Raw genomic sequence first — 55,718 nt, forward strand, 5'->3', positions numbered from 1 at the left:
TCTCGCTGGTGATGAAGCAGCAGATCATCGACCTGACCCTGGAGCTGCCGCGCGACCAGCGGCTGACCGCCGAGCAGATCGCCGGCGGCATCACCACCGTGCTGTGGACCTTCCTGGTCGGCGCTGTGGTGTTCGCCGCGTTGTTCCTGCTGTTCGCCTGGAAGGCCAAGGACGGCACGCGCTCGGCGCGCACCGTGCTGACCGTGCTCGCCGCGGTGACGGTGGTCTTCCAGGTGCTGTTCTTCGCCAACGAGGCCAAGCTGCTGGCCTGCGCGCTGATCGTCGCCGCCACCGTCTGCCTCTACCTGCCCAGCGTGCAGTCCTACTTCCCGAAGCTGCCGAAGCGGTGACCGAACCCCGGGTGCTGCTCGACGAGCCGGGCGCCGGGGGCGCGCCGCTGCTGTGGGGCCCCGGCTTCGCGCTGGCCGGCTTCGGCCTCGAACTGCTCGCGGGCGGCCCGGTGCACGGGATCGAGTGGGTGCTGGTCGGCCTGGCGCTGCTCGGCGTGACCATGCTCTGGGTGTACGCCCGGCGCCGGTTCCTCAGCGTCAAGGTGACCACCGAGGCGCTGTGGCAGGGCCGGGAAAGCCTGCCGGTCGGGCGGATCTCCGAACTCGACGACGTCGGCACGCCGGTGGGTGCGAAGGTGCTCGGCGGCGGCCCGGCGGTGCCCCGGAAGTTCGAGGACGTGCCGCTCCGGCTCGACGACGGCAGCGTGGTGCTGGCCTGGGCGCGTGACGCCGAAAAGTTGCGCGCCGCGTTGCGCCGGGTGACCGGCATCGTGAGAGAGTCTGACGGTGAGTGATATCGAGCCGGACTGGCCGCCGGAGCCCCCGAGCACGCCCCATCGCCTGCACCGCCCGTCGCGCGCGATCGTGGCCGTGGTCGAGCTGGTGCTCGCCGGGGTGGCGGTCTGGCTGGCGACGCTGGCCTGGTCGGCGTCGATCAGCACGGTGCGCGTCCGGGCGTCGGACGGGGCCGAGCTGACCTCCTTCCACTACGCGGGGAACTGGGTGCTCGCGGCGATCGTGCTCGGCTTGGCAGCCACCCTGCTGGTGGTGGACGCGGTGCGCCAGTTCGTGCTCGGGGCACGGGCCCGCCCGCGCAAGCCGCGCAAGGATCCACAGCCCGCGCACAGCTGACTCCCAGCCCGCCAACAACTTCGGCGACGACCGTCGCCGCATGACCAAACGCCGTACCTGGCTGATCAACGGGGTACTCGTCCTGGCGCTCGGTGGCGCCGCGTTCGGGGCGTACCAGGCGTTCGCGCCCGCCGAGGGCGGCGCGCAGGCGCAGTCCAGGACCACCCCGGTGACCAGGGCGGACGTCACCGAGTCGGTGTCCGCGGCGGGCACCGTGGCCAGCGTGTACACGGCGAACGCCGATTTCGGCACCGCGGGTGCGGTGGCCACCATCGAGGTCGCGGTCGGCGACACCGTCACCGCCGGGCAGCGACTGGCCACTTTGGACAGTGCGCAGGCGGACCGCAAGCTGGACCTGGCCCAGAGCGAACTGGCCGCCGCCGAGGAGGAACTGGCGAACGCGCCGGAGACCAGCGCGGCTCTGCAAGCGAAGGTGGACCAGGCCGAGATCGATGTGGCCGACGCCAAGACCGCCGTCGCGAACACCGTGCTGAAGGCGCCGGGCGCCGGCACGGTCACCACCATCAACGGTTACGTCGGGCAGCAGGTCGGCAACGGCTCGGCCGGTTTCGTGGTGCTCACCGATCTCCAGAACTACGTGGTCGACTCGTCGATCGCCGAGGTCGACACGGCCAAGGTGAAAACCGGCCAGCAGGCCACCATCACGGTCAACGCGTTGTCCGGCAAGGAGATCACCGCGACCGTCGAGTCGATCGCGCTCACCCCCGCGGAGAGCGGCGACACGGTGACCTACCCGGCGAAGCTGAAGTTGGCCGAACCGCCGGAGGGCCTGCGGCCGGGCCAGTCGGCGAGCGTGTCGATCACCGTGGCCGAGGCCGAGAACGCGCTCGCGGTGCCCGCCGCCGCGGTCAAGGGCGGCGGCACGGTGCTGGTGCGGCGTGACGGCCAGGACGTGCCGGTGCGGGTGGAACTCGGGGTGCGCGGCCAGGCGCTGGTCGAGGTGAAGTCCGGGCTGGCCGAGGGCGACCAGGTGGTGCTGGAAGCGGCGGAGGCGCGGCGGTGAGCCCGGTCATCGAGGTCACCGGGCTGCGCAAGACCTACGGCGACGGGGAAACCGCCGTGCACGCGTTGCGCGGGGTGGATCTGGTGGTGCCGCGCGGCGAGTACGTGGCGATCATGGGCGCGTCCGGTTCGGGCAAGTCGACGCTGCTGAACGTGCTCGGCTGCCTGGACGTGCCGACCGGTGGTGAGTACGTGCTCGACTCGGTGCCGGTGAGCGCGTTGCGCGAGAGCCAGCTTTCCTTGCTGCGCAACCGGAAGATCGGCTTCGTGTTCCAGTCCTTCAACCTGGTTCCCCGGGTCAGTGCACTGTCCAATGTGGAACTTCCGTTGGTGTACGCCGGGCTGCGCCGGGCGCGGCGGCGGGATCGGGCGATGGCCGCGCTGGAACTGGTCGGCCTCACCGATCGCGCGAAGCACGTGCCCAGCGAACTGTCCGGCGGGCAGCAGCAACGGGTCGCGCTGGCCAGGGCGCTGGTCACCGCGCCGGCGCTGCTGCTGGCCGACGAGCCGACCGGCAACCTCGACCGGGCCAGCACCGCCGAGGTGCTCGCCGTGTTCGACCGGCTGCACGCGCTCGGCCGGACGATCGTGGTGATCACGCACGAGGACGAGGTCGCCGCGCACGCCCACCGGGTGGTCCGGGTCAGCGACGGGCGGATCGTGGCCGACGAGGCGGGGTGGTGAGGTGGAGGTCCTCCGGTTCGCCGCGCGCGGGCTGACCACGAACAAGCTGCGCTCGGCGCTGACCACGCTCGGCATCACCATCGGCGTGGCGGCGGTGATCGTGCTGGTGGCGGTCGGCAACGGCGCGTCGGCCAAGGTCGCGGCGAGCATCGAAGGGCTGGGCACCAACGTGCTGACGGTGACGCCGGCGCGCGGCCCCGACGCCCGTCAACTGTCCACACAGGACGCCAAGGCGCTGGTGGATCCGCTGGGCGCGCCCGACGTCCAGGCGGCCTCGCCGGTGGTGTCCGCCTCGGCCACCGCCGTCGCCGGGCAGACCAGCTACGACCTGCCCGCGGTGACCGGCACCGATCTCGAGTACTTCACCACCACGAACCGCGTGGCCGCGCGGGGCGCGTTGTTCACCGCCGAGGACGTGACGGCCGCGCGCAAGGTGGTGGTGCTCGGCCCGGCCGTCGCCGAGGAGTTGTTCGGCCGGGCCGATCCGGTGGGGCAGAAGGTGTTGCTCGACGGCATCGAGTTCACCGTGGTCGGCGTGCTCGCGGAGAAGGGCAGCACCGGCGAGCGCAACGCCGACGAGGTGGCCATCGCACCGCTGACCGCCGTGCAGGATTCGCTGACCGGGTACGGCGGACTGGACCAGATCGTCGTGCGGGCCGCCGCCCCGGACGCGGTTTCGCTGGCGCAGGCCGAGATCACCGCGATCCTCACCGCGCGGCTGTCCGACGCGGAGGCGTTCTCCGTGCAGAACTCGGCGGAACTGCTCGAAGCGAGCCAGTCGACCACCGAGACCTTCACCGTGCTGCTGACCGCGGTCGCGGCGATCTCGCTGCTGGTCGGCGGGCTCGGCGTGACCAACATCATGCTGGTCACGGTCACCGAGCGGATCCGCGAGATCGGCATCCGCAAGGCAATCGGCGCGCCGCGGGCGGCCATCCTCGGGCAGTTCCTCGCCGAGGCGACCCTGCTCAGCCTCTTCGGTGGCCTGCTGGGTGTGCTGCTCGGGGTGCTGGGCAGCCGGTTCGACGTCGCCGGGATCACGCCGGTGCTGGTGCCGTCGTCGATCGTGCTGGCCTTCGCGGTCTCGGCGCTGATCGGCCTGTTCTTCGGCAGCTACCCGGCCGCGCGGGCGGCCGCCCTGCGCCCGATCGACGCCCTTCGACACGAGTAGGAACGCTGGTGACACAACAACTTTCCGCCGCCGAAGTGGTGAACGAGCCGATCGGGGACCTCACCGCGGACCTGGCGCGGGCGGCCCGTCCGACCAGCCGCACCACGCTCGTGCTGGCCGCGCTGGTGGCGTTCGTGGTGGTCTTCGGCGCGGGCGCGTGGACGCACGCGCTCCTTTCCGGACCGTCCTCGCCGGAGAGCACGTCGGCGGTGCCCGGCGGCGGCAACCGCGGGCCGCAGCCGGGGCAGGGCGGGGTGATCATGCGACCGGAGGGCGGCCAGGGCGGTCAGCGCCCGCCCGGCCGCGGGTGAGCCGCCGGTCGGTCTGCTCTGTCAGACTGGCGACCGTGACAGTCGAACAGTCCAAGGAATGGTTCGCGCGCGCGTCGGCCGCCACCCCCGGTGGGGTCAACTCGCCGGTGCGCGCGTTCAGCGCGGTCGGCGGAACGCCGAGGTTCATGGTTCGCGGCGAGGGCGCGTACCTCTGGGACGCCGACGGCACCAGATACGTCGACCTGGTCTCCTCGTGGGGCCCGATGATCCTCGGGCACGCGCATCCCGCGGTGGTCGAGGCCGCCCGCGAAGCCGCGACCGCCGGGCTGTCCTTCGGCACGCCGACCACCGGTGAGGTCGAGCTGGCCGAGGAGATCATCGGCCGGGTGGAGCCGGTGCAGCAGGTGCGCCTGGTCAACTCGGGCACCGAGGCGACGATGAGCGCGATCCGGCTGGCCCGCGGTTTCACCGAGCGCAGCAAGATCATCAAGTTCGCCGGTTGTTACCACGGCCACGTCGACGCGCTGCTCGCCCAGGCGGGCTCCGGCGTGGCCACGCTCGGGCTGCCGACCTCGCCCGGCGTCACCGGTGCGCAGGCCGCGGACACGATCGTCCTGCCCTACAACGACATCGAGGCCGTGCGCGGCGCGTTCGCCGACAACCCCGGGGAAATCGCCGCGATCATCACCGAGGCCGCCGCGGGCAACATGGGCGCGGTCGCCCCGGACCAGGGCTTCAACGCCGCGCTGCGCGACCTCGCGCACGAGCACGGCGCGCTGCTGATCATGGACGAGGTGATGACCGGGTTCCGGGTCAACGCGGCCGGCTGGTTCGGCATCGAGGGCGTGGCGGGCGACCTCTACACCTTCGGCAAGGTCATGTCCGGCGGGCTGCCCGCGGCGGCCTTCGGCGGTCGCGCCGACGTGATGGCCCGCCTCGCCCCGACGGGCCCGGTCTACCAGGCGGGCACGCTGTCCGGGAACCCGGTCGCGGTGGCGTCGGGCCTGGCCACGCTGCGCCACGCCGACGAGTCGGTCTACCGCGCGCTCGACGCGAACTCCCAGCGCCTCGGCGCGCTCTTCGGCCGCGCGCTGTCGGCCGCCGGGGTGGCGCACCACGTGGCGTATGCGGGCAACCTGGTCAGCGTGTTCTTCACCGAGGAGCCGGTGCGGAACTACCACGACGCGACCACCGCGCAGACCTGGCGCTTCCCGCCGTTCTTCCACGCGCTGCTCGACCGCGGTGTGTACGCGCCGCCGAGCGCGTTCGAGGCGTGGTTCGTCAACGCCGCCATGGACGACGCGGTGTTCGAGCAGATCGAAGCCGCGCTGACCCCGGCGGCCGAGGCCGCCGCGGCCGCGAAGCAGGCGTCATGACCACGATCGTCCACGTGCTCCGCCACGGCGAGGTGCACAACCCCGAGGGCATTCTCTACGGCCGCCTGCCCGGGTTCCGGTTGTCCGGACGCGGGCAGCGGCAGGCGCTCACCGTGGCCGAGGCGCTGGCGGGCCACCAGATCGTGCACGTGGTGGCGTCGCCGCTGCAGCGCGCGCAGGAGACGGCCACGCCGATCGCCGACGCGCACCGGCTCGACGTGGCCACCGACGAGCGGCTGATCGAGGCGGGCAACCAGTTCGAGGGCAAGCGGGTCGCCGTCGGCGACGGCGCGCTGCGGCAGCCGCGGCACTGGCCGAAGCTGGTCAACCCGTTCAAGCCGTCCTGGGGCGAGCCGTACGTGGAGATCGCGCACCGCATGCTCGGCGCGATCCACCGCGCGCGCGTCGAGGCCGAGGGCTTCGAGGCGTTGTGCGTGTCACACCAGCTGCCGATCTGGACGCTGCGGCGGTTCCTGGAGCGGCGCGTGCTCTGGCACGACCCCCGGCAGCGGCAGTGCTCGCTGGCCTCGCTGACCAGCCTGGTCTTCGAAGGCGACCGGCTCGACCGGATCGTCTACAGCGAACCGGCCGGGTACACCGACCCGAAGGTGACCGGGGCATGAGGAAGCTCACCGCCTCGCTCGCCGCGGTGGTCCTGCTGGTCGCGGGCTGCACCAGCGGTTCCGACGCGGTCACCCGCGGGACCAACTTCGAGTTCGTCTCGCCGGGTGGCCAGGTCGACATCACCTACGAGGGCGCCCAGCGCCAGCCGCTGCCGCCGCTGTCCGGTGAGGACCTGATGACCGAGGGCAAGCAGCTCGCCGTCGCGGACTTCCCCGGCAAGGTGGTGGTGATCAACCTGTGGGGTTCGTGGTGCCCGCCGTGCCGCACCGAGGCGCCGGAGCTGGAGCGGGTCCAGCGCGAGGTGCCCGGCGTGCAGGTGCTCGGCATCGACGTCCGCGAGGACAACCGCAACGCCCCGCAGGACTTCGTCCGCAACCACAACCTCACCTACCCGTCCATCTACGATCCGCCCGGCCGGTCGCTGCTGATGCTCAAGGGCTATCCGCGCAACGCCGTGCCGTCCACGATCGTGCTGGACAAGCAGCACCGGGTGGCCATGGTCTTCCTGCGCGGCCTGCTCGCCAGCGACCTGATCCCGGTGGTGCAACGCCTCACCGCCGAGTAACGCCGTACCGGTCGGGTTCACGGGTTTTTCATTCCTTACCCTGATCGGGTGGACCCAGTGACCGAGCTAGCGACCTCCGGTCCGCTGCTGCTCGCCGCCGGGGTGGCCCTGCTGGCCGGGGCGGTCTCGTTCGCCTCGCCGTGCGTGGTCCCCCTGGTACCCGGCTATCTCGCCTACCTGTCCGCGCTGGTCGGTGCCGACGCCCCCGCGGTCAGCGCGGACGAAGCCCCGAAGAAGGGCCGCTTCGCCGTGGTCGGCGCGGCCGGGTTGTTCATCCTCGGCTTCACCGTGGTGTTCACCCTCGGCCTGGGCAGCCTGGTCTGGATCTCCGACGCGCTGCTGGTCAACCAGGACCTGCTGCAGCGCATCGGCGGGGTGGTCACCATCGCCATGGGCCTGGTGTTCCTCGGCCTGATCCCCGCGCTGCAGAAGGACATCCGCTCCCACCGCGTACCGCGCGGCGGGCTGTGGGGCGCGCCGCTGCTCGGCGCGGTCTTCGGCCTCGGCTGGACCCCGTGCATCGGCCCGACCCTGACCGGGGTGCTGGTGCTGGCCAGCTCCACCGGCGACACCGCGGCCCGCGGTTTCCTGCTGATCCTGCTCTACTGCCTCGGCCTCGGCGTGCCGTTCCTGCTGATCGCGCTGGGCGCGCGGTGGGCCGTGCGCGTCACCGGCTGGTTGCGCCGCAACGGCCGCCGCGTGCAGGTCTTCGGCGGCGCGCTGCTGGTGGTGGTCGGCCTGCTGCTGGTCACCGGGCTGTGGGGCGAGCTGGTCGGCTGGCTGCGGGTGGCGTTCATCAGCGAAGTGGAGCTACCACTGTGACGGTCACCTCGGACGCGCCCCCGAAGCGCCCGTACCGCGAAACCCCGCTCCGGCGCGCACTGGGCTTCGTCCGCAACACCTGGCGCGGGCTGACCTCCATGCGCACCGCGCTGATCCTGCTCTTCCTGCTGGCGCTCGCCGCGCTGCCCGGCGCCCTGCTGCCGCAGCGCGCGCTGAACGCGCCGAAGACCGACGAGTACATCACCAACCACGGCTGGTGGGGTGAGCTGCTCGACCGGCTGCAGTTCTTCGAGGTCTACTCCAGCGTCTGGTTCTCGGCGATCTACCTGCTGCTGATGGTGTCGCTGGTCGGTTGCCTCGCGCCGCGCAGTGTCGACTACGTGCGCGCGATGCGGGCGAAGCCGGTGCTCACCCCGCGCCGCCTCTCGCGCATGCCGCACCACCACCACTTCGAGACCGCCGCGACCGCCGACGAGGTGGCCGCGACCGTCCGAACGCGACTGCGCGGCTGGCGCCAGGTCGAGCGCGAGGAGGAGGGCGGCGTCCGCACGATCAGCGCGGAACGCGGTTACCTGCGCGAGACCGGCAACCTGCTGTTCCACTTCGCCATGCTCGGCCTGATCGTGTTCTTCGCCATCGGCAAGATGTTCGGCTACGAGGGCCAGGTCACCGTGCTGGCCAACGGTTCGCAGTTCTGCAACGCCGGCATCTACGCCTACGACGCCTTCGAGCCCGGGCTCCAGGTGGACGGCACCGAGCTGACCCCGTTCTGCGTGAAGGTGAACAAGTTCACCGCGGAGTACACCGAGCAGCTGCAGCCGATCCACTACCAGGCCGACATCGAGTACCAGACCGCCGCGGACCTGGAGACCGGCGCCTGGCACCCGTTCCAGGTCAAGATGAACGAGCCGCTGCGCATGGGCGAGGACCGCGTCTACGTGCTCGGGTACGGCTACGCGCCGAAGTTCACCGTCACCTACCCCGACGGCACCACCCGCACGCAGGCCATCCAGTGGCGCCTGGTCGACCCGAGCACGATGCTCTCCGAGGGCGCGACCAAGTTCGACCCGCCGGGCATCACCGACACCGAGGAGCGCCGGAAGAAGCAGCTGGCCATCACCGGCCTGTTCGCGCCGACCGCCTTCGTGCACGGCAACGTGCTCAGCTCGTCGAGCCCGGTGCTCACCGAGCCCGGGGTCGCGGTGGACGTGCTGCGCGGCGACCTCGGCATCGACTCCGGCCGCGGCCAGTCCATCTTCGAGGTCAACCAGTCCATGGTGGACAGCGGGCGGCTGGTCAAGGTGGCGCGGGAGAACCTGATGCTGGGCCAGGAGCTGACGCTGGACGACGGCACCAGGATCCGGTTCGACGGGGTGGAGAACTACGCCTCGCTCCAGGTGTCCTACGACCCGACGCAGTTCTGGGTGCTGATCTGCGCCATCGCCATGCTGCTCGGGCTGGTCGGCTCGCTGCTGGTCAAGCGGCGGCGGTTCTGGGTCCGCATCACCCCGCCCGCCGAGGGCGCCGAGCTACGACGTACTGTAGTAGAAGTGGGCGGGCTGGCCAGGACGGACCAGGCCGGCTACGGCGAGGAGTTCAACCGGATCGCGGTCTCGCTCCACGAGAAGAAGGACGACTAGCGCATGGTCAACGAGACGTTGTCGCAGTACAGCGACCTGTCCTACACCACTTCCGTCGCCGTGTACGTGCTGGCGATGATGTTCTTCCTGGTCGAGCAGTCCTTCGGGCGCAAGGGCAGGCAGGCCGCCCAGCGCACGAAGGAGAAGGCCGCGGCACTGGTCGGCGGCGGCACCGCCGTGCTGGCCACCACCGTGCCCCCGGTGGACGAGGCACCGGCCCGGCGCGAGCGGGCCGAGCGCATCGGCCGCATGGGCGTCGCGCTGACCGTGCTCGGGGTGCTGCTGCACCTGGCCGCGCTGGTGCTGCGCGGGGTCGCCACGCACCGCGTGCCCTGGGGCAACATGTACGAATACATCATGGCGGTCTGCCTGATCGCCGTGGCCACCTGGCTGGTGGTGCTGCGCAAGTCGGACATCCGGCACCTGTCGGCGTTCGTGCTGCTGCCGGTGGTCATCCTGATGTTCATCGGCGGCACCATGCTCTACGCGGTGGCCGCGCCGGTGCAGCCCGCGCTCCAGTCGTACTGGCTGGTCATCCACGTCTCGGCGGCCATCCTGAGCTCCGGCGTGTTCCTCGTGCCCGGCGTGGCCAGCGTGTTCTACCTGATCCGGAGCAGGCACGAGAAGAACCCGGAGAAGTTCGCGCGCTTCGGGCCCAAGCTGCCCTCGCTGGACGTGCTGGACCGCGTCGCCTACCGGACCACGGTGTTCGCCTTCCCGGTGTTCACCTTCGGCGTGCTGTGCGGCGCGGTGTGGGCCGAGGCCGCGTGGGGCCGGTTCTGGGGCTGGGACCCGAAGGAGACGGTCGCCTTCATCGCCTGGGTGATCTACGCCGCCTACCTGCACTCGCGCGCCACCGCGGGCTGGCGGGGCAACCGCGCGGCCTGGATCAACGTGCTGGGCTTCGCCGCCACCGTGTTCAACCTGTTCTTCGTGAACCTCGTCACCACCGGACTGCACTCCTACGCCGGGGTCGGCTGACATCCGCCGCGGATCCCGGCTACCGTCGTGCCAGTGCGACGTGAGGGAGTTGGAGGATCGCGAAGGTGACCGGATCTGACGAAACGCCCGGTCAGCAGCCGGAACCGGGGGACGAGCCGACCCAGTGGCAGCCCGCGCCCCCGCCGCCGGACCAGGCGCACTTCTCCGAGGAACGCACCGACTCGGCCCCGCACCCGGCGGCGGGCTCCACGTCGGGGCCGTACGACGTCCCGCAGGTGCCGCCCTACCAGCGGCCCTACGCCGACCCGTACGACCAGCAGCTGCCGCCGCTGCACCCGCAGCAGCAGCCGTACGCGCAGCCGGGGTACGACCAGCAGCAGCCGTTGCCGCCGCTGCCCCAGCCGCAGACCCCGCAGGGCCCGCCGGCGCCCCAGCTGCCGCCGAACCTGCTGCCCCAGCCGCAGCACGGCAGGCAGCCGCTGCCCGGTGACGACCTGACCACGGCGCACCTGGTCAAGCCGACCAGGCGGCGGCCGCAGTCCGGCTGGCGCAAGGCGCTGTACGTGGGGTCCGGCAAGCTGATCAACCCCGGTGAGAGCCCGGCCGACCGGCGGCGCCGGGAGCTGATCGCGCAGGTCAACCAGCCGCTGCGGGGTTGCTACAAGATCGCCATGCTGAGCCTGAAGGGCGGCGTCGGCAAAACCACGACCACCACCACGCTCGGCGCCACCTTCGCCTCGCTGCGCGGGGACCGGGTGGTCGCGGTCGACGCCAACCCGGACCGCGGCACGCTCTCGCAGAAGATCCCGATCGAGACCACCGCCACCGTGCGCCACCTGCTGCGGGACGCGGACAAGATCACGCGCTACAGCGACGTCCGGTCGTACACCTCGCAGGGGTCGAGCCGGCTGGAGATCCTCGCCAGCGAGCAGGACCCGGCGGTGTCGGAGGCCTTCTCCGAGGACGACTACCGGCGCACGGTCAACCTACTGGAGCACTTCTACAACATCGTGCTCACCGACTGCGGGACCGGCCTGATGCACTCGGCGATGAAGGGCGTGCTCGACGTCGCCGACGCGCTGGTGGTGGTCTCGTCCGGTTCGGTGGACGGCGCCCGCAGCGCTTCGGCCACTTTGGACTGGCTCGACGCGCACGGGTACGGCGACCTGGTCAAGCGCTCGGTCGCGGTGATCAACTCGGTGCGGCCGAAGGGCGGCTCGGTCGACCTGGACAAGCTCGCCGCGCACTTCGCCGCGCGCGTGCGCGGGGTCTGCCGCATCCCGTTCGACCCGCACCTGGAAGAAGGCGCCGAGATCGAGCTGGACCGCCTGCAGGCCGAAACCCGGCTGGCCCTGCTGGAACTGGCGGCCACCGTGGCGGACGGGTTCGCCGTCGAACGGTAAAGCCCGGTTTTACTTCTGCTCGTCCTCGTCGCGGCCCTTCTGCCGCTGCTGCTCGGCTAGACCGCGGAGGAAGTCCGGGTCGTCATCGGGGGCGACGCGGGGCTGTGACGACGGGACTCCGGGGCGGGGGGCGCCGAACGTTCGCCACAGGACAACGGCGACCGTCAGTGCTCCGATCGCCGCGAGCAGGTAGAGCATGCTCGATCCCTTCTGGCTGTGGTGCGCGGATGTGCTTCCCCCGAGGTTAACCCTTTTGCCGGGTTTGCGGGTGCGACGGGGTGGGCCGCACCCCCGGGTCGTGACATGCGAACGGGGATGTCGTGAGACATCCCCGTTGGTTCGCAAGCCTGGTGAACGCGACTCAGCCGCGGCGCGCGGGCTCGCTGGCGTCGGTGGTCAGCTCGGCGAGCAGCTCGTTGACTTCGGCTTCCCGGAAGCGGCGGTGCCCGCCCGGGGTGCGGATGGAACCGATCCGCCCGGCGGTGGCCCAGCGGGTCACGGTCTTGGGATCGACTCGGAACAATGTGGCGACCTCACCCGGGGTGAGCAGTCGTCCTCCGACGGTCGCGGTCACTTTCCGCCTCCTTCACGACCTCGCGGCTATACCGGTAGGTAGGTAGCCAGCTCTCAACGGGGCAATCGTCGCACTTACCCCGGCAGGTACTCGAACGGTTGTCGAAGAGTAAAGAGGTAGTAAGGGATAAACGGCGCGACTCGGACATCACGCCCCCTCCGGCGGGCCTGGCTAGGGTGAGCCGCTATGGACGCACTCGATCGCAGGATCATCGCCGCGCTGCGGCTCAACGGCCGGGCGACCTACGCCGAGCTGGGCCGGACCGTGGGGCTCTCGGCGTCCTCGGTGCACGAGCGCGTCGGCAAGCTGGAGGCGGCCGGGGTGATCACCGGCTACCACGCGGTGGTCGACCCGAGCACGGTCGGCCTCGGCGTGACCGCGCTGGTCGGCATCCAGCCGACCGACACCGCCGCCGACGAGGACGTGGCCGAAGCGCTCGGCAGCCTCGGCGAGGTGGAGAGCTGCTACGCGGTCGCGGGCGACGAGGCGTTCGTGGTCAAGGTCAGGGTGTCCACGGTGGACGAGCTGGAGCGCACGCTGGGCAGGCTCCGCCGGATCGACGGCGTGGCCCGCACGCGCACCACCGTGGTGCTGTCCACCCGCTTCGAGGGCAGGCCCAACAACGAAGGCCTGGAGGAAGCCGCCGAAGATGGCGCGTAACCTGCATAGACGTGAGTGACGCTGTAGTTCCTGGCCACCTGGGTCGCGACCTGACTCTGTACCTGCTCGCGCGCTTCGGCCTGGTGGCCGTGGTCGCCGCGCTCCTGCTGCTGGTCAACGTGCCGCTGCTGGTGGCGCTGGCGGTCGGCCTGGTGGTGGGCCTGCCGCTGGGGCTGCTCGCCTTCCGCGGGCTCAACACCCGGGTCACCGCCCAGCTCGCCAAGCGCAACGAGAAGCGCGCCCGTGAGCGCGCGAAGCTCCGCGCCCAGCTCCGCGGCGACCTGAGCGAAGCCGAATGAGCCAGCAGAACCGCGCGTGGACCCGGGAGGCCGTGCGCATCATCGAGGCCGACGCCAACCGCAGCGCCGACACCCACCTCCACGTGTTCCCGCTGCCCCCGGAGTGGGGCGTCGACCTGTACCTCAAGGACGAGTCGGTGCACCCGACCGGCTCGCTCAAGCACCGGCTGGCCCGGTCGCTGCTGCTGTACGGCCTGGTCAACGGCCACATCGGCCCGGACACCGTGCTGATCGAGGCGTCCAGCGGTTCGACCGCGGTGTCCGAGGCGTACTTCGCGCGGATGCTGGGGCTGGAGTTCGTCACCGTGGTGCCGCGCAAGACCAGCCCGGAGAAGGTCGCGCTGATCGAGTTCTACGGCGGCCGGTGTCACTTCGTCGACGTGCCCGCCGAGATGTACACCGAGGCCGAGCGCCTGGCGGCCGAGTGCAACGGGCACTACCTCGACCAGTTCACCTACGCCGAGCGCGCGACCGACTGGCGCGGCAACAACAACATCGCCGAGTCGGTCTTCGCCCAGCTGCGGGCGGAGCGGCACCCGGTACCGGCGTGGATCGTGGTCGGCGCGGGCACCGGCGGCACCAGCGCGACGTTCGGCCGGTACGTCCGCTACCGGCGGCACACCACGAAGATCGCCGTGGTCGACCCGGAGAACTCGTCGTTCTACGGGGCCTGGGAGACCGGTGCGCTCGACTACGCCACCGGCATGCCGTCCCGGATCGAGGGCATCGGACGGCCGCGGTGTGAACCGTCGTTCGTGCCCAGTGTGATCGACGAGATGTTCCAGGTCCCGGACGCGGCCTCGCTGGCGGCGATCCGGTTGCTGCGCGAACACACCGGGCACTGGGCGGGCGGCTCGACCGGGACGAGCCTGTACGGGGCGTTCAAGCTGATCTCGCGCATGGTCTCGGAGGGCCAGGCGGGCAGCGTGGTCACCCTCCTCTGTGACAGCGGCGACCGGTACGCCCACACCTATTACAACGACGACTGGGTGGAAGCGCAGGGCATGAACCTCGCCCCGCACCGAGCCGCCATGGAGGAGTTCCTGGTCAGCGGCAAGTTCCTCCCCGCCGACTAGAGCAGGATCAGCGCCAGTGCGGTCAGCACGGCCCAAGCCAGCATGGCCAGTCCGGTGTCCTTGAGGGCCGGGATCAGGCCGGGGCCGGTGGCGCCCGAGCGGATGGCGCGCACCGGGCGGATCAGCAGCGCGCCGGCCAGGACGCCGATCACCAGCCGCGGGTCGGTCAGGAGGCCGAGCGCGAAGCTCAGCACGAACGGCACGGCGACCAGCACCAGGTAGAACCGCCGCGTGCCGTCATCGCCGAGGCGGACGGCCAGGGTGCGCTTCCCGGACGTCACGTCGGTCGGGATGTCGCGCAGGTTGTTCGCGGTGAGCACCGCGGTGGAGAAGCAGCCGACGGCGACCGCGCACGCCAGCGCCTCCCAGCTGATCCGGCCCGCCTGGATGTACACCGTGCCCAGCACGGCGGCGAGGCCGAAGAACACGAACACCGCCACCTCGCCGAAGCCGTGGTAGCCGTACGGGCGCCGCCCGCCGGTGTAGAACCAGGCGCCGAGCAGGCACACCGCGCCCAGCGCGAGCAGCCACCAGTACCCGCTCGCGGCGACCAGCACCAGGCCGAGCACCCCGGCCAGGCCGAGCGAGGCGAGCGCGGCGGCGAGCACCGCCTTCGGCTTCGCCGTGCCCGAGCCGACCAGCCGCAGCGGGCCGACGCGGTCGGCGTCGGTGCCGCGGATGCCGTCGGAGTAGTCGTTGGCGTAGTTGACGCCGATGATCAACGCGAGCGCCACGCCCAGCGCGAGCAGCGAACGCCACCACGAGAACGCGCCGAGCGCCGTCGCCGCCCCGATCCCGGCGACCACCGGTGCCACCGCGTTCGGCAGCGTCCGCGGCCGCGCCCCCTCGATCCATTCGGTCAGCGTCGCCATACCGATCATTCTGGTCACCGGCGCCACGCCCCGATCAGCAGGGGTGGCCCCGCCCGCCGAATGCTATGAGTGGGGCATTACTTGCATTCAACGCAAGTAATGCCCCACTCATAGCATTCAATCCGGGTCAGCAGGGGGGCGGTGGTTGCGCCAGCCGGACGTAGGCGCCCGACACGTACATCCCCTCCGCCAGCCGGTACCAGCGGTCCGAGGTGCCTTCGGTGCCCGGCACCGATTCGCCCGCGGCGAAGCAGTCGATCCGGATCTGCGCGTGCCGCGCCGCCAGGCCCACCTGCCGCTCGCCGCTGTTCGGGCCGGTCCGCACGTTCAGCGAGTCCAGCGAGGTCACCGTGCCCCACGGCCCACCGCCGGTCCACTGGTAGGTCACGTTCACCCAGGCGTTGTTCTTCAGCTTCAGCCCGTCCCAGAACGTGCCGTCGGCCAGGTCGATGCCCGCCGGGTTCGCCACCTTCCGGCCGAACTGGTCCTTCCCGCCGTTGTGCCCGTGCTCGTACGCCGCCTGCGCCTGCGGCAGGCCGCGCGGCAGCTCACCCCAGCTCAGCCGCTCGACGCTCCAGTAGTCGTCCTTGATGTTCCACGGCCCGACGTCCCACACCGGCGCCCATTCGCACCGCGCGTGGTCCGCCGTGCACACCTTGACCGAGTAGTTGCCCTGCCCCTTCCCGGCCAGCCCGCGCCGCGAGGGCAGGGCCACGAAGTGGTCGCGCTGCACGATCTTGTGCCCGTTCGCGGTGGTCCCGCCGACCAGGCCCTCCCGGGTGGCGAACACCCGGTACGTCGCGGCGAGCGTCGGATCGGCGACCTCGACCCCGGCCCGCCACGCGGTCAGCCCCACCGGCCCGACCGCCATGCCGACCGGCCCGGTCAGCACCAGCCGGGCCTGCACCGAACGGGTCGCGCCGGGCAGCGCGGTCGGCGCGCCCGGCACCGCCTCGACCCATTCGGTCCACCGCCCGTCCGGGCGTTGCCCCCGCAGGTCGACCGCGAGGCCGGGGACGTCGTGCTCCGCCCGCACGGTGTCCACTTCGGACTCCAGTTGCCTGGCGGGCAGTTCCTCGATGCTCAACGGTGCGGCGCTGGCCGGCGTGCCCGGCACGGGGTCGATCCGGCCTCGTGGCGGCTCGACCGTCCAGCTCACCGGTCCGGTGGCGAAGGCGGGGGTGGTCAGGGCGGTCAGGGCGAGCAGCACGCACAGGGTGACCGCCCGGATTCTCTTGATCACGGAACGCCAGCCAAAGGCACGCTGCGTGATCTGTCAATCAACCATGCCCGACCGTGTCACCCCTGTTCAAAAAGCCCGCGGACCCCGCTACGGTCCACCTTGCCCGGCCCCCGCAGCGGCAGTTCGGCCAGCGCCAGCACCCGCTTCGGCACCGCCGCGGCACCCGCTTCCGCGCGGACCGCCGCCCGCAGTTCGTCCTCCGGAAGACGGTCACCCGCGAGCACCACCGCGGCCACCACGGCCTCGCCCCACTCCGGGTCCGGCACGCCGACCACGCACGCCGCCCGCACCGCCGGATGCGCCAGCAGCACCCTCTCCACCGCGGCCGCGGGCACCTTCACCCCGCCGGTGTTGATCACGTCGTCGGCCCGGCCGAGCACCGCCAACCGCCCGCCGTCGAACCGGCCGAGGTCGCTGGTGCGGAACCAACCATCCACAAAGGACTCGGAGGTCAGCTCCGGGTTCAGCCGATACCCGTGTGCCAGCACGGATCCGGCGATCTCCACCCGGCCACCGTCCCCGATGCGGATGTCCACTCCGGACAGTGGGACACCGCGGTAGACGCAACCGCTGGCGGTCTCGCTCATGCCGTACGCGGGCACGGCGGTGATCCCCGCCGAAGCCGCGCGCTCGGCGAGCCCGGGGTCCAGCGCCGCCCCGCCGAGCACGATCGCGTCCAGCTTGGCGACCTCGCGGGTCACCTCCGGCCCCGCGTCCACCAGCCGTGACAACTGCGTCGGCACCAGCGCGCTGTAGTGCGGCCCCGGCTGCCGGACCAGCTCACGCACCCCCTCGGCGAAGTCCGCCGCCCGGAACCCCGCGCGCGAGTCGAGCACCACCGGCGAGGTCCTGGCGAGCATCGAGCGCACCAGCACCTGGAGCCCGCCGATGTACTGCGGTGGTGTCGCGAGGAGCCAGCGGCCCGGGCCGCCGAGCCGCTCGTGGGTGGCCGTCGCGGACGCCCGGAGCGCGGCCGCGGACAGCAGCACCCCCTTCGGCGCCCCGGTCGAACCCGAGGTCGCGATGATCACCGCGGTGCCGTCCTCGACCGGCAGGTCCGGCCGCATGGCTTCGGCCAGCGCGGGGTCGCCGACCGGCAGCACCGCCGGACCGCCGTCCAGTGCCGCCGCCAGCGCCCCCGGCAGCTCCGCGAAGTCGGTGACGACCCGCATCAGTAGTAGTACGGGTAGCCGGACCAGTCCGGGTCGCGCTTCTGCAGGAAGGCGTCGCGGCCCTCGACCGCCTCGTCCTGCATGTACGCCAGCCGGGTGGTTTCGCCGGCGAACAGCTGCTGGCCGACCAGGCCGTCGTCGATCAGGTTGAACGCGTACTTGAGCATGCGCTGCGCGGTCGGCGACTTGCCGTTGATCTCCCACGCCCAGCGCAGCGCCTCGGCCTCCAGCTCGGCGTGCGGGACCACCGCGTTGACCGCGCCCATGGCGTTCATCTGCTCGGCGGTGTAGGACCGGCCGAGGAAGAAGATCTCGCGGGCGAACTTCTGCCCGACCTGCCGGGCGAGGTAGGCCGAGCCGTACCCGCCGTCGAACGAGCCGACGTCGGAGTCGGTCTGCTTGAACCGCGCGTGCTCGGCCGAGGCCAGCGTGAGATCGCACACCACGTGCAGCGAGTGCCCGCCGCCCGCCGCCCAGCCCGGCACCACCGCGACCACGACTTTCGGCATGAACCGGATCAGCCGCTGCACCTCCAGGATGTGCAGCCGGCCGGCCCGCGCGGGGTCCACCGTGTCGGAGGTCTCCCCGTCCGCGTACTGATACCCGGACCGACCGCGAATACGCTGGTCACCACCGGAGCAGAACGCCCAGCCGCCGTCACGGGACGACGGGCCGTTGCCGGTGAGCAGCACACAGCCGACGTCCGAGCTCATCCGCGCGTGGTCGAGCGCCCGGTACAGCTCGTCGACGGTGTGCGGCCGGAAGGCGTTGCGGACGTCCGGCCGGTCGAAAGCCACCCGGACGACGCGTTTGCCGGAGCGGCTCTCCGTGGAACGGTGGTAGGTGATGTCGGTGAAGTCGAAACCTTCGACCTCGGACCACGAGGCGGGGTCGAACAGCTCGGAAACTTGGGCGTCACTCACGCCTGGGAGAATAGGACCTATGGCCATGAGCGCGGAGGACCTGCCGGGGGACGCCCGGTGAACCCGTCGACCGCGCAGGCCAGGGTGATCGTGGACGAGCTGATCCGCAACACCGTTTCGCACGTCGTGCTCTGCCCCGGCTCCCGCAACGCCCCGCTCTCGCTCGCGCTCTACGACGCGGCCTCGGCGGGCAAGCTGCGGCTGCACGTCCGGATCGACGAGCGCAGCGCCGCCTTCCTGGCGCTCGGCATCGCCGCCCGCACCGGCCGCCCGGTGGCCGTGCTGTGCACCTCGGGCACCGCCGCCTCGAACTTCCACCCGGCCGTGCTCGAAGCCGACCGCGCCGGCGTGCCGCTGATCGTGCTCACCGCCGATCGCCCGCCGGAACTGCGCGCGGCGGGCGCCAACCAGGTCATCGACCAGCGCCGCCTCTACGGCGACGCGGTCCGCTACGGCGACGAGCTGGCCGTCGCCGAACGCCGCGCCGGGCAGAACTCGTACTGGCGCAGCCAGGTCTGCCGGGCCTGGAACGCGGCCTACGGCGAGTGGCGCAGCGGGCCGGTCCACCTGAACATCCCGTTCCGCGAGCCGCTGGTCCCCGACGAGGAGGACGGCGAGTGGTACGAGTCGCTGGAGGGCCGCCCCGGCGGTGCCCGGTGGACCGAGCTGCCCGACTTCGGCGCGCTGCCCGCGTTCGTGGTGCCGTCCGCGCGGCACGGCCTGGTCATCGCCTGCGACACCGGGGTCGGCGCGGCCAGCGAGTGGGCTGAGCAGCACGGCTGGCCGGTGGTCTCGGAGACCGGCGGCATCGGGCTGACCGGGTCGACCGCGATCGGCGCCGGTGCCTGGCTGCTCGGCGTGCCGGAGTTCATCGAGAAGCACAAGCCGGAGCAGGTGCTCTGCCTCGGCAGGCCGACGGTGTTCCGGCAGGTCCAGGCGCTGCTCTCGGACGCCGACGTGGAGGTGCTGCTGGTCCGGCCGGATTCGGACTGGCCCGCGCCCGCGCACAACGTCCGGCAGGTGGGCCAGTGGTTCGCCGAGCCGACCAAGCCCGCCGACCCGGAGTGGCTGGCGAGCTGGCAGCGCGCGGACGCGGCGGCGAAGGCCGCGGTCCGCGAGGCGCTGGCCGAGGAGCCGTGGCCGACCGGGCTGCGACTGGCCGCCGAGCTGGTCGAGGCGCTGCCCGAGGACGCGATGCTGGTGGTCGGCCCGTCGAACCCGACGCGGGACGTGGCGCTGGCCGGCGGCATGCGGCCGGACGTGCTGGTGCACCGCAACCGCGGGGTGGCCGGCATCGACGGCGCGGTGTCCACCGCGATCGGCGCCGCCAGCGTGCACAAGGGACCGTCGTACGCGCTGCTCGGCGACCTGACCTTCCTGCACGACATCAACGGCCTGCTCACCGGGCCCGCGGAGTACCGGCCGGACCTGACCATCGTGGTGCTGAACGACGACGGCGGGGGCATCTTCACCCTGCTGGAGCAGGGCGCGCCGGAGCACAGCGCCGGGTTCGAGCGGGTGTTCGGCACACCGCACGGGGCGGACCTGGGCGCGCTGTGCGCCGGGTACCGCGTGCCGCACGTGGTGGCCGAGACGCTGACCGAGTTCCGGGCGGCCCTGCGCCCGGCGCCGGGGCTGCGGGTGATCGAGGTGCGGGTCGACCGGGCCCGGCACCGCGACCTGCACGCCCGCCTGCGCGCCGCGGTCTCCGCCTCGGTCTGACCCCGGTTCATTGCTATGAGTGGGGCATTACTTGCATTCAACGCAAGTAATGCCCCACTCATAGCAATGGGTCAGCCCGCGAAAGCGCGCGGGCGGATGCCTGCCGATTCCAGGGCGGCCCGGACCGCGCGCGCGATGTCCACCGCGCCCGGCGTGTCCCCGTGCACGCAGATCGAGCGGGCTCCGACGGTCACCGTGGAGCCGTCGATGGCGGTGATCCGCCCGTGCGTGGCCAGGTCGACGCAGCGCGCGGCGATGGCCGAGGCGTCGTGCAGCACCGCGCCCGGTTCCCGCCGCGAGACCAGGTGGCCGTCCGGCGTGTAGGCCCGGTCCGCGAACGCCTCGGTCACCGTGGGCAGCCCGGCGGCTTCCGCGGCCGAAAGCAGGGCGGAGCCCGGCAGGCCCAGCACCGGCAGCGAGCCGTACCGGCGCACGCCCTCGGCGACCCCCTCGGCCTGCGCCGCGTCGGTCACCACGGTGTTGTAGAGCGCTCCATGCGGCTTCACGTACGCGACCCGCGTCCCGGCCGCGCGCGCGAAGGCGTCCAGTGCGCCGATCTGGTAGGTGATCTCGTCCGCGAGCCGGTCCGGCGGCACGTCCATCCGCTGCCTGCCGAACCCCGCGAGGTCCCGATAGGACACCTGCGCGCCGATCACCACCCCGGACCTGGCCGCCCGGTCGCAGGTGGCGCGCATGATGGTCGGGTCACCGGCGTGGAAGCCGCACGCGACGTTCGCGCTGGTCACCACGTCCAGCAGGGCCTCGTCGTCGCCGAGGGTCCAGATGCCGAAGCCCTCGCCGAGATCACTGTTCAGGTCGACCGTCAAATTCCCGGTTGGACCGTTCTCAGCAGGCAAGACCCTCCTTTTGGTTGTTCCTCGGGCCCAGCCGCGGCGATAGGTTCGCCCAAGCTCGAGCCATGGACACTTGGGAGGGTATAGATGCGCCTGAGAACTCGCGCGGGAGCCGGTGCGGTGGCCACCGGCCTCGCCTCGATCCTGCTGGCCACCTCGGCCAGCGCCGCCCCGGCGCCCGGTGCGCCAGGGGCCGGGGATCCCTACTACCCGGGTGCCGGCAACGGTGGTTACGACGTCCAGCACTACGACATCAGGCTGACCTACCAGCCGGCCACCGACCAGCTGTCCGGGCAGACGACCATCCTGGCCACCACCACGCAGGAGCTGTCGTCGCTGAACCTGGACTTCGCGCTCAAGGTCAGCTCGGTGCGGGTGAACAACGCGCCCGCGCAGTTCAGCAAGGACCCGAAGGACGCCAGCGAGCTGGTGGTGAAGCCGGCCAAGCCGCTGGCGAAGAACCAGTTCGTCACCATCGTGGTCAGCTACGCCGACACCCCGTCCAAGGTGGTCGTCGACGGTGCGACGGCCTGGCGCAAGACGCCGACCGGCGCCGAAGTGGTGGACGAGCCGTTCAGCTCGGAGTGGTGGTACCCGGCCAACGACCACCCCACCGACAAGGCCACCTTCGACGTCTCCGTCGAGGTCCCCGACGCGGTCTCCGCCATCACCAACGGCACCCTGGTGCGCAAGACCAAGCAGCGCACCGGCTGGACGCGGTGGAACTGGCGCAGCACCCAGCCGCAGGCCAGCTACCTCGCCTTCCTCGCCGTCGGCGGGTTCGAGGTGCTCCAGTCGACCACGCCGAGCGGGCAGCCGTTCCTGTCCGCCTACGACCCGGCGCTGGGCGCCGCGCTGCCCGCCGCGAAGGCCAGCATCGAGCGCACGCCCGAGGTCACCGAGTTCCTCGCCACCCAGTTCGGGCCCTACCCGTTCGAGGCGCAGGGCGGGGTGGCGTCCAACGCGATCGGCTTCGCGCTGGAGAACCAGACGCGCTCGGTCTACGGCAACAGCTTCTGGCGCAACGGCTCGAACACCTCGGTGGTCGCGCACGAGGTGGCGCACCAGTGGTTCGGCGACTCGGTGTCGCTCGGCAAGTGGAGCGACATCTGGCTGAACGAGGGCTTCGCCAGCTACGCGGAGTTCCTGTGGTCGGAGAGCATCGGCGAGGGCACGGCCGACGAGCTGGCCGAGTACCTGTACAACTCCTACCCGGCGGACAGCCCGTTCTGGCAGGTCAAGCCCGGTGACCCGGGGGCGGACAAGCAGTTCGACGCGGCCGTCTACGACCGCGGTGCGCTGACCGTGCACGCGCTGCGCAAGGCCGTCGGCGACGAGAGCTTCTTCAAGATCCTGCAGACCTGGCAGGCGCAGAAGAAGGGCACGCACGCCACGATTCCGGAGTTCATCGCGCTGTCGGAGAAGATCTCCGGGAAGCCGCTGTACGACCTGTTCCAGACCTGGCTGTACACCCCGGGGCGCCCGGAGTTCAGCCCGACCGGACAGCCGTCGGCGGTCTCGGCGGCGACCGTGGCCCGCGCGGCCGACGGTGCGCCCGCCGAGCCGAAGTCGTGGTCGAAGATCAGGCTCACGCACGCCGAACTGGCGGAGCACGGGCACGGCCACGACCACGGCACGGAAGCCGGGCGGGACTACTAGCGTCCGCACCATGGCTGGTCGGGTGCACGCCCGACCAGCCCGCGGGCTTCCGCGTGACTGGACCGAGCCCGGGCTCGTGGGTGTTGGCGCGACCTGCCACGCCCACGAGGCCCGGGTGGCTAGGGTGTCCCCATGTCCCCCAGGAGTGAGAAGCTGCTGCGGATCGGTGCCCGCGTGCTGGTCGGCATCGCCGCCGTGCTCACCCTGTTGTGCGTGACCCTGTTCTTCGCCGCGGTGCGCAACGACAGTTCGATCACCGACCACCGCGGTCTCGCCGACGCCGAGGTGCTGTCGGTCTCCTTCGACCGGACGCTGATCCGGTTCGTCACCCCGGACGGCGTGGCCCACACGCCCTCGCTGGGCGTGCTCTACCCGGAGGGCCTGGAAGCCGGTCAGCTGGTCCGGGTCGAGTACAACACCGAAGACCCCGAACTGGCGCGCGTCGCCGGGCGGAGTGCCTCGCTGACCCTGCTGCCGCTGGGCACCACGGTCCTGTTCACCTGGCTGGTCGCCGGTCCGGCGTGGTGGTTCTCCCGCCGCCTGCTGCGCAGGTCAGCCCCGGCTGAGTGACGTACCCCGCCACCAGTCGAGCACCGTTTCGGCCAGGCCGGGCGCCGCGACCAGCAGGCCGTCCGAGGGCAGCGCGTTGCCTTCCCCGTGCCGGTCCATCACCACCGCGCCCGATTCGATGGCCAGCGCGACCGCGGCCGCGACGTCCCATTCGTGGTAGCTGTGCAGCACCGCGGCCCCGGCGTGACCCATCGCGACCTGCGCCACCGACAGCGCCGCCGAGCCGAGCACCCGGACCCCGGCGTGCGCGGCGGAGGCCTGTTCGATGAACCCCGCCATGCCCGGCCACGCCCCGCCCCGGCCCAGTTCGGTGCAGATGATCGCGCCGGTGGTGCGCACCGGTTCCCCCGACAACCGCACCGGCGTGCCGTTCGCCCTGGCGCCGCGACCGCGGGCCGCCGCGTAGATCTGGCCCCGGTACGGGTCGGCGATCACCCCGACCACCGGCCCCGACGAGTCGACCAGCGCCAGGCTGAACGCGCACCACGGCATGCCCGCCACGTAGTTCGCCGTGCCGTCCACCGGGTCCACCACCCAGCGGTACTCGGCTTCGTGGGCGCCCAGGTCGGCGCCGAACTCCTCGCCGACCACCGGCACCCCGGGGAACTCGGCGGTCAGCACCCGGCGGGTGTGCCGCTCCAGGATGCGCTCGGTGTCGGTGACCCAGTCGAACGGCGTGTCCCCGGTTTCCGGCCGGGCGCCCCGGCCCGCGGTCGCGGTGATCACGTCGGTGGCGTCGTTGGCCAGCCGGCCGGCGACTTCGAGGGCCTTGGACAGCAGGGCGGGCTCGACGGGCCTGGCCGGGCGGGACGACAAGAGGGTCACGCCGCTCTAGCATGGCCGCGCTCGGTGACCGGAACCCGACGGTGAGGTGACCGGCCCATGGCGAATTCCCGCTGACCGAGGAGTTCGAACGCCGTTGGCCGGTGCGTCACCCGCGCGTGCGACAGTCCGATCGTGCGTATCGCCATCGTCACCGAAAGCTTCCTGCCGCAGGTCAACGGCGTCACCAACTCCGTGCTGCGGGTGGTCGAGCACCTGCGCGACCGGGCGCACGAGGTGCTCGTGATCGCACCGGGGGCCGGGCCCGCCGAGTACCGGGGCGCGCCGGTGGTGCGGATCCCCGCGCTCGGCCTGCCGGTGGTCAACTCGCTGCCGATCGGGGTGCCGACCAGGACCGTGCTCACCGCGATGGCCGAATTCCGCCCGGACGTGGTGCACCTGGCGTCGCCGTTCGTGGTCGGCGCGCGCGGGCTCGCCGCGGCCCGGCGGCTGCGGGTGCCCTCGATCGCGGTGTACCAGACCGACATCGCCGGTTTCGCCGCCGCGTACGGCCTCGGCCTCGGCGCGCGGGCGGCCTGGCGCTGGGTCCGCCGCGTGCACTCCCGGGCGGACCGCACGCTCGCGCCGTCCAGCGATTCGGTGCGGGAACTCCAGGCGCACGGCGTTCCGCGCGTGCACCGCTGGGGCCGGGGCGTGGACATCGAGCGGTTCTCGCCGTCGCACGCCGATGCCGGCCTGCGCGCCGAACTCGCGCCGAACGGCGAGCTGCTGGTCGGCTTCGTCGGCAGGCTCGCGCCCGAGAAGGAGGTCGACCGGCTGACCACGCTGGCCGGGGTGCCGGGCATCCGCGTGGTCGTCGTCGGTGACGGGCCCGAGCTGGACGGCCTGCGCGACCGCCTCCCCGGTGCCGCCTTCCTCGGCGCGAAGTACGGCGACGACCTGTCCGTGGCCTACGCCAGCCTCGACGTCTTCGTGCACACCGGCCCGCACGAGACCTTCTGCCAGGCGGTGCAGGAGGCGATGGCGTCCGGACTGCCGGTGCTCGCGCCGGACGCGGGTGGCCCGCGCGACCTCGTGCTGCACGGCCGGACCGGCTACCTCCTGCCCGCCGAACGCGCGCGCTTCGCCACCGGCCTGCTCGCCCGCATCGAGGAACTGCGCGACCCGGCCCTGCGCGAGCGGCTCGGGAGCAAGGCGCGCAAGGTGGTGCTCGGCCGGACCTGGCCCGCGGTGTGCGGTGAGCTGATGGGCCACTACGAAGCCGTGGCGGGCCGGGCGGCGCAGGCGGCCTGAGTGCACATCGTCCAGCTCGCGAACTTCTACGGGCCGCGATCGGGTGGGCTGCGCACCGCGCTGCACCACCTCGGCGCCGGGTACGTCGCGGGCGGCCACGAGGTGACGCTGGTGGTGCCGGGGCAGCGGTACGCGGAGGAGGTGCTGCCCTCCGGCGTGCGCCGATTCCAGCTGCCCGCACCCAAGATCCCGGGCACCGGCGGCTATCGCGCGGTCGACCCGCACCGGGTGCGCGTGGTGCTGCGCGGCCTGCGGCCGGACCGGCTGGAGGTGTCCGACCGGCTGACCCTGCGCGGCATGGGGACCTGGGCGCGGCGCCACGGCGTGCCGAGCGTGGTCATCTCGCACGAACGGCTGGACCGGCTGCTGGAGCAGTTCCTCGTGCCCGCGCCGATGGCCAGGCACTGGGCCGACGCGGCCAACCGGCGGATGGCGGGCAGCTACGACACGGTCGTCTGCACCACCGCGTTCGCGCGCGCCGAATTCGACCGGATCGGCGTGCCGAACGTGCGCCGCGTGCCGCTGGGTGTCGACCTGCTCGCCTTCGCACCGCGACGGCACGACCCCGCGCTCCGCGCCGAACTGCTCGGCGGCGCCGAGGCGTTGATAGTCCACTGTGGACGACTGTCGCCGGAGAAGCACGTGGAGCGCAGCGTGGACACCGTCGCCGAGCTCACCGAGTCCGGAGTGGACGTTCGGCTGGTGATCGCCGGGGACGGCCCGCGGCGGCGCGCGCTGGAGCGGCGGGCCCGCGGCCTGCCGGTGACCTTCCTCGGTTTTGTCGCCGACCGCACCGAGGTCGCCCGGCTGCTCGCGTCGGCGGACGTCTCGCTCGCGCCCGGCCCGCACGAGACCTTCGGACTGGCCGCGCTCGAAGCACTGGCCTCCGGCACGCCCGCGGTGGTGTCGGCCTCGTCGGCGTTGCGCGAGATCGTGCGCCCGCCCGGTGGCGCGGCCGTCGACGACCACGCGCCCGCCTTCGCCGCCGGGGTCACCGGCGTGCTCGACCGGCCCGAACCCGAGCGCCGCGCGGCGGCCAGGTCGCGGGCGGAGGAGTTCACCTGGCCGAGCGCGGTCCGGGGCATGTTGCGCGTGCTCGGCGGGTAGCGACGTACTGTGGCGGCATGTCCCGTGCCAGCCTCGACAAGGACCCGCGTGAAGTCGCCGCCATGTTCGACGGCGTCGCCGACGGGTACGACCGCGCGAACTCGTTCATGACCTTCGGCTTCGACCGCCGCTGGCGGATCACCACCTCGCGGGTGCTGGCCGCCAAGCGCGGCGAGAAGGTGCTCGACCTGGCCGCCGGCACCGGGGTGTCCACCACCGAGTACGCCGCGAACGGCGCGTGGTGCCTGGCCGCCGACTTCTCCATCGGCATGCTGCGCGCGGGACTGCACCGCAAGGTGCCGATGGTCGCCGCGGACGCGCTGCACCTGCCGTTCGCCGACGACAGCTTCGACGCGGCCACGGTCTCGCTCGGCATCCGGAACTTCGTCGACACCAAGGCCGCGCTGGCCGAGCTGGCCCGCGTGGTGCGGCCGGGCGGGCGGCTGGTCATCTGCGAGGTGTCCACGCCGACCTTCCCGCCGATCCGGTTCCTCTACCGCCGGTTCATCCTCAAGGCGATGACCTGGGTCGGGCGCCGGTTCTCGTCCAATCCGGACGCCTACGGCTACCTCGCCGAATCGATGCTCGCCTGGCCGGCGCAACGCGAGTTCGGCGAGATCATCGCCTCGGCGGGCTGGACCGATGTGGAGTGGATGAACCTCACATTCGGCGTCGTAGCAATCCATCGGGCCACCAAGCCGCCCGTACACTCGGCCCCATGACCTCTCTGCAGCAAACTCGCGACGCCGAGGTGATCGTGGTCGGCGCGGGCCCGGCGGGCTCCACCGTGGCCACCTATCTCGCCAGGGCCGGCGTGGACGTGCTGCTGCTGGAGAAGACGGTCTTCCCGCGCGAGAAGGTCTGCGGTGACGGGCTCACCCCGCGCGGCGTGAAGCAGCTGATCGACCTCGGCATCGACACCAGCGAGGACGCGGGCTGGGTGCACAGCCGCGGCCTGCGCATCCTCACCGGCGAGCTGACCCTCGAGCTGGACTGGCCGGAGCTGACCAGCTACCCGCCCTACGGCGTTTCCCGCACCCGCCAGGACTTCGACGACCTGCTGGCGAAGACCGCGGTCAAGGCGGGCGCGCGGCTGCTGGAGCGCACCACGGTCACCGGCGCGATCACCGACGCCACCGGGCGCGTGGTCGGCGTCGAGGCGAAGACCGGCGAGGAGAAGCGCCCGGTCAGCTACCGCGCGCCGCTCGTGCTGGCCTGCGACGGGGTGTCCGCGCGGCTCGCGCTGAGCGTCGGCATCGGCAAGAACGAGAAGCGCCCGATGGGCGTGGCCGTGCGCCGGTACTACAAGAGCCCGCGCCACGACGACCCGTTCATCGAGGGCCACCTGGAGCTGTGGGACCGCACCGATCCGGCGCGGCCGAAGCTGCTGCCGGGGTACGGCTGGGCGTTCCCGCTCGGCGACGGCACGGTGAACATCGGCCTCGGCATGCTGTCCACCTCGAAGGCCTTCCGCAGCACCGACTACCGCGCGCTGCTGCGCCAGTGGCTGGACAGCACGCCCGAGGAATGGGGCTACCGCGAGGAGAACGCGATCGGCAAGGTCGGCGGCGCCGGCCTGCCGATGGGCTTCAACCGCACCCCGCACTACCGCGACGGCCTGCTGCTGCTCGGCGACGCCGGCGGCATGGTCAGCCCGTTCAACGGCGAGGGCATCTCGGCGGCGATGGAGTCGGCGCAGCTGGCGGCCGAGGCCGTGGTCCAGGCGCTCGCGCGGCCGGAGGGCTCCTCGCGGGAGCGCGCGCTGCAGGGCTACCCGATGGCCGTCGCGGAGCTGATGGGCGGGTACTACCGGCTCGGCAACGTGTTCGCGAAGCTGATCGGCAAACCGGCCGTGATGCGGGCCGCGACCAAGTACGGGCTGCGCATCAACACCCTGCTTCCCTTGGTGTACAAGGGACTTTCCGGCTGCTACGACGCCAAGGGCGGCGACGTGGTCGACCGGCTCATCGCCGCCGCCGCGCGGGCCACGCCCAGCCCCCGGTAAGCGAACGCCTCTTCGGTTGGCGTGTGTTACCTCACACCGGACAAACCGTGTCAGTGCCGGGAATGGGCGCGTTCAGTCCCTTTGTCGCTGGTCTGCGACCTGTGACGCAGTACGGGCGTTCCGTGATCACCCGGAAAGTTAGGTAAGCCTTATACCACGGGGGATGGCGACAAGGCTGTGACTCGCGTCCTACACTGACGCCGTGCCTTGTGAACCGCTTCACAATTTCGACGGCTCGCTTGTGAACTTTTTCACAAGCGGTCGCCGAGGTCGCGGGCCATAACTGCACGAGCAGTAAGGCTGCCCTAACTCTCGGAGGTGTGATCCGGGTCGCTTAGGGTGCGCCACGAGGCACTCAGACCGAGTTTTCGATCGCAGCGGCGCGGAAGGGATGGACGAACCGTGCTGGCGTTGCAACCACCACACTTCGCGGGACAACTGGCTCAGGGGGCCGCGGCCCCCACCCTGGACGTCTACCTCCCGCTGGTCATCCTGTTCGTGCTGGCGATCGCCTTCGCCGTGCTGTCGGTGCTGCTGGGCCCGCTCGTCGGCCCCAGCCGCTACAACAAGGCGAAGCTGGCCGCGTACGAGTGCGGGATCGAACCCTCGCCGCAGCCGGTGGTCGGCGGCGGCCGGATGCCGATCGCCTACTACGTCACGGCGATGCTGTTCATCCTGTTCGACATCGAGATGGTGTTCCTCTACCCGTTCGCGGTCTCCGCGGACGCGCTGGGCCTGTTCGGCCTGGTGGAGATCGTCCTGTTCATCGCCACGGTCGGTTTCGCCTACGCCTACGTGTGGCGGCGCGGCGGCCTCGACTGGAACTAGGGGGCCAAACGCATGGGTCTCGAAGAGAAACTCCCCAACGGAATCCTGCTGGCCAGCCTGGAGGGCCTGGTCAACTGGGCGCGCAAGAACTCGATGTGGCCGGCCACCTTCGGGCTCGCCTGCTGCGCGATCGAGATGATGACCGTCGGCGGTTCCCGCTACGACATCGCGCGCTTCGGCATGGAGCGCTTCAGCGCCACCCCGCGCCAGGCCGACCTGATGATCGTCGCCGGTCGCGTGACGCAGAAGATGGCGCCGGTGCTCCGCCAGATCTACGACCAGATGGCCGAGCCCAAGTGGGTGCTGGCGATGGGCGTGTGCGCCTCGTCCGGCGGGATGTTCAACAACTACGCGGTGGTGCAGGGCGTCGACCACATCGTGCCGGTGGACATGTACCTGCCCGGCTGCCCGCCGCGGCCGGAGATGCTGCTCGACGCGATCCTCAAGCTGCACGCCAAGATCCAGGACGAGCCGCTGAACGCCCGGCGCGCCGAACTGCGCGCGGCCAGCGGGGCCAGGACCGAGCTGATCCCGTCCTCCATCAAGTACGCGAAGAAGTGACGAAGATGCCTGAGGAAGAAAAGCCGGTCACCGGCGGAGAGCAGTCCAGCGCCGAGCGCACCGAGTCGGCCGAACTGCGGCCGTCCGGCCCGCGCCCGGCCGAGCCGGTGGTCGCCGGTCGCGAGCGCAAGGGCATGTTCGGCGTTTCCGGCACCGGGGACACCTCCGGTTACGGCGGCCTGCGGCTGCCCGCCTACTCGCCGGCCCCGGCCGAACGCCCCTACGGCGGCTGGTTCGACGAGTTCGCCGACGAGTTCTTCGCCGCGCTCGGCGAGAACGGCGTGCCGGTCGAAGCGATCCAGCAGGTGACCGTCGACCGCGGGGAGATCACCTTCTACGTCGCGCGCGAGCACCTGCTGGAGATCTGCCGGACCCTGCGCAACGACGGCGGACTGCGGTTCGAGCTGTGCAGCTCGGTCTCCGGCGTGGACTACGGCGTCGACGTGCCGCAGCGGCTGCACTCGGTCTACCACCTGACCTCGATGACCTTCCGCCGCCGCATCCGGCTGGAGGTCGCGGTCGACGTGGACGACCCGCACATCCCGTCCATCGTCGAGGTCTACCCGACCGCCGACTGGCAGGAGCGGGAGGCCTACGACATGTTCGGCATCGTCTACGACGGCCACCCGGCGCTGACCCGGATCCTGATGCCGGACGACTGGGACGGCCACCCCCAGCGCAAGGACTACCCGCTCGGCGGGATTCCCGTGGAGTACAAGGGCGCGGAGATCCCGCCGCCGGACCAGCGGAGGTCTTACTCGTGAGCAGCACCGAAAAGATCTCGGACATCGAGACCGGCACGGACACCTCACCGCGGGGGTCGGCCAGCGCGGACACCTACGCCGAAGAGCGCCGCACCACCGAGGGCCCGGTCTACACGGTTTCCGGCGGTGACTGGGACGACGTGCTCTCCGACGCCGAGCACGACGACCGCATGGTCATCAACATGGGCCCGCAGCACCCGTCCACGCACGGCGTGCTCCGGCTCGTGCTGGAGATGGAGGGCGAGACCGTCACCCAGCTCCGCTCGGTCATCGGCTACCTGCACACCGGCATCGAGAAGAACTGCGAATACCGGACCTGGACCCAGGGCGTCACCTTCGTCACGCGGATGGACTACCTGGCGCCGCTGTCCACCGAGATGGCCTACTGCCTCGCGGTGGAGAAACTGCTCGGCATCCAGGCCCCGCCGCGCGCCGAACTGCTGCGCGTGATGCTGCTGGAGATCAACCGGATCGGTTCGCACCTGGTCTACATCGCCACCGGCGGCATGGAACTCGGGGCCACCACGGCGATGACGCTCGGCTTCCGCGAGCGCGAGGTGGTGCTGCACCTGCTGGAGCACCTGACCGGCCTGCGGATGAACCACGCGTTCATCCGGCCCGGCGGGCTCGCCCAGGACATGCCGGACGACTACCAGGAGGCGGTCGCCGAGTTCGTCAAGACCATGGAGGAGCGGCTCCCGCTCTACGACAAGCTCTTCACCGGCCAGCCGATCTGGCGCAACCGGCTCAAGGACGTCGGTTTCCTCCCGGTGGACGCCTGTCTCTCGCTCGGCGTGACCGGGCCGGTGCTGCGCTCGGCCGGGCTGCCGTGGGACCTGCGCAAGACCGAGCCGTACTCGCGCTACGACGAGTTCAAGTTCGACGTGCCGACCTCGACCGACGCGGACTGCTGGGCGCGGTACCTGATCCGCGTGCAGGAGATGCGCGAGAGCCTCAAGATCATCAAGCAGGCGCTGAAGAAGCTGGCCGACGAGGGCCCCGGCCCGGTGATGGTGGACGACGCGAAGGTGGCCTGGCCGGCGCAGCTGTCGCTGGGCAGCGACGGGCTCGGCAACTCGCTCGAGCACGTCCGCAAGATCATGGGCCAGTCGATGGAATCGCTGATCCACCACTTCAAGCTGGTCACCGAGGGCTTCAAGGTGCCGCCGGGCCAGGCGTACGCGGCGGTCGAGTCCCCGCGCGGTGAGCTGGGCGCGCACCTGGTCTCCGACGGCGGCACCCGCCCGTTGCGCGTGCACGTCAGGGAACCGAGCTTCATCAACCTGCAGTCGATGCCCGCGATGGCCGAGGGCGGGCTGGTGGCGGACGTGATCGCGGCGATCGCGTCGATCGACCCCGTGATGGGGGGAGTGGACCGATGACCTCTTCGACGGAACGCCCGGAGCCGGGCCCCGACTACGCCGACGAGACGCACGTCTCGGCCGGTGGTGACGTGGACGTGCGGGGGATCGCGCCCGGCGACTCGGCGTCCATTTTGGACACCGCTGTGCTGGAGAGCCCGTTCGGGCCGGACATCGTGGAGAAGGCGCAGCAGATCATCGCGCGCTACCCGGTGAGCCGCTCGGCGCTGCTGCCGATGCTGCACCTGGTGCAGTCGGTGCAGGGGTACGTCACGCAGGAGGGCATCGCCTTCTGCGCCGGGCAGCTGGACCTGTCCGACGCCGAGGTCAGCGCGGTCGCGACGTTCTACACCATGTACAAGCGCCGCCCGTGCGGTGAGCACCTGGTCAGCGTCTGCACGAACACGCTGTGCGCCGCGCTCGGCGGGGACGACATCTACCAGAAGCTCCAGCGCCACCTCGGTTCCGACGAAAAGCCGTTGGGGCACGAGGAAACCGCGGGCACGCCTGGCGAGCCCGGCTCGATCACCCTCGAGCACGCGGAGTGCCTGGCCGCCTGCGACCTCGGCCCGGTGATCCAGGTCAACTACGAGTACTTCGACAACCAGACCACCGACAAGGCGGTCGCGCTGGTCGACGCGCTGCGGGCGGGCAAGAAGCCCGCGCCGACGCGCGGCGCCCCGCTGAGCGACTTCAAGGGCGCGGAACTGCAGCTCGCCGGGTTCTTCCCGGAGGACGAGCGCACCTACCGCGCCGAGGTGGACGGGCCGTCGCAGGCCGTGGAAACGCTGCGGGGCGCGCAGGTCGCGCAGGAGCGCGGCTGGACCGCGCCGGTGATGGAAGACGTGCCGCTGCCCGCCGTCGAAGAGAAGAAGTGAGGCAAGCCGATGGCTGACCCCATTACCCCGGTCCTCACCAAGCGCTGGCTCTCGCCGGATTCCTGGCGGCTGGCCACCTACGAGCGCCTCGAGGGCTACACCGCGCTGCGCAAGGCGCTGGCCGGTACGCCGGAGCAGCTGGTCACCCTGATCAAGAACGCGGGCCTGCGCGGCCGCGGCGGGGCCGGCTTCCCGGCCGGCGTGAAGTGGTCGTTCATGCCGCCCAACGAGGACAAGCCGCACTACCTGGTGATCAACGCCGACGAGGGCGAACCGGGTACCTGCAAGGACATCCCGCTGATGATGGCGGACCCGCACTCGCTGATCGAGGGCTGCGTGATCGCCTCGTACGCGATGCGCTCGCACCACTGCTTCATCTACGTCCGCGGTGAGGCGCTGCACTGCATCCGCCGCCTCAACGCGGCCGTGCGCGAGGCCTACGAAGCCGGGTACCTCGGCAAGGACATCGTCGGCAGCGGGTTCGACCTCGACATCACCGTGCACGCGGGCGCCGGTGCCTACATCTGCGGTGAGGAAACCGCGCTGCTCGACTCGCTGGAGGGCCGTCGCGGCCAGCCGCGGCTCAAGCCGCCGTTCCCCGCGGCCGCCGGTCTCTACGCCGCGCCGACCACGGTGAACAACGTGGAGACCATCGCCAGCGCGCCCTACATCGTCAACGCCGGGGCCGACTGGTTCCGCAAGATGGGCAGCGAGAAGTCGCCCGGCCCGAAGATCTACTCGATCTCCGGCCACGTGACCAACCCCGGCCAGTACGAGTGCCCGCTCGGCACCACGCTGCGCCAGCTGCTGGACATGGCCGGCGGCATGAAGGACGGCATCCCGCTGAAGTTCTGGACGCCGGGTGGTTCGTCCACGCCGATGTTCACCGCGGAGCACCTGGACACCCCGCTGGACTTCGAGGGCGCCGCCGAGGCGGGCTCGATGCTCGGCACCACCGCGGTGATGGTGTTCAACGAGACGGTTTCCGTGCCGTGGGCCGTGATGAAGTGGACCCAGTTCTACGAGCACGAGTCGTGCGGCAAGTGCACGCCGTGCCGTGAGGGCACCTACTGGCTGGCGCAGATCCTCGAGCGCATGGTCGAGGGCAAGGGCACCGAGGCCGACATCGACACCCTGCTCGACGTCTGCGACAACATCCTCGGCCGCTCCTTCTGCGCGCTCGGTGACGGTGCGGTCAGCCCGATCACCAGTGGCATCAAGTACTTCCGGGACGAGTTCCTGGCCCTGTGTGAGAGCAACAAGCGCGAGCTGGTGGGAGCGCAGGCATGACCATCGCACCCGACAAGCCCTCGTCGACGGAAGAGACGCCCGTCCCCGAAGGCCACGTCAAACTGATCATCGACGGTGAAGAGGTGATCGCGCCCAAGGGCGAGCTGATCATCCGGACCGCGGAGCGGCTCGGCACCTCGATCCCGCGCTTCTGCGACCACCCGCTGCTCGACCCGGCGGGCGCCTGCCGCCAGTGCCTGGTCGAGGTGGAGATGAACGGCCGCCCGATGCCGAAGCCGCAGGCCTCGTGCACGATGACGGTGGCCGACGGCATGGTGGTCAAGACCCAGCTGACCTCGCCGGTGGCGGACAAGGCGCAGCAGGGCGTGATGGAGCTGCTGCTGATCAACCACCCGCTGGACTGCCCGATCTGCGACAAGGGTGGCGAGTGCCCGCTGCAGAACCAGGCGCTGGCGCACGGCCGCGCGGAGTCGCGGTTCGTCGACACCAAGCGGACCTTCCCGAAGCCGCTGCCGATCTCCAGCCAGGTGCTGCTCGACCGCGAGCGCTGCGTGCTCTGCCAGCGCTGCACCCGGTTCTCCGCGCAGATCGCCGGTGACCCGTTCATCGAGCTGCTCGAACGCGGGGCGCACCAGCAGATCGGCACCGCGGAAACGGCCGACGTGCTGGACATGGCCTCGCGCACGACCAGCGGGCAGCCGTTCCAGAGCTACTTCTCCGGCAACACCATCCAGATCTGCCCGGTGGGCGCGCTGACCAGTGCGGCCTACCGGTTCCGGTCGCGGCCGTTCGACCTGGTGTCCTCGCCGAGCGTGTGCGAGCACTGCTCGTCGGGCTGCGCCGAGCGCACGGACTTCCGCCGCGGCAAGGTGATGCGGAAGCTGGCCGGGGACGACCCGCAGGTCAACGAGGAGTGGATCTGCGACAAGGGCCGGTTCGCGTTCCGGTACGCCGGCGCCGAGGACCGCCTCCGCCGCCCGATGGTGCGCAACGCGCAGACCGGTGAGCTGGAGGAAACCTCCTGGACCGACGCGCTGCGCGCGGCCGCCGACGGCCTGGCCAAGGCCCGCGACGGCAAGGGCGCGGCGGTGCTGCCCGGCGGCAGGCTGACCGTCGAGGACGCCTACGCGTACTCGAAGTTCGCCCGGATCGCCCTGCGCACCAACGACATCGACTACCGCGCGCGGGCGCACTCGGCGGAGGAGCTGGACTTCCTCACCGCGCACGTGGTCGGCACCACCCCGGAGACCGGGGTGACCTTCTCGGCCATCGAGAACGCGCCGACCGTGCTGTGCGTGGCCTTCGAGCCGGAGGAGGAGGCGCCGATCGTCTTCCTGCGGCTGCGCAAGGCGGCCCGCACGAAGAAGGCCAAGATCGTCCACTTGGGACAGTGGACCACGCCGTCGGTGCGCAAGACCTTCGGTGAGCTGCTCGCCTGCGTGCCCGGTGGTGAGGCGGCCGCGATCGACGCGCTCGCCCAGCACGCGCCGGACCTCGACGAGGCACTGGCCGCGGGCGGAGTGGTGCTCGTCGGCGAGCGCGCCGCCGAGGTGCCCGGCCTGTTCTCCGCACTGCTGCGGCTGACCGCCCGCACCGGGGCCCGGCTGGCGTGGATCCCGCGCCGCGCCGGGGAACGCGGTGGCGTGGAGGTCGGCGCGCTGCCGACGCTGCTGCCCGGTGGCCGGTCGGTGGCCAGCGCCGAGGACCGCGCCGAAGTGGCGGAGGCCTGGGGCGTGGGCGAACTGCCCGCCGAACCCGGCCGCGACCTGACCGGCATCCTCGAAGCCGCGTCCGGTGGTCAGCTCGACGGGCTGCTGGTCGGCGGGCTCGACCCGGCCGACCTGCCCGACCCGGACCTGGCCGCCCGCGCACTGGCCAACGTGGGCTTCGTGGTCAGCCTGGAACTGCGCGAGAGCGCGGTCACCGCGCACGCCGACGTGGTGCTGCCGATCGCCCCCGCGGTGGAGAAGTCCGGCTCCTTCCTCAACTGGGAAGGCCGCCGCCGCGAGTTCACCGTGACCCTGGAGGGCACCGGCGCGCTGCCCGACTGCCGCGTGCTCGACACGCTCGCGGTCGAGATGGACGCCGACCTGTTCACCCAGACCCCGGCCGCCGCGGCCGGCGACCTGGCCCGGCTGGCCACCCGGCGCGGTGGCCAGGCCCCCGAGGTCGCGGCCCCCGCCGCCCCGAAGCCCGGTGCCGGCCAGGCGGTGCTGGCGACCTGGCGGCAGCTGCTGGACAAGGCCTCGCTGCAGGACGGCGAACCGCACCTGGCGGGCACCGCCCGCCCGGTGGTGGCCCGGCTGTCCGAGGCGACCGCGAACGGCATGGAGACGGTGACCGTGTCGACCGAGCGCGGCGCCATCACGCTGCCGGTGGTGGTCGCCGACCTGCCCGACGGCGTGGTCTGGCTGCCGGGCAACTCCGAAGGCTCCCAGGTCCGCGCCGCGCTCGCGGCCGGGCACGGCTCGGTGGTCTCGATCGCTGGAGGTGAGCGGTGACCCCGTTCCTGATGCAGGCCCAGGAAATGACCCGCGCGGAGATCCTGGCCGACGACCCGTGGTGGCTGGTGCTGATCAAGGCCGTGGTCATCCTGCTGATCGGCCCGATCCTGACGATCTTCCTGATCGTCTGGGAGCGCAAGGCGGTCGGCCGGATGCAGAACCGGCCCGGCCCCAACCGCGTCGGCCCCGGCGGGTACCTGCAGTCGCTCGCGGACGCGCTGAAGCTGCCGTTCAAGGAACAGATCATCCCGGACACCGCCGACCGCAAGGTGTACTTCCTGGCGCCGGTGCTGTCCGCGGTCCCCGCGCTGGTCGGGCTCTCGGCGATCCCGTTCGGCCCGGAGGTCTCGATCTTCGGTGAGCGGACCCTGCTGCAGCTGGTCGACCTGCCGGTCGGCGTGCTGGTGATCCTCGCCTGCTCCTCGATCGGCGTGTACGGCATCGTGCTGGCGGGCTGGTCGTCCGGTTCGCCATACCCCCTGCTCGGCGGGCTGCGCTCGGCGGCGCAGGTGATCTCCTACGAGATCGCGATGGGCCTGTCGATCGTCGGCGTGATCCTGTACGCGCAGTCGATGTCCACCAGCGACATCGTCGCCTCGCAGCAGTCGGGCTGGTACTTCTACCTGCTGCTGCCGAGCTTCGTGATCTACCTGATCTCCATGGTCGGCGAGACCAACCGCGCGCCGTTCGACCTGCCGGAGGCCGAATCCGAGCTGGTCGGCGGCTTCCACACCGAGTACAGCTCGATGAAGTTCGCCATGTTCTTCCTCGCCGAGTACGTGAACATGGTGATCGTCTCGGCGTTCGCCACCACGTTGTTCCTCGGCGGCTGGATGTTCCCGTTCGTCGGCGCCGACCACGCGCTGAACAGCGGCTGGCTGCCGGTCATCTGGTTCATGGCCAAGATGTTCGTGCTGCTGTTCGGATTCATCTGGCTGCGCGGCACGCTGCCCCGGTACCGCTACGACCAGTTCATGCGCTTGGGCTGGAAGGTGCTGGTCCCGCTGAACCTGGTGTGGATCGTCATGATCGCCACCATCCGGGCCATCCGCGGCACCGACGAGGTGCCGCTGGGGGTGTGGATCGCGGTCGGCGCGGTGGTGCTCCTGGTGCTCGTGGTGATCGCGTTCATGGTGCCGGAGAAGCAGTTGCGCGACGCCGACAGCGTGCCGGTCACCGGCAGCGACTACCCGCTGCCCCCGCTCGATCTCAAGGTCCCCGAGACCACCCCGCGCCAACGGGCGCTCAAGGCCAAGGCACGGGTGTCGAAGAAGCAGCCCGCCGCGGTCTCCGCCGGAAGGGAGAACACCGATGGGGATGTTTGATCCCATCAAGGGCTTCGGCGTCACCTTCTCGATGATGTTCAAGAAGGTGGCCACCGAGGAGTACCCGGAGGCCGGGGCGCCGGCGGCGCCGCGCTACCACGGGCGCCACCAGCTCAACCGGCACCCGGACGGGCTGGAGAAGTGCGTCGGCTGCGAGCTGTGCGCCTGGGCCTGCCCGGCCGACGCGATCTTCGTCGAGGGTGGTGACAACACCGAGGAGGAGCGCTACTCGCCCGGCGAGCGGTACGGCGCGGACTACCAGATCAACTACCTGCGCTGCATCGGCTGCGGCCTGTGCGTCGAGGCCTGCCCGACCCGGTCCCTGACGATGATCAACTTCTACGAGCTGGCCGACGACGACCGCCAGCGGCTGATCTACACCAAGGAGGACCTGCTCGCCCCGCTGCTGCCCGGCATGGAGCAACCGCCGCACCCGATGCGGCTCGGCGAAAACGAGCAGGACTACTACGTGAACGGGCCGCAGCTGGCTCGTGAGCAAGGGAGCGCGTCATGATCACCGCGCTGCTCGCGCAGGCTCCGCCGCTGCCGGAGGCGGTGCCGGTAACCACCGGGGAGACCATCGCCTTCTGGGTGCTGGCCCCGCTCGCGGTGGCCGGTGCGCTCGGCATGATCTTCGCCCGCAACGCGGTGCACTCCGCGCTGTGGCTGGTGCTGACCATGCTCTCGCTCGGTGTGCTCTACATGGTCCAGCAGGCGCCGTTCCTCGGCTTCACCCAGATCATCGTCTACACCGGCGCGATCATGATGCTGTTCCTGTTCGTGCTGATGCTGGTCGGCCGCGACTCCTCGGACTCGGTGGTGGAGGTGCTGCGCGGGCAGCGGCTCGCCGCCGCGCTGCTCGGCATCGGCATGGCCGGGCTGTTCGCCGCCGCGCTGGCCCGGTCGCTGGCCGACGTCACCCCGGCTCCGCTGGTCGACCCGGCCAGCCCGCAGGGCGGTGCGGCGGGCGGCCTCGGCCGCAAGATCTTCACCGAGTACCTCTTCCCGTTCGAGCTGACCTCGGCGCTGCTGATCACCGCGGCGATGGGCGCGATGGTGCTGGCCTTCTCCGACCGGCACGGCAAGGGCGGCAAGAAGTCGCAGAAGGAACTGGTGGTGGCCCGCTTCCGCGGTGAGCACGCCCGGCCTTCGCCGCTGCCCGGCCCCGGGGTGTTCGCCACCGCCAACTCGGTGGCCACCCCCGCGCTGCTGCCGGACGGTTCGGTGGCGCCCGAGTCGCTGTCGGAGATCATCGAGTCCACCACCGCCTCGCACTTCGAGAGCGAGCGCAAGCAGGTCGCCGGCGACGAGCCCGGCCCCGACGCGCACGCACTGGTCGGTGGCAAGGAAGAAAAGGACGAAGGCGAAGCGAAATGACGCCGACGAACTACCTCCTGCTCTCCGCGCTGCTGTTCTCCATCGGTGCGGTCGGGGTGCTGGTGCGCCGCAACGCGATCGTGGTGTTCATGTGCATCGAGCTGATGCTCAACGCGGTGAACCTCACGCTGGTCACCTTCGCCAGGATCAACGGCAATCTCGACGGCCAGGTGATGGCGTTCTTCGTGATGGTCGTGGCCGCCGCCGAAGTGGTGGTCGGGCTGGCGATCATCATGTCGATCTTCCGCACCCGCCGGTCGGCCTCGGTCGACGACACGAACCTGCTGAAGTACTAGGGGTCATAGAGTGATCGCATCATCGTGGCTGCTGGTCGCCTTCCCGGCGCTCGGCGCGCTGATCCTGCTGGTCGGGGGCAAGCGCACCGACGCGTGGGGGCACCTGCTCGGTACGGCCACCGTCGCACTGTCCTTTGTGTACGGTCTGGTGCTGTTCTTCGCGAACAGCTTCGACACGCCCAGCGACGTCAAGCTGTTCTCGTGGATCCCGGTCAACGAGCTGCAGGTGGACTTCGGGCTGCGGATGGATCCGCTGTCGATGACCTTCGTGCTGCTGATCACCGGGGTGGGCATGCTGATCCACTTCTACTCGGTGGGTTACATGCACGACGACCGCGGCAGGCGGCGGTTCTTCGGCTACCTGAACCTGTTCGTCGCCTCGATGCTGATCCTGGTGCTGGGCAACAGCTTCGTCACGCTGTACCTCGGCTGGGAGGGCGTCGGCCTCGCCTCGTACCTGCTGATCGGCTGGTACCAGGACCGCCCGTCCGCGGCCACCGCGGCGAAGAAGGCGTTCCTGATGAACCGCGTCGGTGACGTCGGGCTGGCGCTGGCGATCTTCCTGATGTTCAAGTACGTCGGCAGCACCGGCTACGCCGAGGTCTTCGCCGCGGTGGACCAGATCCCGCCGGGCGTGGTCACCGCGATCGCGATCCTGCTGCTGCTCGGGGCGTGCGGCAAGTCCGGTCAGTTCCCGCTCCAGGCCTGGCTGCCGGACGCGATGGAGGGCCCGACCCCGGTTTCCGCGCTCATCCACGCCGCGACCATGGTCACCGCGGGCGTCTACCTGGTCGCCCGCTCCGGCGAGATCTTCAACGCCACCGAGTCCGGTCGGCTGGTGGTCACCCTGGTCGGCGTGGTCACGCTGCTGATCGGGTGCGTCATCGGCTGCGCCTACGACGACATCAAGAAGGTGCTCGCCTACTCCACGGTGAGCCAGATCGGCTACATGATGCTGGCGGTCGGGCTCGGCCCGTTCGGTTACGCGCTGGGCATCATGCACCTGCTCACCCACGGTTTCTTCAAGGCGGGGCTCTTCCTCGGCGCCGGTTCGGTCATGCACGGCATGAACGACGAGGTGGACATGCGGAAGTTCGGCGGGCTGTGGCGCAAGATGCCGATCACCTTCGCCACCTTCGGCCTCGGTTACCTCGCGCTGATCGGCTTCCCGTTCCTGTCGGGCTTCTACTCGAAGGACGCGATCATCGAAGCGGCCTTCGGCGCGCCCGGCTGGCAGGGCTGGGTCTTCGGTGGCGCGGCCACCCTGGGTGCGGCGCTCACCGCGTTCTACATGACCCGGCTGGTGATGCTCACCTTCTTCGGCAAGCAGCGCTGGAAGGAGATCAAGTCCAGCGATGGCCGCGACTTCCACCCGCACGAGTCGCCCCCGGTGATGACCGTGCCGATGATCATCCTGGCGGTCGGCTCGGTGGCCGCGGGCTTCCTGTTCACCACCGGCGACGCGCTGGTCGAATGGCTCACGCCGGCGCTGGGTGAGCTGCGGGAGGCCGAGCACACCGCGCTGCCGCACGGCCTCATCCCGTTCCTGGTGGTTGGCCTGTCCGCGCTCGGCGCGCTGGCCGCCTACCTGATCTTCCGCCGCGACACCCCGGTCGAGCGGCCGGAGCGGGTGTCCTTCCCGGTCCGCGCGGCCCGCAAGGACCTGTACGGCAACGCGCTGAACGAGACGCTGGTCGCCCGGCCGGGCATCTGGCTCACCCGGTTCGCCGTGTTCCTGGACAACCGGGGTGTGGACGGCGCGGTCAACGGCCTGGCCGCGAGCCTGGGCGGCGGCTCCGGTCGCCTGCGCCGGCTGCAGACCGGATTCGTCCGCTCCTACGCGCTGTCCATGCTCGGCGGTTCGTTCGTCGTCATCGCCGCGCTCCTGCTGGTGAGGTTCTCATGACCCTGTTGCTAGTCCTCATCCTGCTGCCGCTGGCCGGGGCGATCACGGTCACCGCGCTGCGCTCGAACGACCGGGTCGCCACGCTCACCGCGCTGGCCGTCTCGGTGGTCGAGCTGCTGCTGATCATCCCGCTGTGGCTCGGTTACGAGCCGCGCGGCGAGCGCATCCAGCAGGCGTCCTCGATGGACTGGATCCCGAACTTCGGCATCCACATCTCCTTCGGCATGGACGGCATCGCGCTGGTGATGATCGCGGTGATCGCGTTGCTGGTGCCGCTGATCATCGGCGGCACCGCGGCCATCGACAAGCTGCCGAAGGGGCGCAGCGCGGGTGGCTACTTCGCGCTGATCCTGGTGCAGCAGTCGCTGACCATCGCGGTCTTCGCGGCCACCGACGTGTTCCTGTTCTACGTGCTGTTCGAGATCATGCTGATCCCGATGTACTTCCTGATCGGCGGCTACGGCGGCCCGAACCGGCAGTACGCGGCGGTCAAGTTCTTCCTGTACTCGTTCCTCGGCGGCCTGATCATGCTGGCCTCGGCGATCGGCGCCTACTCGATGGCGTCGGACGAGCTGGGCCAGGGCACCTTCGACTGGGCCACGCTGGTCTCGGTGGTGCGGGACGCGCCGACCGGTACGCAGATCTGGCTGTTCCTCGGCTTCTTCCTGGCCTTCGCGATCAAGGCGCCGCTGGTGCCGCTGCACACCTGGCTGCCGGACGCGGCCGGGCAGGCGCCGATCGGCGTGGCCGTGCTGCTGGTCGGCGTGCTGGACAAGGTCGGCACGTTCGGCTTCCTGCGCTACTGCATCCCGATGTTCCCCGACGCCAGCCAGGCGCTCGCACCGCTGGTGCTCACCCTGGCCGTGGCCGGTGTGGTCTACGGCTCGATGCTGGCCGCCGGGCAGTCGGACATGAAGCGGTTCATCGCCTACGTGTCCATCGCCCACTTCGGCTTCATCGCGCTGGGCATCTTCGCCTTCACCGAGCAAGCTCAGGTCGGTTCGGTGTCGTACATGCTCAACCACAGCCTGGCCACCGGCATGCTGATCCTGGTGATCGGCATGGTGATCGCCCGCGGCGGGTCCACCCGGATCGCCGACTACGGCGGCATGGCCAAGGTGACCCCGGTGCTCGGCGGGCTGTTCTTCATCGCCGGTCTGTCCACCCTGTCCCTGCCGGGCACGAACTCGTTCATCAGCGAGTTCCTGGTGCTGCTGGGGTCCTTCGACACCCGGCCGGTGTTCACCATCGTGGCCACGCTGGGCCTGGTGCTCGCCGCGGCCTACGTGCTCTGGCTGTACCAGCGGATCTTCCAGGGCCCGGTGCGCGGTGACGCGCTGATCGGCGCGGGCGGTGGCCCGGGTACCGCGGTGGCGCCCGAGGTCGGGGCCAAGAAGGCGATCCGCGACCTGTCCAAAGTGGAGATCGGCGTGCTGGCGCCGATGGTGGTGCTGATCATCGGGCTCGGCTTCTACCCGAAGCCGGTCCTGGACACGATTACTCCTTCGGTGGAAGCCACGATGTCCGCCGTGCAGGAAGGCAACTGATGCTCGAGGTATTCCTGGCCCAGGATCCGGGCAAGATCTCCGCCCCGGCGATCGACTACGCGGCGATCCTGCCGATCCTGATCATTCTCGGCGCGGCGTGCGTCAGCGTGCTGTTCGAGGCGTTCCTGATCAAGCACCAGCGGTGGTCGGCGCAGGTCATCCTGTCCCTGCTGGCCATCGTGGCGGCCGGGATCGCGCTGGTGGTCTACGTCGGCGACTCGCCGGAGCGCGGTGTGACCACGCTGACCGGCTCGCTCTCGATCGACAAGCCGGCGTTGTTCCTCTGGGGCACGCTGCTGGCGCTGGCGATCGGCGCGGTGCTGCTGATCGCGGACCGCTCGGTCGAGCCGGGCGGCGCCTTCGTCGCGCAGGCGGCGATCCGGCCGGGCACCTTCCAGGACCGCGCGCAGGTCGGGTCCACCGGCATGCAGACCGAGGTCTTCCCGCTGACGCTGTTCGCGCTCGGCGGCATGATGGTCTTCACCGCGGCGAACGACCTGCTGACCATGTTCATCGCGCTGGAAGTGCTGTCGCTGCCGCTGTACCTGATGTGCGGACTGGCCCGCCGTCGCCGCCTCATCTCGCAGGAGGCGGCGGTCAAGTACTTCCTGCTGGGTGCCTTCTCCAGCGCGTTCTTCCTGTACGGGCTGGCGCTGCTCTACGGCTACGCGAACTCGGTGAAGCTGGCCGACATCGCGAACGCCACCGCGGGCACCAACCGCTCGGACACGCTGCTGTTCGCCGGCCTCGGCCTGCTCATGGTCGGCCTGCTGTTCAAGGGTTCGGTCGGCCCGTTCCACACCTGGACCCCGGACGTCTACCAGGGCGCGCCGACCCCGGTCACCGCGTTCATGGCGGCCTGCACCAAGGTCGCCGCGTTCGGCGCCATCCTGCGCGTGCTGACCGTCGGCTTCGAGTCGACCAGCTGGGAATGGCGCGGCGTGCTGTGGGGCGTGGCGATCGTGTCGATGGTGCTGGGCGCGGTGCTCGGGCTGACCCAGACCGACGTCAAGCGGATGATCGCCTACTCCTCGATCGCGCACGCGGGCTTCCTCCTGGTGGGTGCGATCGCGATGACCGAGCAGGGCCTGTCGGGCACGCTGTTCTACCTGCTGGCCTACGGCTTCACCACGCTGGCCGCGTTCGGCGTGGTCAGCCTGGTGCGCGACTCGAACGGCGAGGCAACGCACCTGTCGGCGTGGGCCGGGCTGGCCAAGCGGTCGCCGGTGCTGGCCGGGGTGTTCACCTTCCTGCTGCTCGCGCTCGCCGGGATCCCGCTGACCAGTGGGTTCATCGGCAAGTTCGTGGTGTTCGAGGCCGCGCTGACCGACGGCATGGCGCCGCTGGTGGTGATCGCGCTGGTGGCCAGCGCGGTGGCGGCGTTCTTCTACCTGCGCGTCGTGGTGCTGATGTACTTCTCGGAGCCGTCACCGGAGGGGCCGACGGTGACCGTGCCGGGCACCTTCACCACGGTGGCCATCACCCTCGGCGTGATCGTCACCCTGGTCCTCGGCATCATCCCGGCCTTCGCCCTCGACTGGGCCAGCGCCGGCGGCTTCGCCAGCTGAACCGATTGCTATGAGTGGGGCATTACTTGCGTTGATTGCAAGTAATGCCCCACTCATAGCATTCAGAGGCCGTCGGGGCGGGGGATCTGTTCCGAGGTGACCGAGATGAGGCCCACCACGGTGCCCTCCGGGATCCACGACTGCTTCGGCCTCGGCCCGGCGATCCGGCGTTCACCGAGGAAGCGGCCGTCGTTGCGGTCGATCACCAGCTCCCGCCGCTCACGTTCGGACGGCACGCCCAGCGCCGCGCCCACCTTGCCGTCGGGCAGCGTCACGTCGCCGTAGTCGCGGACCCCGTCGATCATCGCCAGCGCGCGGTACCAGTTGGCGTAGCGCTCCTTCGGCATCACGCCGGACGACATCAGCTCGACCCCTTCGGCGAACACCGCGCCCGAGTCGAGGGGCGCGTTGCTGCGCTTCCGCAACCAGCTGAGGATCTCCGCCGGTTCGGTCGGCACGGTCGCGTAGAAGCTCGGGCTGGCGGGGTCGTTCGCGCCACCGCAGGCGGTTTTCGGCTTCTCCGCGGGGAAGTAGTTGCCGCACGGGGCCGTCCAGTCGCCGTCCTTCAACCACGGCGTCGCCGGTTTGATCCGGCTGAGATCGTTGCCACCCACCCACCGCGTTTCGCCTTCACTGCTGCGCTTCTCCCGCCACATCAGGTCCGGCACGAGCGGTACCCAGGATTCGACGCGTTGCTCGTAGACCTCGGTGTAGCCGGAGTTCGGCGCGCTGTCGACGACGTCGTCGTCCGCGATGTTGCCGTAGACGAGCGTTCGGTCCCGCGTGCCCCGGGTGACCACGTGCAGGTACGTGCCCTCGTTCCGCCACCGGGCGTCGGCGTTGGTCTTCGCGGCGTGCTCCAGCAGCGGGACGCCGGACGCCGGGGGCGCCGCGGGCGGGGCCTCCTCCGGTGCTTCCCTGGTCACCTGCACGGCGGTGACGCCCGCGAGCACCACGGCGGCCGCGGCCACCGGGAGGAGCCAGCGCTTCTTCCGCTCGTGCTGGGGTCCCGCCAGTACCCGGGCGCGGAGGGCGTCCAGGTCCGGCGCGGCGGTCCGCTCCCGCTGGTGCAGCATGGCCAGTGCCTCGTCGAGTTCGCGCTGGTCACTCATCGGCGTCCTCCTGGGGGAACTGGGTGAGCAGGGTCTGCAGGCGGTGGCGGAGGCGGTGCAGGCGCGAGCGCACGGTGCTCGCCGGGAGGCCGAGCGCGGTGGCGACTTCGACGGGTTCCAGCCCGGCCCATGAGGTGAGTAGCAGTACATCGCGTTCCTGCTCGGTGAGTTTGGCGAGGGCACCGGCCAGCAGCCGCATCCGGCGCTGCGCGTCGACGCGGTCGGCGACCAGTGCGTCGTGGCCTTCGCCGGTGTGTTCGCGACCGCGGTGGGCGCGGGCGGTGGCGCGCAGCCCGCGGATCTCCTGGCGCACGTGGGTGCGCACGAGGTTGGTGGCGATGCCGTAGAGCCAGCCGCGGATCGGAGCCAGTTCCGGGTCGTAGACCGCGCGCTTGCGCCAGGCGATCAGGAAGGTCTCGGCCACCAGGTCGTCGGCCGCGTGCTCACCGACGCGGCCCGCGAGGTAGCCGCGCAGGGGCCGGGCGTAGGTGTCGAAGAGCTGCTCGAAGGCCGCCGGGCCGTCCAGTGCCGGACGGTCGGCCGCGGGAGCCCGGGGTTCGCTGATTCTGGCCACGCTACTGGTTGACCGGTGCCCGTTCCGGCGTCCCGCTGGTTGGGGTCGTCGGTGATCCACGTCACAAATGGTCGGGTTTTCGCGAACGCTCTCCGGTGGATTGCCGGACAACGGGCATGAAAGCAGGTGGATCGGTGGTGCTGGTGGGCTTGCTGGCCGGGGCGGCGGTCGCGATCGCGGTGGTGCCGGGCGCGACGGTGCCCCGGGCGGTGGCCCCACCGGCGGAAGCGGCGGCTGCCTCGGGCGTTTCGGCCGGGCCCGGTCCGGCCGCGCCCGCTTCGGTCGTGCCTGATCCGCCCGCCGTTTCCCCGGCGCCTCCTCCGGAAGACCCCGCCCCGTCCGCCGCGGACGTCACCGCCGCCGCCCCGGACGCCAAGCTCGGCGTGGTCGTCTACGACCGGGAGTCCGCGAAAACCCTGGCTGACCACCGCAGCACCGCCAAGTTCACCTCGGCGTCACTGGTGAAGCTCCTCATCGCACTGGACGCACTGGAAAGCGGCGCGGCTTCACCGTCCACAGTGGAAAGAATGATCGCCCGCAGCGACGACGAGATCGCCAGCCGGCTCTGGTCGGAATCCGGCGGTGGCGCCCTCGTCACCCGCTGGGCGAAACGCATGCAGCTCGCCGATACCCGGCCGCCGGAAGACCCAGGCCGCTGGGGCGACACCACCACCACGGCGGCGGACGTCGCGCGGATCTACCGGTACCTGCTCAGCCGCGCCCCGGACGCCTCCCGCGCACCGATCCTCCGCGGCCTGCGAGCCACCACCCCCCACGGTTCCGACGGCTTCGCCCAGCACTTCGGCATCCCCGACGCCGCCGGGACCACCCCGTGGGCGGTGAAGCAGGGCTGGGCGTGCTGCCGCCCCAAACGCCAACTGCACACGACGGGTTTGGTCGGGGAAAACGACCGGTACATCGTCGTCGTGCTGAGCGACCACCCGGAGTCGGTCGGCTACGCCACCGCGTCCAAGCGGGTCACCGAGGTGGTCAGGGCCTTGCTCCCGTTGCTCGAATAGCCATGAGCGTCTGCACTTTCGCGAGCCTGCTCAGTACCGAGAGGTGCCTGGCTCAGTCGATCGACCCGGTGATCTTGTTGGCCCCCTTGGTCTCGAACGGCCTCACGGGCTGGGCCGTCTCCGGCACGTCGTACTCCGGCCGCGTGTCGTAGATCTGGGTCTTGTGCTTGTCGCTCTGCTCTTTGGCGTCCGACTCGTGCCAGCGGGCTTGGCCATCCGCCTCGGTTTCGCCATCCGAAGCTTCGTGCTTGACGGTGTTGCCGCCGATGGTCTTGGCGGCTTCCTTGAGGATCTCCGTACGGACACGTTTGGGCAGATCCTGGCGCACCTCGCCGTACGCCTGCTTGGTGGCGTTCTTGAGCACGCTGCCGTGGGCACCCGCTCCCCGGCCCGCGTTCGTCAGCAGCCTGCCGAGGCCGCCCAGCCTGCCCATCAGGTCGGCCAGCAACCGCTGCAGGTTCTGGAAGGCCTTGACCAGCCGCTGCGTCCACGACATGGCCTTGCTCGACTGCTGCGCGACGGTGGGCGCGACCTCGGTCGCCACCGCCATGGGATAACCCGGCGGCGGGGTGCGGCAGAGAATGATCATGACCTTGGCCGCGGTGTCGGCGAGGATGCCGCGGATGATGTCGCGGACCACCTTCAGGATCGACTTGCTGGTCTCGATCGCGGTGGCCACGGTACGGGCCGAGTCCGAGAGCGCGTGGAGGATGTCGACGCGTTGCTGGGCGTACTTCCGGTACTGCTCGGCGCCGACACCCCACCAGGTGGCGCTGTCCTCCATCACCTTCGCGGTGAAGTGCTCCGCGGCGGCCTGGACCCCGTCGGAGACCTTGGCCCACGCGTTCACGGCCAACCCGAGCTGGTCCTGGTTGCCGACGAACCAGTCGAGCAGGTCCTTCAACGGGGACAGGTGCTCGATGACCCAGCCGAACCCCATGCCGAGCAACGCTTCGACGGGGTTCTTCAGCAGGCCCAGCCCATCGGCGCCCAGGCCGACACCGATGTCGAGCAGGCCCTCGGTCCACTCCCCGTTGCCGCACTTCGTGCAGCCGTCGGCGATGTCCTGGAGCAGCCCCGCACCCTCGAGGTCGAGACCGGCGATCCGGAACTTGTTCTTCTCGATGTCTCCCTGGACACCGTCGAGAAGCCCCTTGGTGGTCATCGGCTCGTGCTCTTCGGTCACTTCGGCTCCCCGATGGTGGCGAAGAGCTGCTTGATCGACTCCTCGTTGTCATCGGTGCGCGTCGCCCAGTCCCGCACCTTCCGCACGTGGTCCCCGGTGGTCTCGGCCGCGGTGCGCAGCTGGTTGGTCGTCTCGTCGATGAAGTTCGCGCAGACCATCGCCAGCGGACGGCCGAGCAAGCCGAAGGCGTCGGGGTCGGTCACCTGGGTGATCGCGCCCAGCGCGGCCGACAGCTCGTTCTGCAGGTTCTCCACGTTCGTGGCGTGGTGCCGCAGTTCTTCGGGATCGGCCTCGATGTCCTTGGTCATCACCACTCGCTTTCGTAGGTGCGGAAGTGATTGCCGGAAAACTCGTTGTGGTGGGCGCTTTCGGTGGGGACGTGTTCGGTGGCGAGGTGGAGGACGCCGGGCTGGTGCGCCTCGATGGCCGCGGTCAACTGGCGTACCGCCGCGCTCTCGAAATCGGTTTGCAGCCGGTACGAACCCGTCGACGGTGGCACCGCGGGGCCCAGCTCCAAACCCGTCTCCCAAAGGTGCCCCATCTCCGGATGACGCTTCGCGAACTCGTCGTCACCGGGCACGATCTCCACCGTGCGCACGGTTCGCCCGCGCCAGATCTGGTTGGTCACCTGGATGGAGCGCACTTCGGGCCAGCGGAGCTCCAGCCGGTACGGGAGCGGGTGTTCTTGGTACTGAGCCGGTTTGTGGAACCGCCAGCGCAGACCGTGTTCGCTGATCACCAGTTCGGTGGCGCGCCGCTGCCTCGCCTCGTCCCGGAAATCGAGCTGGGCGACGAGGCAATAAGCCACCACACTGCCGATGAGGAGAGCGAGAACGCCCAAAAAGAGTTCGGTGTGCTCGGCGAGTTCGACAACCGAGAATTGAACCAACAGCGTGACGAACGAGATCCACCCCAGCACGCTGGAGAAAACCCGGTACACCCGGGAAGGCTGCCTGGTCGCGTAAACCGTGCGGAAAAGGGCGCGCACGCCGGCCGGGTAGACGGCGATCGGTCGGCGGTGGCCGGTTTTGCCGGTGGGCGGCGCCGGGATGCTCGTGGCCACCTGGCCGCGCACGGTGGGGGCCACCCGGCTGGCGGTGACCGGGACCCCGAGGCGGTCGCGGGCGAACTCCTGGATCCGCCAGGCCTCCGCCTCGGTGAAGCGGTCCGGAGTGGTCTGCACGGGACCGCGTTTGGTGGCGACGAGCCCGTTCTGCTTGCCCAGCTTGGCATCCGGCCGGAGCCTGAGCCTGAGTTCATACCCGTACATCGGGAGTTCGCGGCGATCGTTGGCCTGCTTGACTCGCCGCAACACCAGGCGTTCGATCTCCGTCCGGGCGATCAGCCAACCGGAGCCGTCGACCGCGCGGAGTTCGACGGACCGACCATCGAGGACGAGCACCCGCTTCTTCCGGATCTTGGTGTAGACCATCCAGCCGAGCAACAACAAACCGGAAATGGCGAAGAGCCCGGCCAACTGCAGCCCTTCGAGCCCGAAACCCCGCCTGAGCGTACCGACCGCAACCGCGGCCCCGAACGCGATCGACCCCAGCGCGAGATTCCATCGGCGCCGGGTGAATCGAGCGGCCTTGTCGATGACCAGCCGGTCAGTCAATTCTCCCCGTCCAGGTCTGCGTGGTTTCCGGATTCCTGGCCGGGAACACCCTGGTCATCTTCTCGTCGTGCTCGCGCTTCTCCAGTGTTTCACCGGAGGCCGCCTGGTCGTCGTGCTTGGTGCTGCCGGTGATCCCGGCGGTGGTGCCCTTGCCCACCTCGCCGAAGACCTTCTTGCCGCTTTCCTTGAAGACCTCGGTGACGGCCCGGTTCTGGAGGCTCTTGCGGCCGAAGATTTCGCCGCTCTCCGCGGCAAAGGTCTTGACCACCTCCGACAAGCGGGCGCGCATGCCGGCGAGCAGCTCCCGGAACCGCTGCCACACCCGGGAGAGCTTCTGCAGCAGGCTCAGGCCCTCCTGCGACTTGGACACGACCACCGGCATGCCCTCGGCGGCCAGCGCGGCGGGGTACGCGGGCGGGGGGTACCGGAAGAGGATGAAGATCAGTTTGGCGCAGACGTCGGTGATCAGGTCGCGGATCAGGTTCCGCACCACCGCGAGCACCGTCTTGGCCACGTCGATCAGGCCCGCGCACGACTTGGCGTCGTCCGAGAGCTGGACCAGTGTGTCCAGCCTGCGCTGGATGTACTCGCGATAGCGGTCGGCGGAGGTGCCGGTCCAGGTCGCGCAGTCCTGCTGGACGGTCGCGTTGAGTTCTTCGGCGGTGGCCTGCACCTGCTTGCTGATCTCGGCCCAGGTCTGGACGGTCAGATCGAGTTCGTCCTGGTTGCCGGTGAGCTGGTCCAGCCAGTCCTTCATCGGGGAGAGGTGCTCGACGACCCAGCCGAGGCCCATGCTGATCAGCATCTCGACCGGGTTGCCCCCGCCCTGGATGTCCTTGATCTTCATCCCGGCGTCCAGGCCGCCCGCGGCCAGGCTGAGGAGCCCTTCGGTCCAGTCGCCCTGCGCGAGCTGCTCGCGCCCGCCGGCGATGTCCTGGACCAGGCCCGCGCCCTGCAGCGCGCTCTTGACCGGGGTCTTCCCCGCCTCGGTGTTCGCCTTGGCGGCGGCGATGATCGAGTTCTCGCCCTGTGGCTGCCCCATTACTCACCCACCTTCTTGAGCAGCGAGCCGATGCTCTCCTCATCGACGCGCTTGACCTCGGCCCACTTGCGGACGTTGTCGACGTGGAGCCGGCTCGACTCGGCGGCGGACTGGAGGGCCGCGCGCAGGTCTTCCATGGAGTCGTTGCACAAGAACGACAAGGGGATACCGAGCAAGCCGAACGCCTCGTCGCCCATCCGTTGATTCGCGGCGTCCACCGCGGTGTCGAGCTGCGCCTGCACCTCGCCGACTCGCTTGGCGTGGGCGTCGATCTCGTCCGGGTCGGCGTTGAAGCCCTGGTCCCCGCCCACCGCGCCGCTCATCGGCGGTCGCCTTCGTCGGTGAGGAAGTCGTTGCCGGAGAAGTAGTCGTCGTCGTGGGCGTCTTCGGTGGGGCGGGCCGGGCGCGGGCGGCGCTCCGGGGCCGGGGCCGCGGGAGGGGGCGGCGTGGCGGCCGGCGCGGGCGCCGGGCTCTCGTGCTCCGCGACGAAGCGGCTGCCTTCGTCGGTCGGGGCGTAGCCGCCCTCGACGTAGTCGGTGGGCTCCGGCTCCGGGTAGGCGGCGTTCAGCTGTTCGATCAGCTCCGCCATGGTTTCGGTGCCCGCGATCGACGGCACGCCGCCCCGCATCGCCTCGGCGAGCTTGCTCTGCGCGGCCTGCATGGTGCGCATGATCTGCTGGTCCAGGTCCGCCTTGGCCCGCGCGATCGGCCCGATCTCCAGGCCGGTGAGGTTGCCGGCGTGGTTGACGGTGACCTTGATCTGGCCGTCCTTGCTGCGTTCGCTGACCGACACCGTCTCGATCTCCGCGCGCATCTGTTCCGCTTTGCGCTGCGTTTCCGCGAGTTTGGCCTCGAAATCGGCGAAGAGCTGGTCAGGGCTCGTCACGCGCGAACCTCCCCTGTTCACGTCCGTAGTCGTCCGGAGACCGAGTGTGGCATATCGGTTCGCGGCTCAGTGCAGGCTTGCGCCCAATGAGGCCACCTTTTCGCTCAGGCGGGTCCGGTCGCCCGGCAGCACCACGATGTGTTCGTTGCCGAGTGGTCCGCCGCTGGTCAACCCGACCCGTCCGGCGTCGATGTCGAGATAACTGAGGCCGACGGGTGCCTGGCGCCGATTGCCGCGGTGGTCCCACCTCGCCGCGTGCAGCAAGCCCGATCCGTATTCGGGCACGGAAAAGATCTCCTCGAGTTCTTTGGCTTCCGCGCTCCTCGAACGCTTTTCGTCGTAGATCCCGGAGACGCCGATTTGTTCCACCATTTCGTGCCGGGGCACGGTGAACGGGGTGAACTTCGCCGCCGGGAAGTCCGGCAGGTGGTCCACCAGCAGCGCCGCCGCGTTCTTGCCGCGGTACGGCTTGAGCCACACCCGCTCGTCCTGGTGCACGACCACCACCGCGGTCCGGTCGTGCCCGGCGACGAGGATTTCGTAGCTCTCGTCCCGGGTGCGGACGTGCGCGAAGTACTCGATCGGCGGGCGGTTGAGCAGGTGCAGGGTGTCCTCGAATTCGCCGGTGAGCCGCTTTCCCTTGCCCGTGACGAAACCGCATTCGCGCAGTTCTTCTTCGGCGGCCTTGTCCAGCCCGGCGGTGGCGGTCGGCGGCACATACCGCTCACCCCCGGCGAAAACCAGGTGCGGCTGGTCGTAACCGGTCCACCGCATGGCGGAGAGCAAGGTGTTCAGCGAAATCTCGGCGCGGTGCGCGATGACCACGATCAGGTGGGCTTTCCGATTTCCCCGATGACGGGTGGTACGGGTTTTTCGCGGTCGCCGCCGAAGAGTTCGTCGGGGTCCGGGCCGAGGAGGTAGTCGGGGCGCTGGTGCTCCTTGTCCTCCTCGCCGCGGTTCGCGCCGGGGGTGGCGCCGCCGACCGGGGTGGTGCCGGGCCTGCCGTTGGCGCCTGCCGTGCCGGAGATGCCGCCGGGGCCGGTGGCGGTGCGGCCTGCGCCGCTGTTGGCGCCGGGGCCGCCAGTGGTGCCCGGTCCGCCGGGGCCGCCGGTGAGGCCCGGTCCGCCAGTGGTGCGCGGCCCGCCGGTGACGCCCGGTCCGCCGGTGGTGCCTGGTCCGCCAGTGGTGCCGGGCACGCCGTTGAGGCCCGGTCCGCCGATACGCCCCGGGGTATTGACCGGCCTACCGGTCGTGCCACCCGGCACGCGACCCGTTCCACCAATCGGCCCCCACGGACCGGTGCCGTTGTTACCCGGACCGGTCTTGAAGCCTCCACCGATGGGCGGCGGTGTGGTCGTGTTGGTACCGCCGGAGTAGGGCAAGTTCGACGTGCCGTTGGACGACGGCGTCACGGGAGACGGGTTGTAGGCCGCAGCCTTCGTACCGTCCGACGGCGCCGGTTGTTGCTGCTGCGAAACCGAGGACGGTGTCGGCCCACTCTGCACAGGCGCGTGGGACTGACTACCCCCCACCGTGTTCGGCGGCCCGCCGCCGGTGCCGCCGATGGGCCCGTTCGGCTGACCCCCGTTGGACGCGGGGGTCTCGCCCGCGAGCGAGATCGAGGCCCCGGGATCCACCAGCGGCGCGAAGGTGCTCGGCATCGTGTCGCCGTTCCCCATGCTCGACGCGTGGTACCCGGCGAAGGCGTCGATGTTCTGCTGGCTCTTGGCCTGCCACTCGCCGACCTTGTTGTTGTAGCCGTCCCAGTTGCCGGTGGTGACCGCCGCGAACACATCGGCCGACGTCAGCTCCGGCTTGGTGGGCGGTACCGGGACCACGCTGTTCTTGACCGTGCCGAAGGCTGAGGTCTGGTCCTCCAGCGCACTACCAGCCTTGGCAAGCAGGGAGGCGTCCTCCAGAGAGGCCTTGGCGAGCGGCAGGGCGGCGTTGGCCGCGTTGGCCCCGGCCTCACCGGTCCAACCGGCCTGGATCTTGCCCGCGAGACTGGCGATCTGCTGCGCGCGCTCGGAGAGGTTCGAGGTCAGGCCCGTGGCACTCTCCTGGGCGGCCACCAGCCAGTTCGTCCCGGGACCACCGTTGATCTGCTCATAGATCTGCGACGCGTTGAGGGGCCCGTTCATCAGCTGACCCCCTGGATGTTGCCGATCACCATGTCCAGCACGTCCCTCGCGGCCTCACACGGGTTCTTCTTCCCCACGTTCTTCTCCGAAAGCGTCACGGTCACGTTCACGGTGGCCCGGTCGGAGGTACCGGCGACCACGTTGCACACGCCCTTGGCTGTTTCGTCCGTGCCGTTCCAGGCAACCGCCGGGTACCCACGCACGGGCGCCATCTCCTCGAAGAACTTGTACTGGCCGCCTTTGGCCCGGTAGAAGCCGCTCAGACCGAGGTCGGTGACCTTGGGGAACAAGACGCCGACGAACGCGCTCTGCGAGCCGTAGCTGTGCCAGGTGCAACCCGGCCCGGCGATGATGTCGCCGGATTCCTCGCGGCTTTCTTTGGTGTCCGAGCCAAGCAAGCCGTTGATCTGGGCGTCGGTGAGCGTCTCGCACGGCTGTGCTTCCGACTTGCTGATGTCGATCGGGCTGTCCACCTTCGGCGCGCCGAAAGCGGGAACGTCCGATGCGTCGGCCGACGGCGATGGCTCCATCGCGCCTGCCGTGGGCACGGTGGGTGCGCCGGGGACGTCCTTGCCCTCGCAGGCGCTGAGCAGGAGGACCAAGCCGGCTGCGCAGAGCAGGCTTCGAGTCGGTCGGCGCATCTAGAGCGTGCCTCCTTGGTTGCTGATTTCAGCGCCCGCCTCGGTGTCCGCCTGGGCGTAGCTCCCGGCGGCGGTGCGGAACTTCTCGGCTTGGGACAGGCAGTACTCGATCCGGTCATCCAGGGCGCTCAGCAGGGTTTCGCCCGATTGGCGTACCAACTGGGCGTGGTCGCCCGAGGCGTACTCGGCACCGGGACCTTGGGCCTGCGCGAGGGTCCAGGCCTGCATCTTGTCCCGTTTGTAGGCCGCTGCCAGGTCGTCCCATTCGCGGGCGATGGTGATGAGTTCGGCCGGTTCGAACGCGTAACCGCCGGCTGGGGCGGAGGCGGCGGAGTCCGCGGCCTTCGCCCAGTCGGCGATGTGGTCGAACCAGCTGCCACCGCCGTCCCCGCTGGTGGGCGGGGTGTACTGCGGTGACTGGTCGGGCGTGGTCAAGGTCCCCTCCCCAAGGGCCGTTGCTCCGGGGCGACACCGAGTCGTCACGGAGGCACGCGCAGTGCACTACGCACCGAAGCTAGCACGCGTCCGCGGAAGTTGTTCACCGTTCAGCCCGACCCGCGCGAACCGTGGTTTGTCGTGTTCGTCACCTGTGGCGAGTAGCGGGAGGCCACCGGCCGTACTACCCCAGCCATTAGGCTTGGGTGAACCCGTGACCCAGTGCTGAGAGGGCGGAGCCGAAGTGGCAGTGCGTGATGGCGCTATGGAGGACTTGCGCGCGGCCGTCGGTCTGCAGATCGCCGACGAGGGACTTCTGCGCGAGCTGGCCGGTGGCCTCAGTGACGTGGAGGCACTCCTGCGCGAAACCGTGCGTAGTGAGGTAAAGGCGGTCAACGACGCCGCGTCGCACCTGGTGGTGGCGGGGGGCAAGCGCTTCCGCCCGTTGTTCACGCTGCTCGCCT

The 55,718-nt window shown here is 70.6% G+C and carries 60 protein-coding genes (2 of these 60 running past the window's edge); 40 read left to right on the forward strand and 20 right to left on the reverse strand.

Annotation, left to right across the window (positions count from 1 at the left end; genetic code table 11):
• The 14 genes from JYK18_RS14620 to JYK18_RS14685 all read left to right on the forward strand — a co-directional run.
• On the forward strand, positions 1-350 hold the 3' portion of the coding sequence (locus JYK18_RS14620) for a hypothetical protein (RefSeq protein ID WP_307795911.1). The gene continues 166 nt to the left of window position 1, outside the view; 350 of the gene's 516 nt are visible here — the last part of the coding sequence; the start codon falls outside the window, past its left edge; the stop codon is at positions 348-350.
• A complete protein-coding gene (locus JYK18_RS14625) occupies positions 347-805 on the forward strand; it encodes a hypothetical protein (protein WP_206802591.1) in 459 nt (152 codons plus the stop codon). Before JYK18_RS14620 ends, JYK18_RS14625 begins: the two co-directional genes overlap by 4 nt.
• Positions 798-1,142: a hypothetical protein gene (locus tag JYK18_RS14630; RefSeq protein WP_206802592.1), complete on the forward strand. Its 345-nt coding sequence runs from the start codon at positions 798-800 to the stop codon at positions 1,140-1,142. Before JYK18_RS14625 ends, JYK18_RS14630 begins: the two co-directional genes overlap by 8 nt.
• 40 nt (positions 1,143-1,182) lie before the next feature.
• Positions 1,183-2,166 (forward strand): efflux RND transporter periplasmic adaptor subunit, encoded by a 984-nt coding sequence (locus JYK18_RS14635; protein WP_206802593.1) that lies wholly within the window; start codon positions 1,183-1,185, stop codon positions 2,164-2,166.
• Complete coding sequence (locus JYK18_RS14640; protein WP_206802594.1) at positions 2,163-2,849, forward strand: ABC transporter ATP-binding protein; 687 nt, start codon at positions 2,163-2,165, stop codon at positions 2,847-2,849. The genes JYK18_RS14635 and JYK18_RS14640 overlap by 4 nt, the downstream gene beginning before the upstream one ends.
• Before the next feature lies 1 nt (position 2,850).
• A complete protein-coding gene (locus JYK18_RS14645) occupies positions 2,851-4,020 on the forward strand; it encodes an ABC transporter permease (RefSeq protein WP_206802595.1) in 1,170 nt (389 codons plus the stop codon).
• A gap of 8 nt (positions 4,021-4,028) precedes the next feature.
• A complete protein-coding gene (locus JYK18_RS14650; protein WP_206802596.1) occupies positions 4,029-4,331 on the forward strand; it encodes a hypothetical protein in 303 nt (100 codons plus the stop codon).
• 26 nt (positions 4,332-4,357) lie between these two features.
• Positions 4,358-5,668, forward strand: coding sequence for a glutamate-1-semialdehyde 2,1-aminomutase (gene hemL / locus JYK18_RS14655; protein ID WP_206804240.1), 1,311 nt, complete (start codon positions 4,358-4,360; stop codon positions 5,666-5,668).
• The gene (locus tag JYK18_RS14660) at positions 5,665-6,291 is read left to right on the forward strand and encodes a histidine phosphatase family protein (protein ID WP_206802597.1); all 627 of its coding nucleotides are present in this window, start codon (positions 5,665-5,667) and stop codon (positions 6,289-6,291) included. Before hemL ends, JYK18_RS14660 begins: the two co-directional genes overlap by 4 nt.
• The gene (locus tag JYK18_RS14665; RefSeq protein WP_206802598.1) at positions 6,288-6,857 is read left to right on the forward strand and encodes a TlpA disulfide reductase family protein; all 570 of its coding nucleotides are present in this window, start codon (positions 6,288-6,290) and stop codon (positions 6,855-6,857) included. The genes JYK18_RS14660 and JYK18_RS14665 overlap by 4 nt, the downstream gene beginning before the upstream one ends.
• Positions 6,858-6,905: 48 nt before the next feature.
• Entirely contained in the window at positions 6,906-7,679 is a 774-nt protein-coding gene (locus tag JYK18_RS14670) for a cytochrome c biogenesis CcdA family protein (RefSeq protein ID WP_206802599.1), read from the forward strand.
• Entirely contained in the window at positions 7,676-9,280 is a 1,605-nt protein-coding gene (locus JYK18_RS14675; RefSeq protein WP_206802600.1) for a cytochrome c biogenesis protein ResB, read from the forward strand. Before JYK18_RS14670 ends, JYK18_RS14675 begins: the two co-directional genes overlap by 4 nt.
• A gap of 3 nt (positions 9,281-9,283) precedes the next feature.
• A complete protein-coding gene (ccsB, locus tag JYK18_RS14680) occupies positions 9,284-10,261 on the forward strand; it encodes a c-type cytochrome biogenesis protein CcsB (RefSeq protein ID WP_206802601.1) in 978 nt (325 codons plus the stop codon).
• A gap of 65 nt (positions 10,262-10,326) precedes the next feature.
• Positions 10,327-11,625 (forward strand): MinD/ParA family protein, encoded by a 1,299-nt coding sequence (locus JYK18_RS14685; protein WP_206802602.1) that lies wholly within the window; start codon positions 10,327-10,329, stop codon positions 11,623-11,625.
• Positions 11,626-11,634: 9 nt separating this feature from the next.
• Here the strand turns inward: JYK18_RS14685 and JYK18_RS14690 are convergent, their stop codons facing one another.
• Both JYK18_RS14690 and JYK18_RS14695 read right to left on the reverse strand, forming a co-directional pair.
• Complete coding sequence (locus JYK18_RS14690; protein ID WP_153036158.1) at positions 11,635-11,823, reverse strand: hypothetical protein; 189 nt, start codon at positions 11,821-11,823, stop codon at positions 11,635-11,637.
• A gap of 163 nt (positions 11,824-11,986) precedes the next feature.
• On the reverse strand, positions 11,987-12,199 hold the full coding sequence (locus tag JYK18_RS14695) for a BldC family transcriptional regulator (RefSeq protein ID WP_206802603.1): 213 nt from the start codon (positions 12,197-12,199) through the stop codon (positions 11,987-11,989).
• A 186-nt stretch (positions 12,200-12,385) separates the two neighbouring features.
• Between JYK18_RS14695 and JYK18_RS14700 the strand changes: the two genes are divergently transcribed.
• Genes JYK18_RS14700 through JYK18_RS14710 form a run of 3 tightly spaced genes read left to right on the forward strand, consistent with a single transcriptional unit; the run spans position 12,386 to position 14,234 of the window.
• Positions 12,386-12,859, forward strand: a complete 474-nt coding sequence (locus JYK18_RS14700) for an Lrp/AsnC family transcriptional regulator (protein ID WP_206802604.1) — start codon at positions 12,386-12,388, stop codon at positions 12,857-12,859.
• 11 nt (positions 12,860-12,870) lie between these two features.
• Entirely contained in the window at positions 12,871-13,158 is a 288-nt protein-coding gene (locus JYK18_RS14705) for a DUF4229 domain-containing protein (protein ID WP_206802605.1), read from the forward strand.
• Positions 13,155-14,234: a PLP-dependent cysteine synthase family protein gene (locus JYK18_RS14710; RefSeq protein WP_206802606.1), complete on the forward strand. Its 1,080-nt coding sequence runs from the start codon at positions 13,155-13,157 to the stop codon at positions 14,232-14,234. Before JYK18_RS14705 ends, JYK18_RS14710 begins: the two co-directional genes overlap by 4 nt.
• Here the strand turns inward: JYK18_RS14710 and JYK18_RS14715 are convergent.
• The 4 genes from JYK18_RS14715 to JYK18_RS14730 form a co-directional block, all read right to left on the reverse strand.
• Positions 14,231-15,106, reverse strand: a complete 876-nt coding sequence (locus JYK18_RS14715) for a 1,4-dihydroxy-2-naphthoate polyprenyltransferase (protein ID WP_206802607.1) — start codon at positions 15,104-15,106, stop codon at positions 14,231-14,233. The two genes, JYK18_RS14710 and JYK18_RS14715, sit on opposite strands and share 4 nt — an antisense overlap.
• 127 nt (positions 15,107-15,233) lie before the next feature.
• On the reverse strand, positions 15,234-16,349 hold the full coding sequence (locus JYK18_RS14720; protein WP_206802608.1) for a hypothetical protein: 1,116 nt from the start codon (positions 16,347-16,349) through the stop codon (positions 15,234-15,236).
• A gap of 56 nt (positions 16,350-16,405) precedes the next feature.
• Positions 16,406-17,521: an o-succinylbenzoate--CoA ligase gene (gene menE / locus JYK18_RS14725; RefSeq protein WP_206802609.1), complete on the reverse strand. Its 1,116-nt coding sequence runs from the start codon at positions 17,519-17,521 to the stop codon at positions 16,406-16,408.
• Positions 17,521-18,444: a 1,4-dihydroxy-2-naphthoyl-CoA synthase gene (locus JYK18_RS14730; protein WP_206802610.1), complete on the reverse strand. Its 924-nt coding sequence runs from the start codon at positions 18,442-18,444 to the stop codon at positions 17,521-17,523. The genes menE and JYK18_RS14730 overlap by 1 nt, the downstream gene beginning before the upstream one ends.
• A 57-nt stretch (positions 18,445-18,501) precedes the next feature.
• On the opposite strand from JYK18_RS14730, the gene menD reads away from it, so the two are divergent.
• Positions 18,502-20,166 carry a 2-succinyl-5-enolpyruvyl-6-hydroxy-3-cyclohexene-1-carboxylic-acid synthase gene (gene menD / locus JYK18_RS14735; RefSeq protein WP_206802611.1) on the forward strand — a complete coding sequence of 555 codons (1,665 nt, stop codon included), beginning with the start codon at positions 18,502-18,504 and terminating at the stop codon, positions 20,164-20,166.
• Between the two features lie 71 nt (positions 20,167-20,237).
• Here the strand turns inward: menD and JYK18_RS14740 are convergent, their stop codons facing one another.
• Entirely contained in the window at positions 20,238-20,993 is a 756-nt protein-coding gene (locus JYK18_RS14740; RefSeq protein WP_206802612.1) for a LamB/YcsF family protein, read from the reverse strand.
• A 114-nt stretch (positions 20,994-21,107) separates the two neighbouring features.
• Here JYK18_RS14740 and JYK18_RS14745 point away from each other — a divergent pair, with 114 nt between their 5' ends.
• A complete protein-coding gene (locus tag JYK18_RS14745; protein WP_206802613.1) occupies positions 21,108-22,679 on the forward strand; it encodes a M1 family metallopeptidase in 1,572 nt (523 codons plus the stop codon).
• 132 nt (positions 22,680-22,811) lie between these two features.
• The gene (locus tag JYK18_RS14750) at positions 22,812-23,249 is read left to right on the forward strand and encodes a DUF3592 domain-containing protein (protein WP_206802614.1); all 438 of its coding nucleotides are present in this window, start codon (positions 22,812-22,814) and stop codon (positions 23,247-23,249) included.
• Here the strand turns inward: JYK18_RS14750 and JYK18_RS14755 are convergent.
• Positions 23,232-24,074 (reverse strand): inositol monophosphatase, encoded by an 843-nt coding sequence (locus JYK18_RS14755; RefSeq protein WP_206802615.1) that lies wholly within the window; start codon positions 24,072-24,074, stop codon positions 23,232-23,234. The two genes, JYK18_RS14750 and JYK18_RS14755, sit on opposite strands and share 18 nt — an antisense overlap.
• Positions 24,075-24,206: 132 nt before the next feature.
• On the opposite strand from JYK18_RS14755, the gene JYK18_RS14760 reads away from it, so the two are divergent.
• The 18 genes from JYK18_RS14760 to nuoN all read left to right on the forward strand — a co-directional run bounded on the left by JYK18_RS14760 (position 24,207) and on the right by nuoN (position 44,603).
• A complete protein-coding gene (locus JYK18_RS14760) occupies positions 24,207-25,325 on the forward strand; it encodes a glycosyltransferase family 1 protein (RefSeq protein WP_206802616.1) in 1,119 nt (372 codons plus the stop codon).
• On the forward strand, positions 25,326-26,432 hold the full coding sequence (locus tag JYK18_RS14765; RefSeq protein WP_206802617.1) for a glycosyltransferase: 1,107 nt from the start codon (positions 25,326-25,328) through the stop codon (positions 26,430-26,432). It abuts the gene before it with no gap.
• A 17-nt stretch (positions 26,433-26,449) separates the two neighbouring features.
• Complete coding sequence (locus JYK18_RS14770; RefSeq protein ID WP_206802618.1) at positions 26,450-27,154, forward strand: demethylmenaquinone methyltransferase; 705 nt, start codon at positions 26,450-26,452, stop codon at positions 27,152-27,154.
• Entirely contained in the window at positions 27,151-28,437 is a 1,287-nt protein-coding gene (locus JYK18_RS14775; protein ID WP_206802619.1) for a geranylgeranyl reductase family protein, read from the forward strand. Before JYK18_RS14770 ends, JYK18_RS14775 begins: the two co-directional genes overlap by 4 nt.
• A gap of 411 nt (positions 28,438-28,848) precedes the next feature.
• The gene (locus JYK18_RS14780; RefSeq protein WP_242580926.1) at positions 28,849-29,265 is read left to right on the forward strand and encodes an NADH-quinone oxidoreductase subunit A; all 417 of its coding nucleotides are present in this window, start codon (positions 28,849-28,851) and stop codon (positions 29,263-29,265) included.
• Positions 29,266-29,277: 12 nt separating this feature from the next.
• Positions 29,278-29,826, forward strand: coding sequence for an NADH-quinone oxidoreductase subunit B family protein (locus tag JYK18_RS14785; RefSeq protein ID WP_113695746.1), 549 nt, complete (start codon positions 29,278-29,280; stop codon positions 29,824-29,826).
• 5 nt (positions 29,827-29,831) lie between these two features.
• Positions 29,832-30,590, forward strand: a complete 759-nt coding sequence (locus tag JYK18_RS14790; RefSeq protein WP_206802620.1) for an NADH-quinone oxidoreductase subunit C — start codon at positions 29,832-29,834, stop codon at positions 30,588-30,590.
• Complete coding sequence (locus JYK18_RS14795; protein ID WP_206802621.1) at positions 30,587-31,972, forward strand: NADH-quinone oxidoreductase subunit D; 1,386 nt, start codon at positions 30,587-30,589, stop codon at positions 31,970-31,972. Before JYK18_RS14790 ends, JYK18_RS14795 begins: the two co-directional genes overlap by 4 nt.
• On the forward strand, positions 31,969-32,829 hold the full coding sequence (gene nuoE, locus JYK18_RS14800; RefSeq protein ID WP_206802622.1) for an NADH-quinone oxidoreductase subunit NuoE: 861 nt from the start codon (positions 31,969-31,971) through the stop codon (positions 32,827-32,829). Before JYK18_RS14795 ends, nuoE begins: the two co-directional genes overlap by 4 nt.
• 9 nt (positions 32,830-32,838) lie before the next feature.
• Complete coding sequence (nuoF, locus tag JYK18_RS14805) at positions 32,839-34,119, forward strand: NADH-quinone oxidoreductase subunit NuoF (RefSeq protein WP_206802623.1); 1,281 nt, start codon at positions 32,839-32,841, stop codon at positions 34,117-34,119.
• Positions 34,116-36,581, forward strand: a complete 2,466-nt coding sequence (locus JYK18_RS14810; RefSeq protein ID WP_206802624.1) for an NADH-quinone oxidoreductase subunit G — start codon at positions 34,116-34,118, stop codon at positions 36,579-36,581. Before nuoF ends, JYK18_RS14810 begins: the two co-directional genes overlap by 4 nt.
• Before the next feature lie 11 nt (positions 36,582-36,592).
• Positions 36,593-37,909, forward strand: coding sequence for an NADH-quinone oxidoreductase subunit NuoH (gene nuoH, locus JYK18_RS14815; protein WP_206804242.1), 1,317 nt, complete (start codon positions 36,593-36,595; stop codon positions 37,907-37,909).
• Positions 37,896-38,423: an NADH-quinone oxidoreductase subunit NuoI gene (gene nuoI / locus JYK18_RS14820; RefSeq protein ID WP_113695751.1), complete on the forward strand. Its 528-nt coding sequence runs from the start codon at positions 37,896-37,898 to the stop codon at positions 38,421-38,423. Before nuoH ends, nuoI begins: the two co-directional genes overlap by 14 nt.
• Positions 38,420-39,286 carry an NADH-quinone oxidoreductase subunit J gene (locus JYK18_RS14825; protein WP_206802625.1) on the forward strand — a complete coding sequence of 289 codons (867 nt, stop codon included), beginning with the start codon at positions 38,420-38,422 and terminating at the stop codon, positions 39,284-39,286. Before nuoI ends, JYK18_RS14825 begins: the two co-directional genes overlap by 4 nt.
• Positions 39,283-39,582: an NADH-quinone oxidoreductase subunit NuoK gene (nuoK, locus tag JYK18_RS14830; protein ID WP_113695753.1), complete on the forward strand. Its 300-nt coding sequence runs from the start codon at positions 39,283-39,285 to the stop codon at positions 39,580-39,582. The genes JYK18_RS14825 and nuoK overlap by 4 nt, the downstream gene beginning before the upstream one ends.
• Positions 39,583-39,592: 10 nt before the next feature.
• Complete coding sequence (gene nuoL / locus JYK18_RS14835) at positions 39,593-41,488, forward strand: NADH-quinone oxidoreductase subunit L (protein ID WP_206802626.1); 1,896 nt, start codon at positions 39,593-39,595, stop codon at positions 41,486-41,488.
• Positions 41,485-43,035 carry an NADH-quinone oxidoreductase subunit M gene (locus JYK18_RS14840; RefSeq protein WP_206802627.1) on the forward strand — a complete coding sequence of 517 codons (1,551 nt, stop codon included), beginning with the start codon at positions 41,485-41,487 and terminating at the stop codon, positions 43,033-43,035. Before nuoL ends, JYK18_RS14840 begins: the two co-directional genes overlap by 4 nt.
• Positions 43,035-44,603, forward strand: a complete 1,569-nt coding sequence (gene nuoN, locus JYK18_RS14845) for an NADH-quinone oxidoreductase subunit NuoN (protein ID WP_206802628.1) — start codon at positions 43,035-43,037, stop codon at positions 44,601-44,603. The genes JYK18_RS14840 and nuoN overlap by 1 nt, the downstream gene beginning before the upstream one ends.
• Positions 44,604-44,665: 62 nt before the next feature.
• Here the strand turns inward: nuoN and JYK18_RS14850 are convergent, their stop codons facing one another.
• Together JYK18_RS14850 and JYK18_RS14855 are read right to left on the reverse strand one after the other, a co-directional pair.
• A complete protein-coding gene (locus JYK18_RS14850; protein WP_206802629.1) occupies positions 44,666-45,715 on the reverse strand; it encodes a CU044_5270 family protein in 1,050 nt (349 codons plus the stop codon).
• Entirely contained in the window at positions 45,708-46,289 is a 582-nt protein-coding gene (locus tag JYK18_RS14855; protein WP_206802630.1) for a sigma-70 family RNA polymerase sigma factor, read from the reverse strand. Before JYK18_RS14855 ends, JYK18_RS14850 begins: the two co-directional genes overlap by 8 nt.
• 116 nt (positions 46,290-46,405) lie before the next feature.
• Here JYK18_RS14855 and JYK18_RS14860 point away from each other — a divergent pair, with 116 nt between their 5' ends.
• Entirely contained in the window at positions 46,406-47,308 is a 903-nt protein-coding gene (locus JYK18_RS14860) for a hypothetical protein (RefSeq protein WP_206802631.1), read from the forward strand.
• A gap of 52 nt (positions 47,309-47,360) precedes the next feature.
• On the opposite strand, the gene JYK18_RS14865 is transcribed toward JYK18_RS14860, so the two are convergent.
• From JYK18_RS14865 to JYK18_RS14910, 10 genes are all read right to left on the reverse strand, one after another.
• Entirely contained in the window at positions 47,361-48,494 is a 1,134-nt protein-coding gene (locus tag JYK18_RS14865; protein ID WP_206802632.1) for a hypothetical protein, read from the reverse strand.
• Positions 48,491-48,802, reverse strand: coding sequence for a hypothetical protein (locus JYK18_RS14870; RefSeq protein WP_206802633.1), 312 nt, complete (start codon positions 48,800-48,802; stop codon positions 48,491-48,493). The genes JYK18_RS14865 and JYK18_RS14870 overlap by 4 nt, the downstream gene beginning before the upstream one ends.
• Entirely contained in the window at positions 48,802-50,109 is a 1,308-nt protein-coding gene (locus tag JYK18_RS14875) for a hypothetical protein (protein ID WP_206802634.1), read from the reverse strand. Before JYK18_RS14875 ends, JYK18_RS14870 begins: the two co-directional genes overlap by 1 nt.
• On the reverse strand, positions 50,102-51,151 hold the full coding sequence (locus JYK18_RS14880) for a WXG100 family type VII secretion target (RefSeq protein WP_206802635.1): 1,050 nt from the start codon (positions 51,149-51,151) through the stop codon (positions 50,102-50,104). Before JYK18_RS14880 ends, JYK18_RS14875 begins: the two co-directional genes overlap by 8 nt.
• Positions 51,151-51,474, reverse strand: a complete 324-nt coding sequence (locus JYK18_RS14885; RefSeq protein WP_206802636.1) for a hypothetical protein — start codon at positions 51,472-51,474, stop codon at positions 51,151-51,153. Before JYK18_RS14885 ends, JYK18_RS14880 begins: the two co-directional genes overlap by 1 nt.
• Positions 51,471-52,037 carry a YbaB/EbfC family nucleoid-associated protein gene (locus JYK18_RS14890; RefSeq protein ID WP_206802637.1) on the reverse strand — a complete coding sequence of 189 codons (567 nt, stop codon included), beginning with the start codon at positions 52,035-52,037 and terminating at the stop codon, positions 51,471-51,473. Before JYK18_RS14890 ends, JYK18_RS14885 begins: the two co-directional genes overlap by 4 nt.
• A 66-nt stretch (positions 52,038-52,103) precedes the next feature.
• Positions 52,104-52,862 carry an ESX secretion-associated protein EspG gene (locus JYK18_RS14895; RefSeq protein ID WP_206802638.1) on the reverse strand — a complete coding sequence of 253 codons (759 nt, stop codon included), beginning with the start codon at positions 52,860-52,862 and terminating at the stop codon, positions 52,104-52,106.
• A gap of 2 nt (positions 52,863-52,864) precedes the next feature.
• The gene (locus JYK18_RS14900; RefSeq protein ID WP_206802639.1) at positions 52,865-54,178 is read right to left on the reverse strand and encodes a hypothetical protein; all 1,314 of its coding nucleotides are present in this window, start codon (positions 54,176-54,178) and stop codon (positions 52,865-52,867) included.
• The gene (locus tag JYK18_RS14905; protein ID WP_206802640.1) at positions 54,178-54,819 is read right to left on the reverse strand and encodes a DUF3558 domain-containing protein; all 642 of its coding nucleotides are present in this window, start codon (positions 54,817-54,819) and stop codon (positions 54,178-54,180) included. Before JYK18_RS14905 ends, JYK18_RS14900 begins: the two co-directional genes overlap by 1 nt.
• Positions 54,820-55,254, reverse strand: coding sequence for a hypothetical protein (locus JYK18_RS14910; RefSeq protein ID WP_206802641.1), 435 nt, complete (start codon positions 55,252-55,254; stop codon positions 54,820-54,822).
• A gap of 265 nt (positions 55,255-55,519) precedes the next feature.
• Here JYK18_RS14910 and JYK18_RS14915 point away from each other — a divergent pair, with 265 nt between their 5' ends.
• Positions 55,520-55,718: the 5' portion of a polyprenyl synthetase family protein gene (locus JYK18_RS14915; protein WP_206802642.1), read on the forward strand. It continues 800 nt past the right edge of the window; only the first 199 of its 999 coding nucleotides appear in the window; its start codon is at positions 55,520-55,522; the stop codon falls past the right edge of the window.

Origin of the sequence: Amycolatopsis sp. 195334CR (assembly GCF_017309385.1) — a bacterium.
In the GTDB taxonomy this organism is placed as follows: domain Bacteria; phylum Actinomycetota; class Actinomycetes; order Mycobacteriales; family Pseudonocardiaceae; genus Amycolatopsis.

Bases quoted from the DNA above. Each gene is read 5' to 3' on its own strand.
- JYK18_RS14690 (WP_153036158.1), bottom strand. From the start codon at position 11,823: ATGCTCTACCTGCTCGCGGCGATCGGAGCACTGACGGTCGCCGTTGTC.
- JYK18_RS14715 (WP_206802607.1), bottom strand. From the start codon at position 15,106: ATGGCGACGCTGACCGAATGGATCGAGGGGGCGCGGCCGCGGACGCTG.
- JYK18_RS14825 (WP_206802625.1), top strand. From the start codon at position 38,420: ATGATCACCGCGCTGCTCGCGCAGGCTCCGCCGCTGCCGGAGGCGGTG.
- JYK18_RS14770 (WP_206802618.1), top strand. From the start codon at position 26,450: ATGTCCCGTGCCAGCCTCGACAAGGACCCGCGTGAAGTCGCCGCCATG.
- JYK18_RS14635 (WP_206802593.1), top strand. From the start codon at position 1,183: ATGACCAAACGCCGTACCTGGCTGATCAACGGGGTACTCGTCCTGGCG.
- JYK18_RS14860 (WP_206802631.1), top strand. From the start codon at position 46,406: ATGAAAGCAGGTGGATCGGTGGTGCTGGTGGGCTTGCTGGCCGGGGCG.
- JYK18_RS14840 (WP_206802627.1), top strand. From the start codon at position 41,485: ATGACCCTGTTGCTAGTCCTCATCCTGCTGCCGCTGGCCGGGGCGATC.
- nuoK (WP_113695753.1), top strand. From the start codon at position 39,283: ATGACGCCGACGAACTACCTCCTGCTCTCCGCGCTGCTGTTCTCCATC.
- JYK18_RS14850 (WP_206802629.1), bottom strand. From the start codon at position 45,715: ATGAGTGACCAGCGCGAACTCGACGAGGCACTGGCCATGCTGCACCAG.
- JYK18_RS14665 (WP_206802598.1), top strand. From the start codon at position 6,288: ATGAGGAAGCTCACCGCCTCGCTCGCCGCGGTGGTCCTGCTGGTCGCG.
- JYK18_RS14785 (WP_113695746.1), top strand. From the start codon at position 29,278: ATGGGTCTCGAAGAGAAACTCCCCAACGGAATCCTGCTGGCCAGCCTG.
- JYK18_RS14710 (WP_206802606.1), top strand. From the start codon at position 13,155: ATGAGCCAGCAGAACCGCGCGTGGACCCGGGAGGCCGTGCGCATCATC.
- JYK18_RS14810 (WP_206802624.1), top strand. From the start codon at position 34,116: ATGACCATCGCACCCGACAAGCCCTCGTCGACGGAAGAGACGCCCGTC.
- JYK18_RS14700 (WP_206802604.1), top strand. From the start codon at position 12,386: ATGGACGCACTCGATCGCAGGATCATCGCCGCGCTGCGGCTCAACGGC.
- nuoF (WP_206802623.1), top strand. From the start codon at position 32,839: ATGGCTGACCCCATTACCCCGGTCCTCACCAAGCGCTGGCTCTCGCCG.
- JYK18_RS14900 (WP_206802639.1), bottom strand. From the start codon at position 54,178: ATGAACGGGCCCCTCAACGCGTCGCAGATCTATGAGCAGATCAACGGT.
- JYK18_RS14660 (WP_206802597.1), top strand. From the start codon at position 5,665: ATGACCACGATCGTCCACGTGCTCCGCCACGGCGAGGTGCACAACCCC.
- nuoI (WP_113695751.1), top strand. From the start codon at position 37,896: ATGGGGATGTTTGATCCCATCAAGGGCTTCGGCGTCACCTTCTCGATG.
- JYK18_RS14745 (WP_206802613.1), top strand. From the start codon at position 21,108: ATGCGCCTGAGAACTCGCGCGGGAGCCGGTGCGGTGGCCACCGGCCTC.
- JYK18_RS14885 (WP_206802636.1), bottom strand. From the start codon at position 51,474: ATGAGCGGCGCGGTGGGCGGGGACCAGGGCTTCAACGCCGACCCGGAC.
- JYK18_RS14880 (WP_206802635.1), bottom strand. From the start codon at position 51,151: ATGGGGCAGCCACAGGGCGAGAACTCGATCATCGCCGCCGCCAAGGCG.
- nuoH (WP_206804242.1), top strand. From the start codon at position 36,593: ATGCAGGCCCAGGAAATGACCCGCGCGGAGATCCTGGCCGACGACCCG.
- ccsB (WP_206802601.1), top strand. From the start codon at position 9,284: ATGGTCAACGAGACGTTGTCGCAGTACAGCGACCTGTCCTACACCACT.
- JYK18_RS14790 (WP_206802620.1), top strand. From the start codon at position 29,832: ATGCCTGAGGAAGAAAAGCCGGTCACCGGCGGAGAGCAGTCCAGCGCC.
- JYK18_RS14750 (WP_206802614.1), top strand. From the start codon at position 22,812: ATGTCCCCCAGGAGTGAGAAGCTGCTGCGGATCGGTGCCCGCGTGCTG.
- menE (WP_206802609.1), bottom strand. From the start codon at position 17,521: ATGCGGGTCGTCACCGACTTCGCGGAGCTGCCGGGGGCGCTGGCGGCG.
- JYK18_RS14775 (WP_206802619.1), top strand. From the start codon at position 27,151: ATGACCTCTCTGCAGCAAACTCGCGACGCCGAGGTGATCGTGGTCGGC.
- JYK18_RS14905 (WP_206802640.1), bottom strand. From the start codon at position 54,819: ATGCGCCGACCGACTCGAAGCCTGCTCTGCGCAGCCGGCTTGGTCCTC.
- JYK18_RS14870 (WP_206802633.1), bottom strand. From the start codon at position 48,802: ATGACCAAGGACATCGAGGCCGATCCCGAAGAACTGCGGCACCACGCC.
- nuoE (WP_206802622.1), top strand. From the start codon at position 31,969: ATGACCTCTTCGACGGAACGCCCGGAGCCGGGCCCCGACTACGCCGAC.
- nuoN (WP_206802628.1), top strand. From the start codon at position 43,035: ATGCTCGAGGTATTCCTGGCCCAGGATCCGGGCAAGATCTCCGCCCCG.